We start from the raw sequence: 55,595 nt of genomic DNA, 5'->3' as shown, positions 1-55,595 counted from the left end.
GAGGGTCTACGCAAGCCCGATGGCCGCGAGATCGATAGCTACGACAACGAGGACGCGGTCTACCTGCTCGCTCTCGACAACCGCCGGGTGCTCGGCGGCTCCCGCCTGTATCCGACCACCAAGCCGACGATGATGAGCGAGGTCTTCCCGCATCTCGCCGCGGTACGCGGTTGCCCCTCGGGGCCGCTGGTCTGGGAGTGGTCGCGCTTCTTCGTCTCGCGCGAGCGCCGCGACGGCGCATTCAATCTGCAATTGATGGCGGCGGCACAGGAGTTCTGCCTCGATCAGGGCATCGAGCGGCTCTGCCTCGTCATGGAGACCTGGTGGTTGCCGCGCTTCCACGACATCGGATTCATCGTGACGCCGCTGGGATTGCCGGCGTTGGTGGAGAATTCCTGGACCATGGCGGCAACGATCGAGATCCGTCAGGAGTCGCTCGACGTCGTGTGTGACCGGATCGGTATGACCAGCGTCGTCCAGCAGGACGGTCCGCGGATCGACTGCGTTGCCCGTGCCAACCTCTGCGGCGCCGCTGCCGCGCAACGGAAGAGTGCCTGAGATGTCGAACATGATGCGGGACAGCCAGATCATGGCGCAGACCAGGGACGAGAATCTCGGCTACATGTCCGACATGGCGCTCGAGCTGGCGCAGATGGCGGAAGACCAGGGGTTGGCGACGCTCGCCTATCTGTTCCGGATGGCGGCGCTGGAGGCCTCGACGGCCAACAGCGTGCTCACCGATCCGGGCGACCTGCCCGAGCAGATGACGTCGCACTAGACGTCGCTCTTTGCTCCAACACATTGCGGCACCCTCTCCCCGGCAACGGGGGGAGGGTGAGCGTTTGGGTGCGGCAGGTTGCCCCAGCCGGCACGGCAGCCTTCTTGCAAGGCCGTCTCGACCACATGCACCCGCATGCAACAAAGTGCATGTTTGGTGTCGAATCGCTCTTGCCTCGGAACGATACTGCCATTACCCATTTTTCCGCCTTGAAGAGGCAGGGGGAGCTCTTTCACTGATGGCGACCGTGTTCGAACATCGGCGCGACACCGCGTGCGCCTGAAAGAGTCTTGATGCTGCTCGTCGTCGAACAGTTCTTGAACGGATTGCAGTTCGGCCTGCTGCTGTTCCTGCTCGCCGCCGGCCTGACGCTGGTGTTCGGGATCATGGATCTCGTCAACCTCGCGCACGGCTCGCTCTACATGATGGGCGCCTATTTCGCCGCGACCTTCGCGGCCTGGACCGGCAGCTTCTTAGCTGGTGCGCTGCTGGCGCTGGGCGCCACATTGATCCTCGGCATCGTGCTCGAAATGTCGGCGCTGCGGCATCTCTACGGGCGAGATCATCTCGACCATGTGCTCGCGACCTTCGGCCTGATCCTGTTCTTCAATGAAGCCGTGCGGCTGATCTGGGGCCCGGCCGGCCTCGCGCTGCCGCTGCCGGCCTGGCTCACCGTGCCGGTGCCGATCCTGCCCGGCATTCATTATCCCGCCTATCGCCTCGCCATCATCGTCGTGGCGCTATTGGTCGCGCTGCTGCTCTATCTCGGCGTGATGCGCACCCGGATCGGCATGCTGATCCGCGCCGGCGCGTCCAACCGCGAGATGATCGGCGCGCTCGGCATCAACATCAAGCTGCTCTACACGCTGGTGTTCGGCCTGGGTGCCGCGCTTGCCGGGCTTGCCGGTCTGATGCAGGCGCCGATCCTCACCGTGCAGATCGGCATGGGCGAGAACATCCTGATCCTCGCCTTCGTCATCATCGTGATCGGCGGCATCGGCTCGATCCGCGGCGCCTTCCTCGCCGCGATCTTCGTCGGCATGATCGACACGCTCGGCCGCGCCTTCCTGCCCAATTTGCTGCGGCAGGTGCTCAGCGGCGCCGCCGCCTCCACCGCCGCTCCCGCACTGTCGTCCATGCTGATCTACCTGCTGATGGCGATCGTGCTGGTGGTGCGGCCGGAGGGGCTGTTTCCGGCCAATCGTCGATGAAGAATGTCACTGTGAGCAAGGCCGTCACGGCCCTGATGCTGGCCGGCCTCGTGCTGCTGCCGCTCTATTCGCAAGCGTCCGGCAACGTCTTCATCCTGACGCTGTTCACGCGCATCGTCATCCTGGCGCTGGCGGCGGCGAGCCTCAATCTCATCATGGGCTTCGGCGGCATGATGAGTTTCGGCCACGCCGCCTATCTCGGCATCGGCGGTTACGCCGTCGGCATGCTGGCGCAGGAAGGTGTCGGGTCCGGCTGGGTACAGTTCCCGGTCGCGCTCGCGGCCTCCGCCATTTATGCGCTGGTGATCGGCGCGCTCTCCTTGCGCACCCGCGGCGTCTATTTCATCATGATCACGCTGGCCTTCGCGCAGATGGCCTATTACGTCGCCTCGGGCCTTGCGCGCTACGGCGGTGATGACGGCCTCACCGTCTACAAGCGCAGCGACTTCTCCGGGCTGATCAACCTGGGCAACCGCACGCAGTTCTACTATCTCTGCCTCGCCTGCCTGCTCGGCGTCATCTTCCTGATCTGGCGCATCGTCAACTCGCGCTTCGGTCTCGTCGTGCAGGGCCTGCGCTCGAACGAGCAGCGCATGCAGGCGATCGGCTTTCCCGCCAAGCGCTACCAATTGGTCTGCTTCGTCATTTCAGGGACGATGTGCGGCCTTGCCGGCGCGCTGCTCGCCAACAACACCGATTTCGTCAGCCCGGCCGTGATGTACTGGACCCGCTCCGGTGACCTCATGGTGATGGTCATCCTCGGCGGCATGGGCACGCTGTTCGGCCCGGTCATGGGCGCGGTGGTGTTCCTGCTGCTGGAAGAGTTCCTGTCGCAGATCACCGAATATTGGGCGCTGATCATGGGTCCGCTCTTGCTGCTGATCGTGCTGTTCGGCCGCGGCGGCATCATGGGCATGCTGGGGAGGGCTGGCCGTGGCTGAACCCCTGCTCCGCGTCGAAAAGCTGGTGCGCCGCTTCGGCGGCATCATCGCGACCGACAACGTCTCGCTCGACGTCGCCAGCGGCGAGCTGCACGCCATCATCGGCCCGAACGGCGCCGGCAAGACCACGCTGATCAGTCAGCTCACCGGCCATCTGGCGCCGCATTCCGGCAGCGTCCGGCTTGCGGGGCGCGACATCACTTACCTTCCCGCCTATCGCCGCTGCGCGCTCGGCCTTGCGCGTTCGTTCCAGATCACTTCGCTGCTGCTCGACTTCACCGCCGCGGACAATGTCGCGCTGGCGGCGCAGGCGCATGCCGGCACCTCGTTCCGCTTCTTCGCCGACGCGCGGAAAGAGAAAAGCTTGCGCGATGCCGCCCACGCCGCGCTCGACCGCGTCGGTCTCGCCCATCGCGCCGACGTGCTGGTGTCGAAGCTCAGCCATGGCGAGCGGCGCCAGATCGAGCTTGCGGTCGCGCTCGCGAGCAAGCCGAAATTGCTGCTGCTTGACGAGCCGATGGCCGGTCTCGGCGTCACCGAATCGCAGAGCATGGTGAAGCTGCTCCAGGAGTTGCGCAAGGAAGTCTCGATCGTCCTCGTCGAGCACGACATGCCCGCGGTGTTCGCGCTCGCCGACCGCATCTCGGTGCTGGTCTATGGCCGCGTCATCGCCTCGGGCGATCCCGCCGCGATCCGTGCCAACGAAGACGTCAAGCGCGCCTATCTCGGCGATCAGCACGTGGTGACGCATCATGGCTGACACGCTGCTCGACGTCGACGGCATCGAGACCTGCTACGGCCTGTCCCAGGTGCTGTTCGGCCTGTCGCTGTCGATCAAGCCGGGCGAGATGGTCTCGCTGATGGGCCGCAACGGCATGGGCAAGACCACGACCATCCGCTCCATCATGGGCCTGACGCCGGCGCGCGCGGGCGCGATCCGATTTGCCGGCACCGAGGTGCGGCAGCTGCCGTCCTACCGGATTGCACAGCTCGGCGTCGGCCTCGTCCCCGAGGGACGCCAGATCTTTCCGAACCTCACCGTGCGCGAGAACCTGGTCGCGGCTGCGGCGGATCGCTTCAACAGCAACAACCCCTGGACGCTGGCTTCCATCTACGTGCTGTTCCCGCGCCTCGCCGAGCGCGCCGCCAACATGGGCAACCAGCTCTCCGGCGGCGAGCAGCAGATGCTTGCGATCGGCCGCGCGCTGATGACCAATCCGAAGCTGCTCATTCTGGACGAAGCGACCGAAGGCCTCGCGCCGCTGATCCGCGAAGAGATCTGGCACTGCCTGTCGCTGCTCAAGAGCCGGGGACAGTCGATCCTGGTCGTCGACAAGAACGTCGACCATCTCGCCCGCATCTGCGACCGCCACTTCATCATCGAGCGCGGCAAGACGGTGTGGAGCGGCACCTCGGACGAGCTGATGGCCGAGCCGGATCTGCAGCACAAATATCTGGGGATTTAGCAGTCTCTCTCAATATCGTCATGGCCGGGCTTGTCCCGGCCATCCACGCCTCGCTGCGCGACACGAAGAACGTGGATGCCCGGGACAAGCCCGGGCATGACGCCGACGACGTAGCCGTCAGAACACCTCGAAATACTCGCGGTGCTCCCAATCCGTCACCTCGCTCAGGAAGCGGTCGATCTCGGCGTTCTTGATGTGGGTGTAATAGTCGACGAATTCCGCACCCAGCTTTTCGCGAAAGAACGGATCGTCCTTCAGCGCGCTCACCGCATCGCGCAAACTCTTCGGCAGCAGCGGCGCCTTGGTCTCGTAGGGCGTGTCGGCGGACGGGCCGGGATCGAGCTTGCGGTCGACGCCGTCGAGGCCGGAGAGAATCTGCGAGGCCATGTAGAGATAGGGATTGGCGGCGGGCTCGCCGATGCGGTTCTCCAGGCGCGTTGCGGCATCGCCGGCGCCGCCGAGCACGCGGATCATCACGCCGCGATTGTCGCGGCCCCAGATCGCGCGGTCCGGCGCCAGCGAATAGGAGCGGTAGCGCTTGTAGCCGTTGATGGTCGGCGTCGTGAACAATGTGGAAGCGCGGGCGTGGTCGAGCAGGCCGGCGAGATACGCCTTGCCGAATGCGCTGAGCGGCTCGCCGCCGTCCTTCGCCATGAACAGGTTCTCGCCGCTCGTACGCGAGACGACCGACTGGTGCAGGTGCCAGCCGCTGGCGAACACGTTCGGCAGCTTCGGCCGGCACATGAAGGTGGCGTGATAGCCGTGGCGCCGCGCGATCTGCTTCACGGCGGAGCGGAACAGCACCATGTTGTCGGCGGGTTCCAGGCCCTTCTTCGGCGCGAAGGTGAATTCGCACTGGCTCGGGCCGAACTCGACCTCGACCGAGCGCAAGGGTAGGCCGAGCGCGACGATGTCGCGGCGGAGAATCTCCAGCACCGGCTCCATCTGATCGAAGCGCTGCTCGGTGAGATATTGATAGCCGTGGCTGAGCAGGCTGACCGACGGCGGCGTGCCCGGCTGTCCCGCGTCCTCGGGGCGCATATGCGCATCGTCGAGCTTGAAGATATGGAATTCGACTTCGAGCCCCGCGACGAAATCGTGGCCGCGGCTTGCGAGTTCGTCGATCACCTTGCGATAGAGCGAGCGCGTCGCGAACGGCACCGGGCGGCCGTCTTGGAAGTAGAGGTCGCACAGCACCCAGCCCGTGGTCGGTGCCCACGGCAAGACGCGAAACGTGGTGGGATCAGGCACCATCACCACGTCGGCCGCGCCCTCCATCTCCTTCATGCCGAAGCCGCCGCCCGCGGTGAACACCGGAAAGACCGTGCGGTGCGAGGTGTCCTTGGCCAGCATGGTGGTGGTGATGGAGCAGCCGCTCTCCAGCGAAGCGATCGCCTCCGAGGCGATGATGGTCTTGCCGCGCAGGATGCCGTGCTGGTCGGGGAAGGCGAGGCGAATGACTTCGAGGTTCTTCTCCTCGACGAGACGACGCATGCGCGCCGCCGCGTCCCTCTGCTCATCCGACCACAGCGCATGACGCGCGACGAAAGTCACTTTGATTGCTCCTCGCTGCTTGTCATTCCGGGGCTCGCGAAGCGAGAACCCGGAATCTCGAGGTTCCGGGTTCGATGCTGGCGCATCGCCCCGGAACGACGGTACCTATATCACTCCGCCGCCGTCAGCTTGTGCACGTTGTCCGCGATCTCCTTCGGCACCGGCGCTGTCCACGGCGCGCCGCGGCGGCGCTTGACGTCGACTTCCATCCAGTAGAGCTCCCAACCCTGGGTCGGCCCGATGCCGTCCATGGTCGCTGGTCCCTGAATGCTGCGTGCCCTGCTGTCATCCAAAAACAGCATCGGCTTCTCGCCGCCCTGGACCTTCTCGATCTCCTGCCGCAGCAGGCGGCGATACTGCACGATCGCCTTGTCGCTCGAACCGAGATGCTCCTGGGTGCGGTCCTGGATCGCGCCCATTGATTCCACCGCCCATTGATCGTGGACGTTGATGTCGTTGCCCATGCCGGTATAGGTCGCGGTCTGCTGCTCGTGCGGATCGAAACCGTAATCGTTGGCTCGGTTCTTGCGCGACTTGTAATCCGGCAGCTCATAGAGCTCGAGCCGCTGGTCGCGCATCTTCTGCTTGTCGACCGGCTTCGAATAACTGGTGAAGATCGCGTACCAGTAGCAGTTCTCGTCGTCGACCGGCACGTGCCATTGCGTGATCGTCATCTCCGTGCTCATGGGGATGACGAAGCCGTGCGGGAACAGCTGGTTGGTGACGCGCACATGGGTGCGCTCCTCGTCGATCTCGCGCAGCGCGATCAGCCGCAATCCGTATTCGGTGTGCTCGACATTGATGATGGGACGGTCGTATTCGCGCAGGATCTTCGTCATCGGCAGGTCGCTTCCCGCCGAGGCGCCGCGAAACTGCTTGCCATAGGCAGTGGAGGTGTCCTCGTCCTCGAAGAAGCGATGCAGGTAGGACGCGTGCGCGGGATCGATGCCGACCTCAAGCGCCTGCAGCCAGTTGCAGGCCATATGACCCTTGAATGCGAACGTATGCGTGCCGGGCGCGACGAAGCAATCGATCTCCGGGAACGCCGGAGGTTCGCCCTCGCCGAGATAGGCCCAGAGGATGCCGCTCTTCTCCACGACGGGATAGGAGCGCTGGCGGATGTTCTGGCAGAGTTTCGAATCCTTCGGCTCGGCCGGCGTCTCGATGCACTGGCCGGTGGCATCGAACAGCCAGCCGTGGAAGGCGCAGCGCAGGCCGCCATGCTCGAGCCGTCCAAAGGCGAGGTCGGCGCCGCGATGGGCGCAGTGGCGATCCATCAGGCCGTAACGTCCGGTCTCGTCGCGGAACAGCACGAGGTTCTCGCCGAGCAGTCTGACGGGACGGATCGGTCGCGCGCCCTGCAGTTCGTCCACCAGTGCCGCCGGCTGCCAATAGCTCCGCATCAGCTTGCCGCAGGGGTCCTTCGGCCCGGTGCGGGTGATCAGGTCGTTCTGCTCCTGGCTCATCATGGCGGTCGCATCCTTCCTTGATCGAACAAGTCGAGGGCCAGTGCGCTCTTCGCCTCTCCCCGCGTGCGGGGAGAGGCCGGATTGCATCGACGATGCAATCCGGGTGAGGGGGACTCTCCGCGAGGGCAGCTGTCACCGTCCCTGTGGAGACTCCCCCTCACCCCACCCCTCTCCCCGCAAGCGGGGCGAGGGAGACCACGAGCGTGCTCGCTTGACAAATTATGTTCGCCTATTGAACGAATGGGCGAATTATGACATGCCTTGAAAAGGCGGCAAGCACTATTTTGCAGGATTGGCCCTCACCATGCCCAAGCTGAAGCGGAGCGAAAGCGAGGAGCGCGCGACGGATTTCGTCGAGGCGCTCGATCGCGGGCTGCGCCTGCTGCAGTGTTTCGGCACGAATACCGGGCCGATGACGCTCAGCGATCTCGCGCGGGCGGCCGATCTGCCGCGCGCCACCGCGCGGCGCATGCTGTTCACGCTGCAGCGCGGCGGCTACGTCTCCGGCGACGGCAAGCTGTTCTCGCTGACACCGCATGTGCTGACGCTGGCAGCGTCTTACTTGCGCTCCAATCAGCTCGTCGCCGTGCTGCAGCCGGTGCTCGATCGCGTCGCGATCGCGGCCAACGAAATCTCCTCGCTCGCGGTGCTCGACGGCGACGACGTCGTGTTCGTCGCGCGCAGCAGTCCGGCGAGGATGTTCTCCGGCGGACTCGAGATCGGCTACCGCCTGCCGGCGTTCTGCACCTCGGTCGGCCGCGCCATGCTCGGCCAGCTCGACGATGCCGATCTCGCCGCACGGCTGAAGACGATGACATGCGAGGCGCTGACGCCGCAGACGGTAACGGATCCGAAGACGCTGCTCGCCCGCATCGTCGCCGACCGTGCGCAAGGCTATTCACTGGTCGATCGCGAGGCCGAGCCGCATTTCCGCTCGATCTCGGTTCCCGTGCGCCGGTACGACAATGTGATCGTCGCCGCCATCAACATGGGCGCCCATGTCGATCGCGTGCCGGCGCAGGAATTGATCGACCGTTTCCTGCCACTGCTGCGCGAAGGCGCGGAAGCGGTGCGTTCGCAGTTGCTGTGAGCATTGACCCGCGCGCACAGGTCGCGGTGCACACCCGCGCATGCTGTGTCAAAAGGCAAAGATGCCGCATGACACACCTCTCATCGCCACAATCGTCGTTGGACTTGGATTAGCTTTCGTACTTGGAACCATCGCGCAGCGGTTCCGCATTCCGCCGCTGGTCGGTTATCTTCTCGCCGGTGTTGCGGTGGGTCCGTTCACGCCGGGCTTCGTCGCCGACCAGGCGCTCGCCATCGAGCTCTCGGAGCTCGGTATCATCCTGCTGATGTTCGGCGTCGGGCTGCATTTCTCGCTGCAGGATCTGCTCAGCGTCCGCAACATCGCCGTTCCCGGTGCCGTCGTGCAGATTGCCGCCGCGACGCTGATGGGGCTTGGTCTTGCATGGCTGATGGGCTGGGGCATGAGTGCCGGCCTGGTGTTCGGCCTCGCTCTGTCGGTGGCCAGCACCGTGGTGCTGCTCCGCGCGCTGCAGGAGCGGCGCCTGATGGAGACCGATCGCGGCCGCATCGCGGTCGGCTGGCTGATCGTCGAGGACCTCGCGATGGTGCTCGTGCTGGTGCTGTTCCCCGCCATCGCCAGCCTGCAGGGCGGCGCCGAAGGCAAGCCCGCGTTCGAGCCGCTGGCCGCGCAGCTCGGCCTTGGTCTCGCCGGCATCGTGATGCTGACCATCGTCAAGATCGTCGTCTTCATTGGCCTGATGCTGGTGGTCGGACGCCGGGTGATCCCCTGGATCCTGCATTACATCGCGCATACCGGCTCGCGCGAGTTGTTCCGCCTCGCCGTGCTGGCGATCGCGCTGTGCGTCGCCTTCGGGGCCACGAAGCTGTTCGACGTCTCGCTGGCGCTCGGCGCGTTCTTCGCCGGCATGATGCTGCGGGAATCGCCGCTCAGCGCGCGGGCCGCGCAGGAATCGCTGCCGCTGCGCGATGCCTTCGCCGTGCTGTTCTTCGTCTCGGTCGGCATGATGTTCGATCCGATGAGCGTGGTTCGCGAGCCCTGGCCGCTGCTGGCGACGCTGGTGATCATCATGCTCGGCAAATCTCTCGCTGCGTTCCTGATCGTCGTCCTGTTCCGGCATCCGGCCGCAACCGCGCTGACGATCTCGGCGAGCCTGTCGCAGATCGGCGAGTTCTCCTTCATCCTGGCCGAGCTCGGCGTCGCCTCGCAGATCCTGCCCAAGGAGGGCCGCGACCTGATCATGGCCGGTGCGATCCTCTCCATCATGCTGAATCCGCTGATGTTCGCGGCCGCCACCTGGCTTGCGCCGCGGCTCGATCCGCGGCGGGATTCGCCGCAAGCCAAGGCCGCCGTGCCGGAGCCGATCCGCACCACCGATCTCACCGACCATACGATCGTGATCGGCTATGGCCGCGTCGGCGCGCTGGTCGGCGACGCCCTGCAGCAGCGGCAATGGCCGTTCCTCGTCGCCGAGACCGGCGAGAGCGCGCTGGCGAAGCTGAAGCAGGGCGGCATCGAGACCATCATGGGCAACGCCGCGCAGCCGGAGATTCTCGGCGCCACCAATCCAGCGCGGGCGCGGCATCTGGTGATCGCGATCCCGGAAGCGTTCGAGGCGGGGCAGATCGTGCAGCAGGCGCGCGCGGCCAATCCCGACATTCGCATCATCGCGCGGGCGCATGCGGATGCCGAGGTCGATCATTTGAAGGGGCTGGGGGCGGATGTCGTCATCATGGGCGAGCGCGAAATCGCGCGCGGCATGATCGAGGAGCTGGAGAGGAGGGTTCCGGATGCCGCCCAGCAAGATCGCCGCACGCTCGCGGTCGGTTCGGTCGTCTGACCGCGAGGCACCTCGCCCTACCGCCCCTCGGCCTCGCGCTCCATGTCGCGGCCCGAGAGGTCCTCGCCCTGCATGTTGGCGTAATCGCGCGCCATCTCGCGCATCAAAAATTTCGCGGGGACGTCGTGATAGGTGCCGCGGTCGTTGACGTATCGCATGTAGGCCCGGCCCTCGCCGTCGAACGGATGCAGCAGCGCGTCGGTGTGGCCGTCGAAATCGAGCGGCGCGACGCCGACCTTGGCGCAGAGCGTGTCGTTGAACGTCGGCGTCGCCTTGCGCCAGGCGCCGTCGACATGCACCTCGGTGAAGCCGTGCCAGGTGAAGATGTCCGTGCCCATGCTCGCGCGCAGCTTCTCGGTGGTGAGATGGTTCTTCACGTCGGCAAAGCCGACCCGGGCGGGAATGCCGTGGACGCGGCAGGCGGCGGCATAGAGCGCTGCCTTGCCGACGCAATAGCCTTGCCCGGCGGCAAGCACGCTCGAGGCGCGAAAGGTCTCGGCGACGCGCATGCTGACGTAGGGGTTGTAGCGGATGCCGTCGCGCACGGCCTTGTAGAGCACGCTCGCCTTCTCGCGCGCGCTCGCATCCGCGCGCACGGCGTCGTTCGCGAATTTCTGCACGGCGGGATGATCGCTGTCGATGTACTCGCCGGGATCGGTGTAGAGGCGGCGGATCGTGTCGGGGAGGCTGTCGGTCATGCCGTGAGCTTAGCAGGCGATCGCCGCGGAATTCAAATCACGCGCTGCGGATGCGCGCCTTCGAATTGCGTCGAGGCGCTGCCGCCGTCTCACTGCCGGTTGCGCATCCAGTCGGCGAGGCCGGACAGCGCCTTGTCGAGCTCCTGCCGCGCGGCGGGATCTGTGATCGTCTCCTCCATCGCGCCGCGCATGCAGGCCATCCACGCGTCGCGCTCGGCGTCGCCGATGGCAAAGCCAATATGCCGCTGCCGCAGCCGCGGATGGCCCTTCTCGGGAGTATAGAGCCGCGGGCCGCCGGTCCATTCGCTGAGATAACGCTTCAGCACGTCCCTGATCAGGCCGAGGTCGTCCGCGTGCATGGCACGGATCACCTTCGCCTCCGGCAGCGTGTCCATGCGCTGGTAGAAGCGGTCGACGAGAGCGTCGATCGTGGCGCTGCCGCCGATCCGCTCGAACATGGAGGTGGTGACGTCGGTGGAGGTCATGGGTGGTCCGGATGGTTGCTGCTGGGCTCGCATATACGACTGCTGGTGCCCGTGTACAAACTCAGCTGTCGTCCCGGATCTGCGCTTACGCTTGTCCGGGACGACAGCGGAGAGCTTGGATGCTGCTCGCCCTACAGCGCCACGCTCCGCAGCCCGAAGCTGCGGGCCTCGTTCTGCAGCACCGGCCGCACCGCATCGATCAGCCGCGCGGCGGCCGCATCAACGGAGAGGCCTGCCGTATCCACCACCGCCGCCGCGCGCGAATACAGCGGCTCGCGGCTGAGCAGGATATTGCGCAGCTCCGCCATGGCGGAGCGATCATCCGCCATCGGACGCAGATCGCCCTGGCGGCGCACGCGGGCCATGTGCTCCTCGGGCTCGGCCTTCAGCCAGATCGTGTAGAACGAGGTCAGGATCTGGTCGAAGGTGAGCGGCTCCGAGACGATGCCGCCGCCGGTCGCCAGCACCATCAGCTCGTTGCGCGCGAGCAGCTGCTGCAGTGCCGCCTGCTCCATGCGGCGAAAACCTTCCTGGCCGTACAGCGCGATGATCTCGGCGACCGAGAGCCCGTTCTGCTGCTCGACCTCCTTGTTGAGCTCGACGAAGCTCCAGCCGATCTTCTTCGCGAGCATCCGCCCGAGCGTCGACTTGCCGGCACCGCGCAGGCCGATCAGCGCGATGCCGCAGAACGGCGCGCGCCGCGGTGCGGTGGCGCTGCCGCCAGCGAGCAGATCCTTGGCCTGCGCGATCTGCGCCGGCGTCGCCTTGCGCAGGAGGTCGCGAAACATCTGCCAGTCCGGTGTCGGCTCGGCCGAGGGCAGCAGATCCTCGAGATGCGCGCCCATCGCGTCGGAGACGCGGCGGAGCAGCACGATGGAGACATTGCCCTTGCCGCTCTCGAGCTGCGCGATGTAGCGCTCCGAGATTCCCGACACCTTGGCGAGCACTTTGCGGGACATGCCGCGCAGCGCGCGCATGGTGCGCACGCGCTGGCCGAGCTGTTCGAGGAAGCGGGATTCGGCGTCGGGACTGTCGGTCATGAGCCTTCTTTACAGATGTCCTGCGGCGCGTTTTAATGAAACATAGTGCCTGCTGGCATTGACAGCAAGCCGCCGCGGTGTCTTTCTATGAATTATAATTCTAAATTCGGGGGAGAAGTCCGTGAGCGAGGGATCCTACAACGCGGTGACCTGGCTGCTCGACCGTAACGTCGAGCAGGGCCGCGGCAGCAAGCTGGCCTTCGACGACACCGTCTCGCGGCTCACCTATGGCGAGCTGAAGCAACAGACCTGCCGCGCCGCCAACATGCTGCGCCGGCTCGGCGTCCGCCGCGAGGAGCGGGTGGCGATGATCATGCTGGACACGGTCGATTTCCCGACCGTGTTCCTGGGCGCGATCCGTGCCGGCATCGTGCCGGTGCCGCTGAACACGCTGCTGACCGCGGATCAATACGCCTACATCCTCGCCGACTGCCGCGCGCGCGTGCTGTTCGTCTCCGAGGCGCTCTATCCCGTCATCAAGGACGTGGTCGGCCGCATGCCGGATCTCGAGCATGTCGTGGTCTCCGGCGCCAAGCAGAACGGCCACAAGCAGCTCGCGGAAGAGCTCGCCGGCGAGAGCGATCAGTTCACCACCGCCGCGACGCATCCGGACGAGCCGGCGTTCTGGCTCTATTCGTCGGGGTCAACGGGCATGCCGAAGGGCGTGCGCCATATCCATTCGAACTTGCAGGCGACCGCCGACACCTACGCAAAACAGGTGCTCGGCATCCGCGAGAGCGACGTGTGTCTCTCCGCGGCAAAACTGTTCTTCGCCTATGGGCTCGGCAATGCGCTGACCTTCCCGATGTCGGTCGGCGCCAGCGTGGTCCTGAACAGCGAGCGGCCGACGCCGGCGCGCATGTTCGACCTGATGAACCGCTACAATCCCTCGATCTTCTACGGCGTGCCGACATTGTTCGCGGCGATGCTCAACGACGAGACGATGAAGAGCGAGCGCGGCGGCAAGGCCTTGCGCATCTGCACCTCCGCCGGCGAGGCGCTGCCGGAATCGGTCGGCAACAGCTGGAAGGCGCGCTTCGGCGTCGACATTCTCGACGGCGTCGGTTCGACCGAGCTGTTGCACATCTTCCTGTCGAACGCGCCCGGCGACATCAAGTACGGCTCATCAGGCAAGCCGGTGCCGGGCTATGCGGTGCGGCTCGTCAACGAGGCCGGACAGGACGTCGCCGACGGCGAGGTCGGCGAGCTCCTGGTCGACGCGCCCTCCGCCGGCGAGGGCTACTGGAACCAGCGCCACAAGAGCCGCCGCACCTTCGAGGGGCCTTGGACCCGCACCGGCGACAAATACATCCGCGACGCCGAAGGCCGCTACACCTTCTGCGGCCGCGCCGACGACATGTTCAAGGTCTCCGGCATCTGGGTCTCGCCGTTCGAGGTCGAGAGCGCGCTGATCACGCATCCCGCCGTGCTGGAAGCCGCCGTCGTACCCGAGGCCGATCCGGAAGGATTGCTCAAGCCAAAGGCCTTCGTCGTGCTGCGCCCCGGCGCGACAGCGACGGCGTTGCAGGAGGCGCTCAAGGAGCACGTCAAGCAGAAGATCGGCCCGTGGAAATATCCGCGCTGGATCGACGTGGTGGAGTCCCTGCCGAAGACGGCGACGGGCAAGATCCAGCGGTTCAAGCTGCGGGAAGGGGCGCATTGAGCGTGCGGGCTGCTTACCCTCCCCTGGAGGGGGAGGGTCGGCACGCGATCGAGCGTAGCGAGATGCGTGACGGGGTGGGGTGATCTATCCACACGTGCGCTGCATTTGTGGAGAGACTGTCACCCCACCCCGCTTCACATCTCGCTGCGCTCGCTGTGAATCGACCCTCCCCCTCCAGGGGAGGGTGGGCATCTCGGAATTGGCTAGAAATGGACATTCGACCATGACCAATCTCACCCCCACCGGCTTCCTCAGCATCGGCGGTGCCAGCCTCGAATATAAATGGCTCGCGCCTGCATCGGCTGACGCCCCCACCATCGTCATGCTGCACGAAGGCCTCGGCTCGGTCGGGCTCTGGGGCGATTTTCCCGAGAAGCTGCAGCAAGCCACCGGCGCCGGCATCTTCCTCTATTCGCGTGCGGGCTACGGCCAGTCGAGCCCGGTGACGCTGCCACGGCCGCTCGACTACATGCAGCGCGAGGCGCTCGACGTGCTGCCGAAAATCCTCGATGCGATTCCGTTCAAGCGCGGCCTCTTGCTCGGCCATTCCGACGGCGCCTCGATCGCAACCATTTATGCCGGTTCACATCAGGATCACCGTCTGCAGGGCATCGCGCTGATCGCGCCGCATTTCATCGTCGAGGACGTCTCGGTGACATCCATCGCCGAGATCAAGACCGCGTTCGAGACCACCGACCTCAAGGTAAAGCTCGCGCGCTGGCACAAGGACGTCGACAACGCCTTCTACGGCTGGAACGGCGCCTGGCTCGATCCCGAATTCCGCGACTGGGATATCTCCGAATACCTCGCCTATATCCGCGTACCCGTCCTGGTCCTGCAGGGCGAGAATGATCAATATGGGACATTGCGCCAGGTCGAAATTGCCAGGGAAGAGTGCTACTGTCCGGTAGATTTTAAATTCATTTCAGACGCGGGCCATTCCCCGCATCGTGAAGCGCCGGGGGCGACGCTTGACGCGATTGAGCTATTTGCAAAAGCGGCCCTGCGCGACGATCAGGGGCTTCAGGGACGCGCCGCATGACCATGCGGAGGCACATCCATGAATGTGCCTCCACATGCGACCGGCCCGTTGCCGTGGCCGCAATGGGCCTATGTGCCCGGCGAAGCCGCCGGGCTGGATGCCGATTACGAGACGCTCGCGCTCGCCAAGGCGATGGTGCCGCCGGCCTTCCGTGGCCACGTGCCGGCGCGCCATCCGGCGCTGCGCTACGGGCTTGCGCTCAACGACCGCGGCTATTTCTGGGAAGCGCAGGAGGTGCTGGAGGCGGTGTGGGCCGCGGCGCCGCAAAACGGTCGCGAGCGCATTCTGCTGCGCGCCTGCATCCTCATCGCCAATGCGAATTTACGGTTGCGCATGCAGAAGGCGTATTCGGCCGCGCGCTTGTTTGGCGACGCGCTTGGGGAGCTGCGCACGTTCACCTCGCGCAAGGCGGCGCCGGGTGGAGATGGTTTCGTCGAAAGCTTCCCGATACCGGCATTGACGGCTCTGCTCCAGGCCAAGCTCGGCCGGGCCGAGCTCACCAAGGCCGACTGGATCGCGCTCAGCGCCATTGTCCGATCGTAGGGTCTCATGAAACAAAGTGCATGCACTGGTCGTTATTGACTAGACGTGCTCAAAAAGATGCACTATTGTGCATCTAACGGTAAAGACCGAAGTCCACAATCAAGCTCAGGGATGACCCATGGCCGGGGAAGATCGGCGCCTCGCAGGCGGCGCGACATTCATCGATTTCCAGACCGAACCGTCCCGCTACAAGCACTGGAAGCTTGCGGTCGACGGTGACGTTGCGACGCTGACCATGGACGTCGACGAGAATGGCGGCCTGTTCGAGGGCTATCTGCTCAAGCTCAATTCCTATGACCTCGGCGTCGACATCGAGCTTGCGGACGCGGTCCAGCGCCTGCGCTTCGAGCATCCCGAGGTCAAGGTCGTGCTGATGCGCTCGGCCAAGAACCGCGTGTTCTGCGCCGGCGCCAACATCCGCATGCTCGCGGGCTCCACCCACGCCCACAAGGTGAACTTCTGCAAATTCACCAACGAGACCCGCAACGGCATGGAGGACTCCTCGGAAAATTCCGGCCAGCGCTTCATCACCGTGGTGAACGGCTCGGCGGCCGGCGGCGGCTATGAGCTGGCGCTCGCGACCGACCACATCATCCTCGCCGACGACGGATCGTCTGCGGTGGCACTGCCCGAAGTGCCGCTGCTCGCGGTGCTGCCCGGCACCGGCGGCCTCACCCGCGTCGTCGACAAGCGCAAGGTGCGCCGCGACCACGCCGATTTCTTCTGCACCATCGAGGAAGGCGTGAAGGGCAAGCGCGCCGTGCAGTGGCGCCTCGTCGACGAGATCGCGCCGAACTCCAAGCTCGAGGCCAGGATCGCCGAGCGTGCCAGGGAGTTTGCGGCGGCCTCGAAGCGCAAGGGCAGCGGCAAGGGCATCGCACTGACGCCGCTGAAGCGCGTCATCGACCAGAACAGCATCCGCTACGGCTTCGTCACCGTCGACATCGATCGCGCCGCCCGCATTGCCGCCATCTCGATCAAGGCCCCTGAAGCCGCGCCGCCCGCCGACATCGACGGCATGATGGCGTTAGGAGCTTCGTTCTGGCCGCTCCAGGTCGCGCGCGAGCTCGACGATGCCATCCTGCATTTGCGCATCAACGAGCTCGAGATCGCCATGCTGGTGTTCAAGAGCCATGGCGACCGCGCCCATGTGCTCGCGCACGATGCCTTCCTCGAGGCCAACAAGGCGCATTGGCTGGTCAACGAAATCAGGCATTACTGGAAGCGCGTGCTCAAGCGCATCGACGTCACCTCGCGCACGCTGGTGACGCTGGTCGAGCCCGGCTCGTGCTTTGCCGGCACGCTCGCCGAGCTCGTCTTCGCCGCCGACCGCTCCTACATGCTGATCGGCACGCGCCAGGGCGACAACCGCCCGCCGCCGTCGATCGAGCTCTCCGCCATGAATTTCGGACCCTATCCGATGAGCCACGGCCTGACGCGGTTGCAATCGCGCTTCCAGGCCGATCCCTCCGATGTGGAGCGCGCCGAAGCCACGCTCGGCACCAGCCTCGACGCCGAGCAGGCCGAGGAGCTCGGCCTCGTCACCTTCGCGCTCGACGACATCGACTGGGACGACGAGGTCCGCGTGTTTCTGGAAGAGCGCGCCAGCTTCTCCCCCGACAGCCTCACCGGCATGGAAGCGAATTTGCGCTTCGTCGGCCCCGAGACGATGGAGTCGAAAATCTTCTCGCGCTTGACCGCCTGGCAGAACTGGATCTTCCAGCGCCCCAACGCGGTCGGCGAGGAAGGCGCGCTGCGCCGCTACGGCAGCGGCCAGAAGCCGAAATTCGATATGACGCGAGTCTAGAGGGCGAATGGGGAGTGGCGAATAGCGAATGGTGCACTTCCATTCGCTACTCGCCATTCGCTACTCGCCTACTTCAACCAGTCCCCCACGGGAGGTCCACCATGAACATGAACATCATGAACGTCGACTACTCGACCAAGATTCCGAACAACGTCAATCTCGCCGAAGACCGCCAGGTGCTCAAGGCGCTGGAGGGCTGGCATCCCGGTTACATGGACTGGTGGAGCGACATGGGACCGGAGGGCTTCCAGGAGTCGCTGGTCTATTTGCGCACCGCCTATTCCGTCGATCCGCGCGGCTGGGCCAAGTTCGACTATGTCCGCATGCCCGAATATCGCTGGGGCATTCTGCTGGCGCCGCAGGAAGAAAATCGCGTCGTGCCGTTCGGCGAGCATTATGGCGAGCCGGCCTGGCAGGAAGTGCCGGGCGAGCATCGCGCCATGCTGCGCCGCCTGATCGTGATCCAGGGCGACACCGAGCCGGCCTCGGTCGAGCAGCAGCGCCATCTCGGCAAGACCGCGCCCTCGCTCTACGACATGCGCAACCTGTTCCAGGTCAATGTCGAGGAAGGCCGCCATCTCTGGGCGATGGTCTATCTGCTGCAGAAATATTTCGGCCGCGACGGCCGCGAGGAAGCCGACGATCTGCTGCGCCGCCGCTCCGGCGATGCCGACGCGCCGCGCATGCTCGGCGCCTTCAACGAGGCCACGCCGGACTGGCTGTCCTTCTTCATGTTCACCTACTTCACCGACCGCGACGGCAAGATGCAGCTGCATTCGCTGGCACAGTCGGGCTTCGATCCGCTGTCGCGCACCTGCCGCTTCATGCTGACGGAAGAAGCTCACCACATGTTCGTCGGCGAGACCGGCATCACCCGCGTCGTGCAGCGCACCTGCGATGCGATGCGCGAGGCTGGCATCACCGATCCGACCGATATCGCCAAGGTCCGCGCGCTCGGGGTGATCGATCTGCCGACCATCCAGAAGAAGCTGAACCTGCACTACACGCTGTCGCTCGATCTGTTCGGCTCGGAGGTGTCGACCAACGCCGCCAACGCCTTCAACGCCGGCATCAAGGGCCGCTATCACGAGACCCAGATCGAGGACGACCACCAGCTCAAGAACTCCACCTATCCGGTGCTCAAGCTGATCAACGGCGAGATCAAGCTGGTCGACGAGCCGGCGCTGACCGCGCTCAACATGCGCCTGCGCGACGATTACAGCCAGGACTGCGTCAAGGGCCTGCTGCGCTGGAACAAGGTGATCACGACCGCGGGCTACGATTTCCAGCTCAAGCTGCCCAACGTCGCCTTCCACCGCCACATCGGCGAGTTCAAGGACGTGCACGCGACGCCCGACGGCCTTCTGATCGACAATGCCACCTGGGCCAAGCGCAAGGACGAGTGGCTGCCCTCGACCAGCGACGGCGACTTCATCACATCCCTGATGCAGCCCGTCACCGAGAGCGGCAAGTTCGCCTCCTGGATCTCGCCACCGAAGGTCGGCATCGACAACAAGCCCGGCGATTTCGAGTACGTGAAGATCGAGTCGTAAGCGCGGCCTCATCCTCAACTGTCGTCCCGGACAAGCAAACGCCTGGCAATGCCAGGCGTTTGTGCAGATCCGGGACCCAACCCCACGGAGAGGTCGTGGCGCGAGCAGGCAACCACGAGTCTTCGCCAAACTACTTCCTGTGATTATGGGTCCAGGATCTGCGCGCGCTTGGGGCGCGCTTGTCCGGGACGACAGCGGGGTGCGTGGTGACGGTGGAGCGATAGCAGCCCGCACTGCTACCCCGCGATCTCCAGTCCCGCATTCGCATACACCACACCGCCATCCACCGCGATGGTGTTGCCGACCACGTAATCGCCCGCACGCGAGGCGAGATAGATCGCCACCCCTGCCATGTCCTCGTCGGTGCCGATCCGCCGCGCCGGAATGCGCTTGGCGACCTCGTCCGAATGGTCGCGCGCGGCGCGGTTCATGTCGGATTTGAACGCACCCGGGGCGATCGCGGTGACGTTGATGTTGTCCTTGATCAGCTTGGTCGCCATGCGCCGCGTCAGATGGATCACGGCGGCCTTGCTGGCGGCGTAGGAATAGGTCTCGCTCGGGTTCACGAAGATGCCGTCGACCGAGGCGATGTTGATCACCTTTGCGGGCCGCTCGTGCGAGGCTGCGGCGCGCAGCGGCTTCGCCAGCGCCTTGGTCAGGAAGAACAGCGACTTCACGTTGAGGTCCATCACCTTGTCCCAGCCGCTTTCGGGGAATTCGTCGAACTCCGCGCCCCAGGCCGCGCCGGCATTGTTGACGAGGATGTCGAGCTTCGGCTCCAGCCTGATGATCTCGGAAGCGAGCCTGTCGCAGCCTTCGATGGTCGAGATGTCGATCGGCAGCGCGATGCACTCGCCGTCATATTGCGCGCTGAGCTCCTTGGCGGTCGCCTCGCACGGTCCGGCCTTGCGCGCGGTGATGTAGACCTTTGCGGCGCCGGCGCTGAGAAATCCCGCCGCGATCATCTTGCCGATGCCACGCGACCCGCCGGTCACCAGCGCGACGCGGCCATTGAGCGAAAACATATCCTTGAACATGGTGCCTCCCTTGCGTTGGCGTTGTTTTGGGCGGGGAGGGCAGGGGAGTCAAGGAAGAGGCGCTTAGGTCAGATGCAAGTGAGGCGCGATAACGGCCCGACAAACTCAGTGTCGTCCCGGATCTGCGCGCGCTTGGGGCGCGCTTGTCCGGGACGACAGTGGAGATCGGAGCGCAGCTACGCCGCCGCGATCCGGCGGAAACCGTTCCACATCGCGGTCGCGGCGCCCGAGGTCAGCACCGGCAGAATTCTCGCGTCCTGGTAGTTGCCGTTGAGCGAGACGCGCGGCAGTGCCGTCATGTGATCGGCATTCTCGGCGAACAGCATGCCCGGCCGCGTCGTCACCGCGGTCTTGAAGCCGGCCGTCGCGGCGAGGCCGAATTCACGCGTGCCTGCGGCCTCGCGGTCGCCATAGGGATAGGCGAGATGCAGCACGGGACGCTCCAGCGCCTGCTCGATCCGCGCCCGGCTCACAGCCAGCTCCTGCGCGGCGACGTCTTCCGCCAGCTTGGCGAGGTTGCAATGGCTGACGCTGTGCGCGCCGATCGTCACCAGCGGATCAGCGGCGAATGTCTTCAACTCGTCCCAGGACAAGCAGAGGCCGCGGCACAGCGCGGCCATGTCGACGTCATAGCGTGTGCAGAGCGCCTCGATCTCGCGCGCCAGATCGTGCTCGCCCGGCAGCGCGCGCAGCCAGTCGTGCAGGCGGTCGTAGGTGGCCTGCTTGGCCGCAGGCGTCGTCGCATCGAGCCGCAGTGCGGAATGGCCGATCGTGACGTCGATCTGCTCGGCCTTGGCGATCACGGCTTCCAGCGCCGCCCACCATAACCGTCCGGTGCCTTCGGCAAAATCGCTCGCGACATAGACCGTCAGCGGTGCGTCGAATTCGCGCAACACCGGCAGCGCATGGTCCAGATTGTCGCGATAGCCGTCGTCGAAGGTGAAGGCGGCGAAGCGGCGCTCGAACCGGCTCTGCACCAGCCGCTCATGCAGCTCGTCCATGCTGACGATGTCGATGTCGCGCGAGCGCAAATGGCACAGCGTCTCGCGCAGGAATTCGGGGGTGACCTCGAGGTGCCGGTTCGGCTGGAACGCCGCCTCGCGGGCCGGCCGGACGTGGTGCAGCATGAAAATGGCGCCGACGCCCGACAGAAGCGGGCGCAGCAGATGGTGTGCCCCGCTGAAATAGAGTGCTCCCAGCCCGGCGCGGATGACGTTGTTACGCAGTTGTTTCATGACCGGCCGGCGGACTTTGGCATTCCGTCTTCAACTTACGGAAGAACCCTTGAAGAAAAAGTTATCCCGATTGTCCAGCCGGTGCCTTCGGAAGGGCGCCATTTCCGGTTTGACAGCCTGCCAAGGGTTTGTTTTGTCTCCGGTTCCAGAGTTCGGGTCGTCGAATGCAGAAGCTTTTCAGGTGGGCCAGCAAATGGTGGCCGGGGTTAATTCCCCTGGCCGTCATGTGGGGATTTGCGGCCTGGAATAATACCTTACCGGTCGAGGCCGACCTGTCGGCCCGCAGCTCGGCCGCGCTGAAGGGGACCGTTCTGGACAAGACCCGGATCGCGGTGGACGGCCGCGACGTCAGCCTGGTCGCAGACGCCTTCTCCGAGGAGGGCCGCCGCGACGCCGTGATGGCGGTCGAGACGGTCCCGGGCGTGCGTCTGGTCGACGACCGGACCCGTCTTGTTCCCGAGGCCAAACCCTTCGTCTGGAACGCCGAGCGCGATGTGGTGCGGGTGACGCTGTCGGGCTCCGCGCCGCTGCCGTCGATCAAGGGCCGGCTGACCGAGGCGGCCCGCAAGGAGGTCGGCGGCGTCGAGGTGGCCGACCAGATGGGTCTGGCGCGGGGCGCGCCGCCGCGGTTCGAGGCCGCCGCGATGCTGCTGCTGGACCAGATCGGCAAGCTGAAGGACGGCAAGATCACGATCACGGACACCAAGGTCAATCTGTCGGGCATGGCGCGCGATCTCGGCGGCCGCGAGGCGATCGCGGCTGCGCTGAAGAACCTGCCCGAGGGCTTCTCGATCGCTGCCAACGACGTCAAGGCGCCGCCCTACATCTTCCAGGCCTACAAGGATCCGGTCGCCGCGACCGTGACGCTGACCGGCTATGTGCCCGACAACGCCATCCACGCGGCGATCGCCACCAGCGCCGCGCGAAAATTCTTCACCGAGAAGGTCGTCGACAATCTCAAGGCCAGCATCGGCGCGCCCGGCTCCTTCAACACGGCCGTGATCGCAGCGCTCGGCGCGCTGTCGCGGCTGTCGACCGGCACGCTCGTCGTCTCCGACCGCGAGGTGAAGCTGTCGGGCGATGCGCTCTATGAAGGTGCCGCCAACGACATCCGCGCCGGGCTCGGCAAGGACTTCCCGAAAACCTGGCAATACAAGCCGGAGATCACCGTGAAGCCCGCGGCGGGTCCGGTCGACGGCACCGTGTGCCAGCAATTGTTCACGGACCTCCTGGCCAAGGGCAAGATCCGCTTCGCGCCCAAGCGCGCCGACATCGATCCGGATTCCGCCGCCATTCTCGATCATCTGATCGAGACGGCGCTGCGCTGCCCCAATACCAATGTCGAGGTGGCCGGGCATACCGATGCCGACGGCGAGGACGGCTTCAACCGGGCGCTCTCGGAGAAGCGCGCGCAGGCGGTGATCGACTATCTGGTCAAGGCCGGCCTGCCCGCCAGCCGCTTCACCGCGGTCGGCCATGGCAGCACGCAGCCCGTCGCCGGCAACGACACCGACGAAGGCAAGGTGCAAAACCGCCGCATCGAATTTCTGGTGAGGTGACGATGCCCTATCTCCTCTCGTTTCATATGGGCTGGCTGATCGGCTCGGTGCTGCTCGGCTTCTGCATGGGCTGGATCTCGGTGGTCCAGCGCGGCAACGGCACCTCGAAGGTGACGGCGCGCTGGCTCGCCGTGCTTGCCGCCGCCCTGGTCGCGGCCTCGTTCGCCCATGTCGTCCCCGGCCGCTTCGGCTACTGGCTCGATCTCGGCCTCGTCATGTTCGCCTGCTACCTCGTCGGCTGCACCATCGGCGCCTGGCTGCGCGACCGCGTGGTCGCGCGCACCGCACCGCCAGCCCCTCTGTGACGTTGCCACGCCCCCGGTCCTTCGGTCGGGGCAAGGCGCAGGAGGGGCCCGCCGCGGCCTTTCGGCGCATCGGAAATCCGCGGCCGGCCGCTTCGATGCCCCTCTTTCAACAAGCCGGGCCCGCCCATAGATTGATTTCGGCTTAAGGCGTGACGGAACATTGTGCGGCCGAAATCATCAAACCTTCACGGCGCCTGCGCAGGATCGCCATGGAGATTCGCCTCGAGTCTTGCCGCCGATCCTGCCGCAGAAGGCGCCAAACCGTGCATCAGGAGCCCGCAACCCTGCCTAAAATATTGAAGGCACGTGTTTTTGTTCGAATTGGCGAATTCCACTCGGCCCGAAAACGCGCTAGTGGAGGGGCAGGGGGCATGCGCGATGCCGGAGCCGACGGCGAGGGGTCGTCGTGTGCCTCTGCGCCGTCCCGTCCGCTGGCCGTTCTGGCCGCTGAAGCGTTGTTCGAGGTCTAGATGCTGGAAGCCATACGCAGGGCGACGTCGTTTCTGCGCGAGAAGCAAATCCTGCATAAGCTTGGCGTTGTGATCAGCGTCGCGGTCATCGGCATCGCTTGCTATGTGCTCTACCACATGCTGCGAGGCATCGATTTCAACGAGGTCCTCGAAGCGATCAAGAGCACCGAGCCGAGCCAGATTGCGATGGCGGCGCTGTTCGTCGCCGCGGGCTATTTCACGCTGACTTTCTACGATCTGTTCGCCGTGCGAGCGATCGGTCACTCCCATGTGCCCTACCGCATCAATGCGCTCGCGGCCTTCACCTCCTATTCGATCGGTCACAATGTCGGCGCCAGCGTTTTCACCGGCGGCGCGGTGCGTTACCGCATCTACTCGGCCTATGGGCTGAACGCGATCGACGTGGCGAAGATCTGCTTCCTCGCCGGCCTGACCTTCTGGCTCGGCAATGCCGCCGTGCTCGGCCTCGGCATCACCTATCATCCGGAAGCCGCCGCCTCGATCGACCAGCTTCCGCCCTGGCTGAACCGCACCCTGGCGCTGATGATCATCGTGGCGCTGATCGGCTATGTGGTCTGGGTCTGGACCCAGCCGCGGGTGGTCGGCCGCGGTCCCTGGACCGTGGTGCTGCCGGGCGGCCCGCTGACGCTGCTCCAGATCGCGATCGGCATCATCGATCTCGGCTTCTGCGCGCTCGCGATGTACGTGCTGGTCCCGGACGAGCCCAATCTCGGCTTCGTCGTGGTCGCGGTGATCTTCGTCTCGGCGACGCTGCTCGGCTTCGCCAGCCATTCGCCCGGCGGGCTCGGGGTGTTCGACGCGGCCATGCTGGTCGGCCTCTGGCAGATGGATCGCGAGGAACTGCTCGGCGGCATGCTGTTGTTCCGCGTCCTCTATTATCTCTCGCCTTTCGTCATCTCTGTAATCTTGCTGACGTTTCGCGAAGTTATCATCGGCGCACGATCGAAGCGCCTGCAGCAGGCGGCGCTCAAGCTCGACCCCGGTCCGGCGCCCGAAGCCGCTTATGTGAGAGAGCGCAGCGACGGCGCCAAATCTTAAGGTAAGCCCCAGGAGAAGTCCGCCCGATGGCGATCGACGCCCCTTCTTCTCCCGCCGCTCAGCCCTGGTCCGACCGGCTGCGGCACTCGACCGTCATCCTGATCGCCGCGGCGCTGGCGCTGTCCGTCGTCGTCTCGCTCGGCGAATTGTCGGTGCTGCATGCCGCTGCCGTGTTCCTCTGCATCGCGGCAGCGGCGCTGATCCCGTGGCGCCTGCACGATGCCGCGGCCTCGCGCGAGGACACCCGCCGCATCAACCCGGTCGAGAGCGCGGCGGTGGCCGCGGTCGTCGCCGGCATGCCGGATCCGGCGGTGCTGCTCGACCGCGCCGGCCGCGTCATCCACCTCAATGCCGCCGCGGCCCAGCTCGCGCCGGCACTGCGCCGGAACGAGCTCGCCCAGTTCGCGCTGCGCTCGCCGGAGATCATCACGGCGCTGCGCGAGTCGATCGCGACCACCGAGCCGCGCCGCGCGACCTATCTCGACCATGTCCCGGTCGATCGCTGGATGGAGCTGATCATCACGCCGGTGCCGGTGCCGACCAGTTTCGGCGGCGCCGACAAATGCATGCTGATGACCTTCCACGACCAGACGCCGCTGCGCCGGGTCGAGGAGATGCGCGCCGACTTCGTCGCCAATGCCAGCCATGAGCTGCGCACGCCGCTCGCGGCGCTGTCGGGCTTCATCGACACGCTGCAGGGCCAGGCCAAGGACGATCCCAAGGCGCGCGAGCGCTTCCTCGGCATCATGCACAACCAGGCCACCCGCATGGCGCGCCTGATCGACGATCTCCTGTCGCTGTCGCGGGTCGAGCTGTCGGCCCATGTCCGGCCCGACACCCTGGTCGACCTCTTGCCGATCATCCGCCAGGTCGCCGACGGGCTCGAGCCGCTGGCGCGCGAGCGGCAGGTCGAGGTCGAGCTCCATCTGCCCGACAGCCCGGTGATGATCGCGGGCGACCGCGAGGAGCTGCTCCGCCTGTTCGAGAATTTGATCGAGAACGCGCTCAAATACGGCGCCTCGGGCGGACGCGTCGTCGTGTCGCTGACCTCAGCCGCAGCCACTGATGGAACTCAGGAAATCCGGATCATGGTGCGCGATTTCGGCCCCGGGATCGCGCCCGAGCACCTGCCGCGGCTGACTGAGCGCTTCTACCGCGTGGACGTCGGCGACAGCCGCTCGCAGGGCGGAACCGGGCTCGGATTATCGCTGGTGAAACATATTCTTAACCGCCATCGCGGCCGGCTTTTGATCGAAAGCGTGCCCAAGCAGGGTGCGACTTTCACCGCCTGCTTTCCCCAGGCCAAGACTTTAGTTTGAGATAGAAACGCGAGTGATTTCAATCGCTTGCGCGTGTCATCCGACTGTCACGAAACCTTCGTAAAAGCACAGCCGACCGCTCCTAAAGGGGCGGCGTGGGGAGCGCGATCGGGCGCGGATGGCGCTTCGCTCCCCCCAATGGAGACCAGCATGAATTTCCTCAAGACGATCGTCGTTGCCGGCATGGTTGCCGCTTCGACGACGGCGGCCTTTGCTGCCGACATCACCGGCGCCGGCGCGACGTTCCCGTTCCCGATCTATTCGAAGTGGGCTGACGCCTACAAAAAGGAGACCGGTAACGGTCTGAACTACCAGTCGATCGGCTCCGGCGGCGGCATCAAGCAGATCCAGGCCAAGACCGTGACCTTCGGCGCGACCGACATGCCGCTCAAGGCTGAGCAGCTCGAGAAGGACGGCCTCGTCCAGTGGCCGATGGTGATGGGCGCCATCGTTCCCGTGGTCAACCTCGAGGGCGTGAAGCCGGGCGAGATGGTGTTCGACGGCGAGACGCTGGCCAACGTCTATCTCGGCAAGATCACCAAGTGGGACGATCCGGCCATCAAGAAGCTCAATCCGAACGTCAAGCTGCCGTCGGATGCGATCACCGTGGTCCGCCGTTCGGACGGGTCGGGCACCACCTTCAACTTCACCAACTACCTCTCCAAGGCCAGTGCGGACTGGAAGAGCAAGGTCGGTGAGGGCACCGCGGTCGAGTGGCCGGTTGGCGTCGGCGCCAAGGGCAACGAAGGCGTGTCGGGCAACATCGGCCAGACCAAGAACTCGATCGGCTACGTCGAGTATGCCTATGCCAAGCAGAACAAGCTGACCTATACCGGTCTCGTCAACAAGGCCGGCAAGACCGTGCAGCCGACCGTCGAAGCTTTCCAGGCGGCCGCCTCCAACGCCGACTGGGCCAAGGCGCCCGGCTACTACGTCATCCTGACCGACCAGCCCGGCGAGAAGTCCTGGCCGATCACGGCGGCGACCTTCATCCTCATGCACAAGGACGCCACCGACAAGGCGGCTTCGCAGGAAGCCATCAAGTTCTTCCGCTGGGCCTTCACGAAGGGCGACAAGGCGGCCGAGGAGCTCGACTACATCCCGATGCCGGACACCGTCGTCAAGCAGATCGAGAAGACCTGGGCTGCCGAGATCAAGAGCTAGGTAAAGCTATCGTGTCCCGGACGCGGTGCAGCACGTAGTGCTGCTCCGCAGAGCCGGGACCCACAAACGCTAGGCCCCGGATCAGCGGCGCACCGCTTCGCGCTGCACCGCATCCGGGGCACGGCACCAAAAACATCAAGAACAAGCGTATATAACGGGTACAGGGGATCGGCGTGGCAGAGATGGCCGTTCAGAGCGATGTAATCGACGATGCCGGACCGTATGACCGCGCCAAGGCCTTGGGCGCGTTCAAGCTCGGCGACGTCACCTTCTACTGGATCACGCGGTTGTCCGCGATCTCGGTGTTGCTGATCCTCGGCGGCATCATCATCTCGCTGATCGTCGGCGCGTTCCCGGCGATGAAAGCATACGGCTTCTCCTTCCTGTGGACGCAGCGCTGGGCGCCGTCGGCCGATCCGCCCGTGCTCGGCGCGCTCGGGCCGATGTACGGCACGCTCGTCACCTCCTTCATCGCGATGCTGATCGCGATTCCCGTCGGTCTCGGCATTGCGATCTTCCTCACCGAGCTCTGCCCGCAATGGCTGCGCCGCCCGATCGGCATGGCGATCGAGCTGCTCGCCGGCATTCCCTCGATCATCTACGGCATGTGGGGCTTCTTCGTGCTGGGCCCGTTCCTGGCCAACACCTTCCAGCCCCTTATGATCAGGATCTTCGACGGCGTCCCGGTGCTGGGCGCGATCTTCGCAGGTCCCCCGTCCTATCTCAGCACGTTCAACGCCGCGCTGATCCTCGCCATCATGGTGCTGCCCTTCATCACCTCGATCTCGGTCGACGTGTTCAAGACGGTGCCGCCGGTGTTGAAGGAGGCCGCTTACGGCGTCGGCTGCACCACCTGGGAAGTCGTCCGCAGCGTGGTGATCCCCTACACCCGCGTCGGCATCATCGGCGGCGTCATGCTGGCGCTGGGCCGCGCGCTCGGCGAGACCATGGCGGTGACCTTCATCATCGGCAACTCGTTCCGCATCTCCTCATCGATCTTCGCGCCGGGCACCACGATCTCGGCGGCGATCGCATCCGAGTTCGCCGAGAGCGACGGCCTGCACCAGTCCGGCCTGATCCTGCTCGGCTTGCTCCTGTTCGTGCTGACGTTCTTCGTGCTGGCCGCCGCGCGGCTGATGCTGATGCGGCTGGACAAGAAGGCGGGGAAGTAAGGTCATGGCGCTCAATCCGATCTATTCGCGTCGTCGCCGCGTGGACATCGTCATCCGCGGGCTCTGCTTCGCCGCGGCCGCCTTCGGCGTCACCTGGCTCGCGCTGATCCTGGTCACGCTGCTCTACAACGGCCTGGCCGGCCTCAATCTCGAGATCTTCGTCGCGGACACGCCGCCTCCGGGCTCGACCGAAGGCGGCCTGCGCAACGCGATCGTCGGCTCGATCATCATGACGTTGATCGGCGTCGGCATCGGCGCGCCGCTCGGCCTGTTCGCCGGCACCTACCTTGCCGAATACGGCCGCAACGATCGCCTGACCTCGGTGATCCGCTTCATCAACGACATCCTGCTCTCGGCGCCCTCGATCATCATCGGCCTGTTCATCTACGGCGCGGTGGTGGTGCCGATGCGTGGCTTCTCCGCGATCGCGGGCGCGCTCGCGCTCGCCGTCATCGTGATCCCGGTCGTGCTGCGCACCACCGAGGACATGCTGCTGCTGGTGCCGAATCCGCTGCGTGAGGCGGCCTCGGCGCTGGGCCTGCCGCGCTCTCTGGTGATCAAGCGCATCGCCTATCGTGCGGCCCGGTCGGGCCTCATCACCGGCGTGCTGCTCGCCACCGCACGCGTCGCGGGCGAGACCGCGCCGCTGCTCTTCACCGCGCTGTCGAACCAGTTCTTCAGCCTCGGCCTGAACAAGACGATGGCCAACCTGCCCGTCACCATCAACAACTTCGTGCAGAGCCCCTACGCCTACTGGAAGCAGCTGGCGTGGAGCGGCGCACTGCTCATCACCCTGACCGTGCTTGCCCTGAACATTGGCGCGCGCATCCTTGGCGCCGAGAGGACCGCAAAATGAGTGAACTTTCCGTATCGATGAGCGCCTCCGGTGGCCTTCCGCAGGCGCCGGTGCTGCCCGAGGCGCCCGCCAAGGTGACGGTGCGCAACCTCAACTTCTATTACGGCGAGCACCACGCGCTGAAGAACATCAACCTGACGCTGGGCGCCAACCGCGTCACGGCGTTCATCGGCCCGTCCGGCTGCGGCAAGTCGACCCTGCTGCGCATCTTCAACCGGATGTACGACCTCTATCCGGGCCAGCGCGCCACCGGCCAGCTGATGCTCGATCAGACCAACATCCTCGACCCCAAGCTCGACCTCAATCTGCTGCGCGCCCGGGTCGGCATGGTGTTCCAGAAGCCGACGCCGTTCCCGATGACGATCTACGAGAACATCGCCTTCGGCATCCGCCTCTACGAGAAGATCTCCAAGTCCGAGATGGACGACCGCGTCGAGAAGGCGCTGCGCGGCGGCGCGCTGTGGAACGAGGTCAAGGACAAGCTCAACGCCTCCGGCCTGTCGCTCTCCGGCGGCCAGCAGCAGCGCCTGTGCATCGCCCGCACCGTCGCGGTGCGGCCCGAGGTGATCCTGTTCGACGAGCCCTGCTCGGCGCTCGACCCGATCTCGACCGCCAAGGTCGAGGAGCTGATCCAGGAGCTGTCCGAGAACTACACGATCGCGATCGTCACCCACAACATGCAGCAGGCGGCGCGCGTCTCCGACAAGACCGCCTTCATGTATCTGGGCGAGCTGATCGAGTTCGACGACACCAGCAAGATCTTCACGTCGCCGACCGACCGGCGCACGCAGGACTACATCACCGGCCGGTTCGGCTGAGGAGACGCAATATGGGTACCGAACATACCGCAAAGGCCTTCGACACCGACCTCCAGGAACTCACCCGCCTGGTCGCGGAGATGGGCGGCATCGCCGAGCGCATGATCGTCGATTCCGTCGACGCGTTGATCCGCCGCGACGTCGCGCTCGGTCAGCGCGTCGTGACCATCGACGCCGATCTCGACGCGTTGCAGAAGCGCATCGAGGAACGCGCCGTGCTCACCATCGCACGACGCCAGCCGATGGCGGTCGATCTGCGCGAGATCGTCGGCGCCATGCGCGTTGCGACCGATCTCGAGCGCATCGGCGACCTCGCCAAGAACATGGGCAAGCGCGTCGCCGCGCTCGAGACCGACTTCCATCCGCTGAAACTGTTCCGCGGCCTCGAGCACATGACCGACCTCGTGCAGCAGCAGGTCAAGAGCGTGCTGGACGCCTATGCCGCGCACGATCTGCCGGCGGCGATGGCGGTGTGGAAGGGCGACGAGGAGGTCGACGCGATCTGCACCTCGCTGTTCCGCGAGCTCCTCACCTACATGATGGAGGATCCGCGCAACATCTCGTTCTGCATCCATCTGATGTTCTGCGCCAAGAACATCGAGCGGATCGGCGACCACGCCACCAACATCGCCGAGACCGTGTTCTACATGATCGAGGGCCAGGCGATCACCGACAAGCGGCCGAAGGGCGACATGACCACCTTCGCCACGACGATCCCGAATACCTGAAGACTTTAAGGAGCGACGACACCATGGGCGCACGCATTATGGTGGTTGAGGACGAGGAAGCTCTCACCGAGCTTCTCCGCTACAACCTCGAAGGCGACGGCTATGACGTCGAGACGGTCATGCGCGGCGACGACGCCGACACCCGCCTCAAGGAACACATCCCCGACCTGATCGTGCTCGACTGGATGCTGCCGGGCCTCTCCGGCATCGAGCTGTGCCGGCGGCTGCGCACCCGTCCCGAGACCAAGCAGCTGCCGATCATCATGCTCACCGCGCGCGGCGAGGAGAGCGAGCGGGTGCGGGGTCTTGCCACCGGCGCCGACGACTACATCGTCAAGCCGTTCTCGGTGCCGGAGCTCCTGGCGCGCGTGAAGGGACTGCTGCGGCGCGCCAGTCCCGAGCGGCTGGCGACTGTGCTGGCCTATGGCGACATCGAGCTCGACCGCGACAAGCGCCGCGTGGCGCGCTCGGGCCGCCCGATCGATCTCGGCCCGACCGAATATCGGCTGCTGGAGTTCTTCCTGGAACATCCCGGCCGCGTGTTCTCGCGCGAGCAGCTGCTCGACAGCGTCTGGGGCCGTGACATCTACATCGACGAGCGCACCGTCGACGTCCATATCGGCCGCCTGCGCAAGCTGCTCAATCTCGGCCGCGAGCAGGACCCGATCCGAACCGTCCGCGGCGCCGGCTACGCCCTCGACGATCGCTTCGCGAAGGCGGAGACGACCTGAGGGTTGCGAACGGTTGGTCTGGCGAGCTGCAGCCACATGCTCAGCTGTCATCCCGGGGCGCGCGTAGCGCGAGCCCGGGATCCATAACCACAGGGTGGGGTTTGGCGAAGACCCGGAGTGACCATCTCGCGCAACAATTGCGCCCTGTGGTTATGGATCCCCGCGTTCGCGGGGACGACATCGGATGTGTTGAGCCGTCATCGCACGACGGCTGCCGTCCTTGCAGTCAGCTAATTCCGCAAACTCAGCGCGGGCCCGGCTTGGCCGGCGCACGCCGGCGATCCGCCGCCGGCTGATACGCCACGCGCGAATGCTGGGCGCAGTAGGGAAGGCCGGAGAGCGCCTTGCCGCCGCAGAAGAAGAAATCCGGGCTCGAGGGATCGCCGACCGGCCAGTGGCAGGTCGCCTCGTTCAGTTCGAGCAGCGACAGCCGCTGGCTCATCGGCACCACGTTGTCGTAGGTGACGGGCTCGGCCTCGACCTCGACCTCGAAGGCCTGCGCCAGCGCAGTGTTGCCGCGTGCGATCGGGCGGGTGACCCGCATCATGTGCTGCGCGGGACGCGCCTTGCGCGGCCGCGGCGCTGCCGACGAAGGGCTCTTGGCGCGGCCGGACAGACCGAGCCTGTGCACTTTGCCGATCACGGCATTGCGGGTCACATTGCCGAGTTCAGCTGCGATCTGGCTGGCCGATAATCCGGCCTCCCAGAGCTTCTTGAGCTGCTCGACGCGATCATCGGACCAGGTCAAAACCGTCATTGCACCCTTTCCCTCGCCACGCGGCTGCCGTCCTGGCGCCCTTGCGGCGAATGCCTAAGCTTCGAAAAACCCGTGCCGCCGGAATCCCTTAAGGCTCGCCGGGCGCTCAACTGACGCCCGAACGTTTACGCCGGTACATGAGGACTCTTGGGATCAGAACCGCTGCACGAGATGTCGTATCTGACAGTCCAAACGCTACAATATGCCGTGACTCGCGCGCAAGAGTCTGCCGAGTCGCGTCCACATGTTCCGTGGCGAAAAACCCGCAAAATCGCCACCGCAAGACTACGGAATCAGCGTTTCCTGAGGCTTTCCGGCTGCCATTGACACCGGTTTCACGGGGCATAAGATGGTGTCACGTGCCGCCCTTAAAAGGCGGCACGTTTCGTTTTCCGGGCCGGTCTGGTGCGTTGCGCAATGCGCGCATCGCACCGTCCGCAACATTCAAGTGACCGTCATGACCAACAGCGCAGCCCCGCATTTGCTCCCTGTTTTCGCCAGGGCCAACCTCGGTTTCGAGCGCGGCGAAGGCTGCTGGCTGATCGCGACCAACGGCGATCGCTATCTCGATTTCACCTCGGGCGTCGCGGTAAATGCGCTCGGCCACGCCCATCCCGCGCTGGTCAAGGCGTTGCAGGAGCAGGCGACCAAGCTCTGGCACATGTCGAACCTGTTCCAGAGCCCGGACGGCGAGAAGCTCGCCGCGCGCCTGTGCAACGAGAGCTTTGCGGACTTCGTCTTCTTCTGCAATTCCGGCGCCGAGGCGCTGGAAGGCGTGATCAAGCTGGTCCGCCATCATCACTTCTCCAAGGGTGATCCGGAGCGCTATCGCATCATCACCTTCGAAGGCGCCTTCCATGGCCGTACGCTGGCGACGCTCGCTGCGACCGGCTCTGCAAAATATCTCGAAGGGTTCGGTCCGCCGATGGATGGTTTCGACCAGGTGCCGCATGGCGACATCGAGGCCGTGAAGAAGGCGATCGGTCCGCACACCGCGGGTATCCTGATCGAGCCGATCCAGGGCGAGGGCGGCGTTCGTTCTGCGCCTCCCGCCTTCCTCAAGGCGCTGCGCGAGCTTTGCAATGAGCACGACATTTTGCTCGCCTTCGACGAGGTGCAGACCGGCATGGGCCGCACCGGCGAGCTCTTCGCCTACAAGCGTACCGGCGTCGTGCCCGATGTCATGTCGCTGGCGAAGGCGCTCGGCGGCGGTTTCCCGATCGGCGCCATCCTCGCCACCGCCGACGCCGCCGAGGGCATGGGCCCCGGCTCGCACGGTTCGACCTTCGGCGGTAATCCGCTCGCGATCTCCGCGGCCAATGCCGTGCTCGACGTCATGCTCAAGCCCGGCTTCTTCGACCACGTGCAGAAGATGTCGCTGCTGCTCAAGCAGAAGCTCGCCTCCGTGATCGACCGTCATCCCGACATCGTCAGCGAGGTGCGCGGCGAGGGCCTCCTGATCGGGATCAAGGCCGTGGTGCCCTCGGGCGATCTCGTCGCGGCCCTGCGCAACGAAAAACTGCTCACGGTCGGCGCCGGCGACAATGTGGTGCGTTTCCTGCCGCCTTTGATCGTCACCGAAGCCGAGATCGAGGACAGCGTCATCAGGCTCGAGCGCGCCTGCGCCGCGATCTCGTCCAGTCAGACCAAGCGGGCGGCAAGCTGATGAGCAAGTCCCCCGCCAAGACGCCGAAGCACTTCCTCGACATCAATGAGCTGCCGTTGTCGGAGCTCAAGCGCATGCTCGCCGCCTCCTCCGCGATGAAGGCGAAGCAGAAGGCGCATCAGCCGGTGCGGCCGCTCGAAGGCAAGACGCTGGCGATGATCTTCGAGCGTCCCTCGACGCGGACCCGGGTCTCGTTCGACGTCGGCATGCGCCAGCTCGGCGGCGAGGCGATCATGCTCACCGGCGCCGAGATGCAGCTCGGCCGCGGCGAGACCATCGCCGACACCGCGCGCGTGCTGTCGCGCTATGTCGACGCCATCATGATCCGCATCCTCAATCACGATGCGCTGCTGGAGCTTGCGGCCAACGCCACCGTGCCCGTCATCAACGGCCTGACGCGGCGCTCGCATCCCTGCCAGGTGATGGCCGACCTCATGACCTTCGAGGAGCATCGCGGTCCCATCGAGGGCAAGACGGTGGCCTGGACCGGCGACGACAACAACGTCCTGGCGTCCTGGGCGCATGCCGCCGAGCGCTTCAAATTCCAGCTCAACGTCGCCACCCCGCCGGAGCTGGCGCCGAAGAAGGCGATGCGCGACTGGGTCAAGGCGACGGGCGCGCCGATCGTGCTCGGCACCGATCCGGAAGCCGCCGTGCGCGGCGCCGATTGCGTCGTCACCGACACCTGGGTGTCGATGGGCGACAAGGAGGGCGAGCATCGCCACAACGTGCTCAAGCCCTACCAGGTCAACGGCAAGCTGATGTCGCTGGCCAAGCCCGACGCGTTGTTCATGCACTGCCTGCCCGCCCATCGCGGCGAGGAGGTCACCGACGAGGTGATCGACGGCCCGCAATCGGTCGTGTTCGACGAGGCCGAAAACCGCCTGCACGCGCAGAAGGGCATTCTGGCCTGGTGCTTTGACGCGGTGAAGTGATTTCGGTGATGGGGCTGTGTCGCTGGCCCCATTCTCCGCCGTCATCCCGGACAAGCGCCGCACAGCGGCGCGCAGATCCGGGATCCATAACCACAGGACGTCATTTGGCGATGACCCGGAGTTGTCATCGCGCGCAATAAAGTCATCCTGTGGTTATGGATCCCGGGTTCGCGCTATCGCGCGCCCCGGGACGACACCGAGTTTGAGGTTGCCCCGCGCCCCTTCCATTTTCCACTCTCCGACCCCAGATAACGCCCCATGATTTCCCAATCCCCTGACATGAAAGCCGGCCCCGAAGGCCCGGTTCGTGCGCCATCCGCGGTTCCGATCGACGATGCCGTGCTGCCCTACGAGGTCGACGCGCTCGACGTGCGCGGCCGCCTGGTGCGCCTCGGCCCTGCGCTCGACGACATCCTGACCAAGCACGATTACCCGGCGCCGGTCGGCAAGCTGCTCGGCGAGGCCATCGTGCTGACGACGCTGCTCGGCTCGGCGCTGAAATTCGAGGGGCGCTTCATCCTGCAGGCCCAGACCGACGGTCCGGTGTCGTTCCTGGTGGTGGACTACCAGGCGCCGGATCGCCTGCGCGCCTATGCGCGCTTCGATGCCGCGCGCCTCGGCGATACCAGGGATTCCGGCACGCTGCTCGGCCGCGGCCATCTCGCCATGACCATCGACCAGGGCCCCGACATGAGCCGTTACCAGGGCCTGGTCGCGCTCGACGGCGGCAGCCTGGAAGACGCCGCCCACGAATATTTCCTGCGCTCCGAGCAGATCCCGACCAAGGTGCGTCTGGCGGTCGGCGAGGAGTGGCGCAGTCATGACGGCGGCAAGCACCGCTGGCGCGCCGGCGGCATGCTGATGCAGTTTCTGCCCAAGGCGCCGGAGCGCGCGCGGCAGGCCGATCTTCATCCCGGCGACGCACCTGAAGGCGCCGAAGTGCACAGCGTTGCCGAGGACGACGCCTGGGTCGAGGCGCGCTCGCTGATCGAGACCGTCGAGGACGTCGAGCTGATCGATCCCGAGCTCTCCGGCGAGAGGCTGCTGTTCCGCCTGTTCCACGAGCGCGGCGTGCGCGTGTTCAATCCGCTGTCCTTGAAGGCGCAATGCTCCTGCTCGCGCGACGCCGTCGCCTCGATGCTCAAGAGCTTCTCGCCGGATGATCGCGCCGCCATGGTCAAGGACGACAAGGTCGTGGTGACCTGCGAGTTCTGCTCGTCGGTGTATCAGTTCACGCCGCACGAGGCGGGCGTGGAAGACGCGTAGGCTGGTTGTAGCCCGGATGGAGCGCAAGCGTAATCCGGGGCGGCTCTCACGGCATCTTGCACCGTCCCGGATTGCGCTCCGCTCCATCCGGGCTACGGGATCATTGCCTGTGTCGGCCTCTGTCAATCCATCCGCACAAAAATATTCCGCTTTACCGAAATTCGGTTTTAGCGCATATGTCGCCCATCCCGGCTCACCCAAGAGGGGCGACTTGTGGTCGTCTTGTTCGCGAGCCGGGGTTGCGGTGGACGCGGCAGCGTCGGCACGAGAGGCGCGGGCAGGGCGGGTAGTCCCTGTGAGCCCGAGGCTTCGTGCGGACGACGGCGCTGCTAGGCTTCGTCTCGCTCGTAAGTTTCCGGCTCTGTCGACGGAGTCTGGAAATACTGCGGCGACATGGCGGGCCGTGCGTACGGCAAAACCGTGTGGTCCTGGCCGTCGTTGCCACGGTCAAGTCTTGCGAAGGTGCGAGCGAGCCCAACCGGGCAGACTGCATCATCCAAATTCGCGGGGCGAGGGAGGCCAAAAGGAATGGTCGGCTCCCGGGAGATCACGGCATAAGCCGTCCAGCCATCGCGCAGGGAAGGCCGAGTGATCGGCGACACCTGTATGCTGCTGTGCGGTTCTTCCTGCGTGTGCATTTCGCGCAGCAGACCGCGGGTGCCAGCCGGCACCCGGCCTTCCCTGCGCCCTCTTGGATCTGGAGGGTGGAGCGACGAAGCAAAGCTCGGGCGAAACGCGCCGCGAGAACGATAGGGCGTGTCCAGCTATCACACATTCGGTGTCATCGCTCGCCTGGTGCGCAATTGCGCACAGGGGCGGGCGATCCAGTGTTCCAGAGGCCGCAGTGATCGAACCGAGAGGCCGCGGCGTACTGGATTCCTCGCCTGCGCGGGGAATGACAGTGTTGCTGGTGGGGAGTATGCGCGTCAAACTCCGATCTCGTGCCCCGGACGCTGCGCAGCGTCATCCCGGCGATGCGGAGCATCGTCCGGTTCGACGATGCGCTGCAGAGCCGGGGCCCATCTGTCGGCGCTGTGCCATGTTGCGCTGGGTCTCGGCTCTGCGCCGCAACGCTTGCGCATTGCAGCTCGTCCGGGACACGAGAGTGAGCGGCGATGCCGATCCCAAGGTTCGGGAAGCTGCGGCGCTGCGCGGCACGTCTCGTCCATTGCAGATCGGCAGATTCTGCCGGGATGGATTTGCCGCTGTGACGGAGCTGCTCTCCGCAATTGGCGATAAGTCCTTGATGAACATGAATCCGCGAGCTGGCATGCGCGTTGCACGCAGGAGCTGCGTTCGCAAATGAACAGTGGAGTTCGGGTATGAGTGTCGGCAGCATGAACAGTATTGGCGGTAGCAGCGCGGCGGGATCGCCATTCTCCGCCGGCCTATCGAAATCCGCCGATGGCGCGCAGAATGACGGCTCGGCCTTCTCGTCCATGCTGCAGGACGGCACGCCTTACGACGAGATCAAGGTCGACCTGCCGAACGGCATGTCGGTCGGCATCGTCCATTTCGGCGGTGGCGGCTTCGACAGCGAGGCGCTCAAGTCCATCGAGGATTTCGTGCGGGGGCTTGCGGACCAGCAGACGCCCGGGCAGCCGTCAGCGAGCGCCGATCAGGCCGGCCATGACGGGACGCCGGATGCGGTCGGGATCGACAAGATCCATGTCGATCTTCCGAACGGGATCTCGTTCGAGATCCTGCATTCCGCAGGCAAGACGGCCACCGACAGCGCCGCAATCATGAAGCAGCTCACCGACGCCGCCGAAGAGCTCGCCGAATCGCTCGGGCATTATTCGCCGGCATCGAGCGCGGCGTCCGCCTACGCCGCGCAGCAGGCCGCCGCGTCCGGCCGCAGCAGCGGGCTCGACGCCCGCAGCTGATGCGCCTGCGCGGAGCGTGACGATGTCATGCCGGCATTCGCCGCGCTCCCCGGGCCTCTCTCAGACGCGATACCACGCCGCCAGATTCCACGTGATGGTGTCCCAGCCGGAGATGTCGATCATCAGATTATTGGCGCCGGCGTTGACAATGGGGCGCGAGAGCAGCGGCAGGAACACGTTGGCCTCGCAGAAGATCTCGTCCACCTTCATCAGCAGCGCGGCGCGCTTGGCGGGATCGAGCTCGCTCTGCGCGGCCTTGTAGGCCTTGTCGGCCTCGGGATCGGAATAGCGCGAATTGTTGCGGCCGAGCCATTTGTTGTCCTTGGTGGCGATCTCCCAGGAGACGCACTGGTTCAGAAAGCGCTCCGGATCGGGCTGCGGCTGCGTGGTGTTGTACATCTCCATGTCGGCATAGAATTTGGAGTAGGTGTCGGGGTTGCCGACGTCGGAGGAGAAGAACACCGAGGCGGTGACCGCCTTGATCTCGATGTCGATGCCGGCCTTCTCGCAGGCCTGCTTGATGATGGCCTGGGTCTTCTGGCGCGGGGCGTTGATCGAGGTCTGGAATACGTATTTGAGCTTCTTGCCGTCCTTCTCGCGGACGCCGTCCGCGCCCTTCTTCCAGCCGGCTTCGTCGAGGATCTTGTTGGCCTTGTCGATGCTGAATTCGTATTTCAGCTTGGGCGACTTGAACTGCTTGGGCGCGTTGACGAAGCTCGCGGTGGCGATGCCGCCGCGGCCGTAGATGAATTTCTGGATCGAATCGCGGTCGATCAAAAGGTTGATCGCGCGGCGAACGGCGGGGTCGGACAGCGTCGGGTGCTTGGTCTTGAGGCTGGAGCGTTCGCCGTCGACCTCGGTCCAGGGGTCGGTGGTGTTGAGGATGACGAACTCGACATTGCCTGAGGGCGTGATGTCGAGCTTGCCCTTGCCGCTCGCCTCCATGCGCTTGAGGACCTCCTCCTCCACCTGCATGTTCCAGGCGAAGTCGTATTCGCCGGTCTGCAGCACGGCGCGTGCCGCAGACACCGCATCGCCGCCGCCCTTGATCTCGAGCGTGTCGAAATGCGGCTGGTTCTTGACGTGATAGTCGGGATTGCGTTCGGCGCGGATCAGATCGCCGGGCTTGAACTCGACGAATTTGTACGGGCCGGTGCCGACCGGCTTCAGGTTGGCCGGCGCTTCGCGCGACTTGGCGCCGACATAGTCGCCGAAATGATGTTTTGGCAGGATCTGGCCGACCTGGCCGCCGACGAACGGGTCGGCCCAGAACGGTGTCGGGGCCTTGAAGATCACCTTGACGGCGAAGTCGTCGATCTTCTCGACCTTGATGTCCTTGTAGGAGCCCGTGGTGAAGGCCGCGGTGGCGAGATCTGCGGCGTACTGCCAGGTGAAGACGACGTCGTCCGCGGTGAAGGGCTTGCCGTCATGCCATGTCACGCCCCGCTTCAGCTTCCAGATCACGCTCATGCCGTCGGCCGAGAGGCCGCCATTGGCCTTGGTGGGGACCTCGGCGGCAAGGCAGGGGACGAGATTGCCGTCCTTATCCCACCCGGCGAGCGGCTCGAAGAAGACGCGCGAGGCGATCTGGTCCTTGGTGCCGAGCGCGAAATGCGGATTGAGCAAAGTGGGCGCCTGCCACAGCAGCATCTTGAGCGTGCCGCCGCCGCCGGCCTTGGTCGGCTTGTAGGGCAGCGTGGCGTCCGCCATCGCCACGTCGTGCCAGACCAGGATCTGGCTTGCGATGGGCGCGGCGATTCCGACCGCGGCCACCCTTTGGATGAACGAGCGCCGCGACAGCGTGCCTTGCTTCACCTGTGCGACCAGACCCCGGATATCGTGCTCGTTCATCAGATGACCCTCCACCGCGACGAAAACCGTCGCCGCCATCATGTTGCATCATGCGCGATGCGGCAATGCCGGGGTGACCGCCGGCCCATGCGACGAAATGACGATGGAGAGAGCCCTTGCGGGCCAAGAACAGGATCAAGACCCCGATCAGGATCCGGATCGCCGCCCGAGAGACCCGGGCGGCGACCCGGTGCGAACTTGATTGAACTTGGGGAAGTTCTAAGGCCGCGCCGGAACGCTAACCCGGCTGCAACAGGCGCATCAAGTTTCGTGATGTTGCCGTGGCCGGAGATTCATTGCAGCCGCCGGCAAATCGCCACATATGCACCATCGGCGGTCGAACCCATGCCGAGCCGGCATTTACCTGGTGCCGAGCACGCCGATCGCCAGGGCCGACAGCAGCAGGGCCTGACTCAGAAGCTGCAGCGCCGTGTTCGGCTGCGCCAGCCAGCGCGTGACCCTCTCGGAGAAGGACAACGTCGTATCGGCGAACAACGGCTGAAAGCTGTGCCGGAAGAAGTGCGGGAATCTGGCACCGAGCCCCGAGGTCAGCAGGGCGTGGAAGGTCGCCATCATGGCCACGAAAATGGCGGCGCCGAACGGCTCGCCGACGAATTCGGCCGCGTCGATCAGCTTGATCGCCAGCGCGACGCCGGAATAGATCGGCACGCCCTGAAGCACGAAATAGAGTGCAAAGCATTCGAGCCATTTTCGGCCGGTGAGCTTTGGAGCAGCAAGAGTGGTCATGGTCGGTGTCTCCCTGAGGTCCGATTGTCGTGCCGCAAATCTTGCGCGCCGCGTGCCGCATTGCCGTGATGCGCCTCACGCTGGGCGAATGGCGTCGCGGCCGCCGTGAATTCGTTCCGCGTTTGCTGCCGGATGGAGAAAGCGCAGCCCGCTTCCGGCACGCAATTTGGATTTCCATTTCATTGATTTCCCCTTGCGGAGAAGCGAATACGGTTCCAATCATTCGTGCCGTGCCATGGAGACCAAGATGTCGTTTCGCTTTCCCCTGATCCTCGCCACCGTGCTCGCCGCGTGGTCGGCAGCAAGCTCCGCCGAGACCATCAAGATCGGCGTGACGCCGGGGCCGCATGCGCAGATCCTGGAAGCGGTGAAGCCGATCGCGGCGAAGAACGGCCTCGACATCCAGCTGCTCGAATTCTCCGACTACGTGGTGCCGAACGCCGCGCTCGACGCCGGCGAGATCCAGGCCAATTCGTTCCAGAACCAGCCTTACCTCGACAACCAGAAGGCCGATCGCGGCTACAAGATCGAGGCGGTCGCGCTGACCGTGAATTTTCCGATCGGCGTCTACTCGAAGAAGCACAAGGCCTTCGCCGACATCCCCGAAGGCGGCAAGGTCTCGATCCCCAACGATCCGACCAATGGCGGCCGCGTGCTGCTACTGCTGCGCGACAAGGGCGTGATCAAGCTGAAGGACGGCACCGGTTTCAAGCCGACCGTACTCGACATCACCGAGAATCCCAAGAAGCTGAAATTCATCGAGGTGGACGCGGCGCAGGCGCCGCGCGCGCTCGACGACGTCGACGCCGCCGCGATCAACACCAATTATGCAACTCAGGCGGGCCTCGATCCGGTCAAGGATCCGATCCTGCGCGAGGATCCCAAGGGCCCCTATGTCAACCTGATCGCCGTGCGCACGGCCGACAAGGACAAGCCCTGGGTCAAGATCCTCGTCGACAGCTACCACACGCCGGAGGTCAAGGAGTTCGTCCTGACCAAGTTCAAGGGCGCGGTGCTGCCGAGCTGGTAGGCAACCTGCCCAGCTGCAGCGCAGGGACGATCCTGGCGGGCAGGCTTGCGCGTGAGAGTCGCGTATGAGCCCTGCGCAATGCCCGCTTGTCTGGAGCCGCACGACCCGACATCATCGGGCGCCTGGCCATCCTTGCCCGACAGGGGTCGTATGAAACGCTTTGCAAACCTGAAACGCCTGGGATTCTTCACGCGGCTGCTGGACGAGGCGCCGCCGGCGGACCGCTATCGCTTCGCGGCCGAGCAGATCGTCCGCGCCGAGAAAGCGGGGCTCGATTCCGCGTGGATCGCGCAGCACCATTTCCACGAGCGCGAAGGCGGCCTGCCGTCGCCCTTCACTTTCCTCGGCTATGTCGCAGCGCAAACCTCGCGCATCCGCCTCGGCACGGGCATCGTCACGCTGCCGCTGGAGAACGCGGTGCGGGTGGCGGAGGACGCCGCCGTGCTCGATCTCATCTGCGACGGCCGCTTCGAGCTCGGCGTCGGCACCGGCGGCAATCCCTCGGCCTTTGCCGCCTTCGGCCTCGACAGCGCCCAGCGCAACGAGATCTTTGCCCACAATCTGGAAATCGTCCGCACCGCCCTGGTCGGCAAGCCGCTTGACGGCGGCGATACGATCTATCCACAACGGCCGCAACTGGACAAACGCATCTGGCAGGCGACGTTCTCGGTCGCGGGCGGCGCCCGCGCCGGCAAGGCGGGCGATGGCCTGTTGCTGTCGCGCACGCAGCCGCGCACCAAGGAGGCGCCACGCGCCACGCTCGCCGAGATCCAGAACCCGGTGATCGATGCCTATATGGAGGCGCTGCCCAAAGGGGCCGAGCCTCGCATCATGGCCTCGCGCAGCGTCTTCGTCGCCGACGACCATGCCGAAGCGATGCGCTTCGCCGATATCGGGCTGCGCCGCGCGCTGCCGCAATTCATGAAGGGTGGTCATCTTCCCCCGGGCGAGACGCTGGCGGAGATGATCACGGCGTTCGACACCCATGTCGGCGACGCCGACCACGTCATCGCCTCGCTCCGCAGCGACGCGACGCTGGAGCGGGTGACGGATCTCGTCTTCCAGGTGCATTCGGTCGATGCGCCGCACCCTCACGTCCTGCGGTCGATTGATCTGGTCGCGGAGAAGGTCGCGCCGGCGCTGGGCTGGACCCGGACCGGGCCCGATGTGGCGCTGGCGGGCTGATCGGAATGAATGTGTGCGGGGCTGACTGATGGCAACACAGGATATCATCGACACGCTCGCCGGGATCGAGCCCGGCTCGGCTCTGGACGCCATCCGCGCCCGCCGCCTGCAGGCGCGCGAGAATGCGCAGAAGAGCTATCTGTCACTGTTCGAGCCGATCGACGCCAGCGATGTCTCGCTGCTCGAACGCGCCGCTGTGGCCGCCTTCGTGACCGGACTGCATGGCGAGTCCCCGGTTGCCACCTTCTACCGCGAGAAGCTCGCGGCGAGCGCGGGCGGCGCGGCTCTGCTTGGATCGATCGATGCCGAGATCGCTCGGGGCAGGACTTCGGGACCCTATGGCTCGTATCCTGCCGGCCCGCTGTCGGCCGAAAACACGGCCGGCCTGATTTATCGCGTCAGCGCGGCGAGCAAGACGGCGCTTGGCGCCAGGCTCGCAGCAGCGCTCGAGCATGCGCATCTGCTGGTGTTCCGGCCCCGCGATGCGGCGGCCGCCGACATGAAGGCACTGCTTGACGCCGGCTGGTCCAACACCGGCATCGTCACCTTCTCCCAACTCGTCGCGTTCCTGGCCTTCCAGGTGCGCGTCGTCAGCGGCTTGCGCACGCTCGCCGCGGCCAGCGCGTAGGAGGCTGCAATCATGAGCGCCGTCAATCCACCCGTCGCCTTCACCCAGGACGAGCTCGGCTGGGTCTCCTGGATCGAGCCGCTGCCCGAAGCGGAATTGACCGAGCGGCACTACGCCGGCCTGGTCGACCGCGCCCGCGCCAAGTCGGAATATTTCCGCCTGCTGGTGCGCGACCCTGAAGTCCTGGAAGCCCGCACCAAGACCGACAAGGACATCTTCTACAACGTCGCCGACGGCCTGCCGCGCGCCGAGCGTGAGCTCGCAGCGGCTGCGACCTCGCGCTACAACGGCTGCATCTACTGCGCCTCCGTGCACGCACGCTTCGCCAGTACCTATTCCAAGCGCCGCGAGGACGTGCAGCGCCTGCTCGACGAGGGCGTGACGGCCGATCTCGGCGAACGCTGGAACGCGGTGGTCAAGGCGTCGGTCGCGCTGGCCGAAACGCCGATCGCATTTGGCCCTGACAACATTGCGGAGCTGCGCCGCGCCGGCCTCGACGACGCCGAGATTGTCGACGTCATCAACGGCGCCTCGTTCTTCAACTGGGCGAACCGGCTGATGCTGTCGCTCGGCGAGCCCTCGAAATAGGCAATCTCGCCGGCACAAGAATTGCTGCTTGTTTTCAACTCGAGTGGATGGAGCCGTGCATGAGCAACATCGATCGTCGTACCCTGGTCAAGGGCTCGTTTGCCGCCATGATGGCGGGAGCTGCCTTTTCGCGCGGTGCCTTCGCTGATACCTCCGAGCCGATCCTGCTCGGCGTCAGCGGCCCGCTCACGGGACCGAACGCGCAATATGGCACGCAGTGGAAGCAGGGCTTCGACCTCGCGCTCGACGAGATCATGGCGGCCGGCGGCATCAACGGGCGCAAGCTCGCCTACCAATTCGAGGACAGCCAGAGCGATCCGCGCCAGTCGGTGGCGATCGCCCAGAAGTTCGTTTCCAATCCCGCCATCGTGCTGGAGCTTGGCGACTTCTCCAGCCCCGCCTCGATGGCGGCATCCCCGATCTACCAGCGCGGCGGCCTCGTGCAGTTCGGCTTCACCAATTCGCACCCTGACTTCACCAAGGGCGGCGACTTCATGTGGAGCACCTCGGTCAGCCAGGCCGACGAGCAGCCGCTGCTGGCGGCCTATGCGGTCAAGCGCCTCGGCCTGAAGAAGCTCGCGGTGCTGCACCTCAACACCGATTGGGGCCGCACCAGCCGCGACTATTTCGTCAAGGCGGCCAAGGAATACGGCGCCGAGATCGCGGTCACCGAGGGCTACATTGCGGAGGAGCGTGACTTCCGCTCGACGCTGGTGCGGGTGCGCGACGCCAATCCGGACGGGCTGATCCTGATCTCCTATTATTCCGACGGAGCGCTGATCGCCCGTCAGGCGCGCCAGGTCGGGTTGAAGCAGGTGATGTGCGCCGCGAGCTCGGTCTACTCGCCGAAATTCATCGAGCTCGGCGGCGAGGCGGTCGAGGACGTTCACGTCGGCACGCGCTACTTCCCCGAGGATACGCGGCCCGAGGTGCAGAAGTTCATCGCGGGCTTCAAGAAGAAATACAACGGGCAGGAGCCGGACGCGTTCAACGCCTACGCCTACGACGCGATGAACATGGCCGCCGCCGTCGTGAAGATCGGCGGCACCGACCGCAAGGCGATCCGTGACGCCTTCACCAAGGTCAAGGATGTCCCCAGCGTGATCTTCGGCACGGCGACGTTCGACGTCGCCACCCGTCGCGTCAAGGGCGCCATGAACGCCGAGCTCGTCGTGCGCAAGGGCCAGTTCGCGCTCTGGGACGGCAAGCCGACCTGATCCAACGGCCGGAGCAACCGCTTCGGCCGCCTTCTTTCCACGCGGGGACCAATTCTTGTCTTCCTGGCTCGACTACACGATCAACGGGCTGATCGTCGGCAATGTCTACGCCCTCGTTGCGGTCGGGCTCGCGCTGATCTTCGGCGTCAGCCGGCTGATCAACTTCGCGCAAGGGTCGATCTATCTGGTCGGCGCCTATATCGGCTGGGTGGCGGTGGTGCAGCTGCATACGCCGCTGCCGCTCACCATCATCGTGGTCGCGGTGGCGGCAGCGATCGTCGGCCTGATCATCGAGCGTTTCGGGCTGCGGCCGCTGCAGAACTCGGTGCGCATCGCGCCGCTGCTCGCGACCATCGGCATCAGTTTCGTGCTCGACCAGCTGGTGATGCTGACCTTCTCGCCCAATCCGCGCGCGCTGCCGAGCCAACTGCCGGACGTCCGCTTCCAGGTCGGCGGCGGCACGATCGGGCCGCTCGACCTCCTGATCGCCGGCGTCGGCCTCACCAGCGCGCTGCTGTTGTTCGTGTTCCTGCGCTACAGCAAGCTCGGCTGGGCGGTGCGCGCCGCGTCGCAGGACCGCGACGCCGCGATGCAGATGGGCGTCGACGTCAACCGCGTCAATCAGGCGGTGTTCGGCATCGCCGCCGCGCTCGGCGGCGTCTCCGGCATGCTGGTCGGCATGTATTACAACCAGATCGACACGGCGATGAGCCTGCAGGCGACGCTCAAGGGCGTCGTTGCCGAAGTGGTTGGCGGCGCCGGCAATGTGCCGGGCGCGGTGATCGGCAGCCTGCTGCTGGGACTGGTCGAGAGCTACGGCGTCGCGGTGTTCGGCACCAGCTACCGCAATCTGTTCGCGTTCCTGCTGCTAGTCGTCGTGCTCGTGCTGCGGCCGAACGGCCTGTTCGCCAGCGCGCGGCAGGCGCCGCCCGAGCCGCTCACCGGCACCTTCATCGCGCCGAGCCGCCCGGTGCGCATTCCGCGCTGGGCCCTGGCTGTCGCCTCCGCCGGTTTCGCGGTCCTGCCGTTGTTCCCGGTCTCCTTCTACGTGCTGCAGACCCTGATCAATGCCTGGCTGCTCGGCATGCTCGCGCTCAGCCTGACGCTGGTCGCAGGCACGATTGGCCAGGTCTCGCTCGGTCACGCCGCGCTGCTGGCGATCGGCGCCTACACCTCGGCGCTGCTGTCGCTGGCCCTCAACGTCCCGGTCGGCCTTGCCGTGATCGGCGGCGGCCTGATGAGCGCTGCGCTCGGCACGCTGCTGATCTCGCCCTCGTTCCGCCTGCGTGGGCATTATGTGTCGATCGCCACCCTCGCCATCGGCGAGATCGTGTCGCTGGTGATCCTGAACTGGGAGAGCGTGACGCGCGGGCCGATCGGCATCTCCGGCATCCCGCCGCTGTCGCTGTTCGGCTACGATTTGATCAGCCCGACCTCGATCTACTGGTTCAGCTTTGCCGTGATGGTGGTGCTGGCGCTGCTGCAGGGACGGCTCCTCGACTCGCATCTCGGCCGCAGCTTTCGCGCCATCCGCGACGACGACGTCGCCGCGCGTGCCTATGGGCTCAGCCTGAACCGCTACAAGTCGCTCGCCTTCATCTTCGGCGGCTTCGCCGCCGGAATCAGTGGCGGCATCGCGGCGCATTTGTATTCCTACATCAACCACGAGACCTTCAACACGCAACAATCGATCCTGGCGCTGACCGTCGTCATCCTCGGCGGCCTCGGCAACGTCGTCGGCGCAATGCTCGGAGCGGTGGCGCTGGTCGGGCTGCCGGAAGTGTTCCGGATCGCGGCGGAGTATCGCATCCTGATCTACGGCATCGTGCTCTTGCTGCTCGTGCGATTCAGGCCGCAGGGCCTGTTGGGAACGATGTGATGGCGGAGCAGTCTCCCATGCTGTCCCTGCGCGGTCTGACGCGCCGCTTTGGCGGCCTCACCGCGGTGGACTCGATCGATCTCGATCTCGCCAAGGGCGAGCTCGTCAGCATCATCGGCCCCAACGGCGCCGGCAAGACCACGCTGTTCAATCTCGTGACGGGCCTCGACCGGCCCGACGCCGGCACCGTCCGCTTCGAAGGCCAGGACATCACGGGCCTGTCGCCGGAGCGGCTCGCAGGCGAAGGCATCGCGCGCACCTTCCAGCTCGGCCGCGTCTTCGGCAATCTCAGCGTCATGGACAACGTCCTGATCGGGGCGCACACGCGGCTGCGTGCGGTGAAGCCGGCCGTGCCGGTGATCGGCCCGCTGCTCGAATTGGGCCTCGCGCTGCTGCGTCCCGCCAGCGTCAAGGCGGAAGAGGAGCGGCTGCGCGAGGAGGTGAGGGCGATCCTTGCCCGGTTCGGCGAGCGGCTGCTGCCGCGGATCGACCAGCCTGCCTACAGCCTGTCCTACGCCAACCGCCGCCGTGTCGAGATCGCACGCGCGCTGGCGCTGCAGCCGCGCCTGCTGTTGCTCGACGAGCCGACCGCCGGCATGAACCCGACCGAGACCGCGGAAATGCAGGCGCTGGTCGCAGAGCTGAAGGCGGAAGGTCTGACCATCCTCCTGATCGAGCACAAGCTGGAGATGGTGATGCGTCTGTCCGACCGCGTCATCGTCATGGACGAGGGCAGGAAGATCGCGGAAGGGCCGGGCGAGCAGGTGCGCACCGATCCCAAGGTGATCGAGGCCTATCTCGGCCACGGCCTCTCGGGTGCGGCGGAGCAGGAGAGCGCGGCATGACGACGAGTGCATCCGAGCCGCTGCTGGCGCTGTCCGACGTCAATACCTTCTACGGCCAGGCCCAGGTGCATTTCGACCTGTCGATCACGGTCGCGCGCGGCCACATCGTCTGCCTGCTCGGCGGCAATGCCAGCGGCAAGTCGACGACGATGAAGATCATCCTTGGTCTGGTTAAGCCGCGCTCGGGCGAAGTAACCTTCGACGGCGCCTCGCTGATCGGGCTCACCACGCCACAGATCGTCCGCCGCGGCATCGCCTCGGTGCCGGAGGCGCGGCGGCTGTTCGCGGACATGAGCGTGCGAGAAAACATCCTGATGGGCGCCTTCGTGCGCAACGATCGCGAGGCGATCGCGCAGGATCTCGACAGGATGCTGACGCTGTTTCCAAAACTCGGCCAGCGGCTGTCGCAGCGCGCCGGCTCGCTCTCCGGCGGCGAGCAGCAGATGGTGGCGATGGCGCGCGCGCTGATGAGCCGCCCCAGGATGATCGTGATGGACGAGCCGACCATGGGCCTGTCGCCGCTCTATGTCGACCGCGTGCTGGAGCTGATCCGGACCATCAACCAGGAAGGCGTCTCGGTGTTCATGGTCGAGCAGAACGCCAGCCTCGCGCTCGAGATCGCGCACGAAGCCTATGTCCTGCAGACCGGCAGGATCGTGCTGTCAGGCCCGGCACGCGCGCTGAAGGACGATCCCCGAATCCGCGATGCCTATCTCGGCGGCTCCGAGGCGGCCTGACGAATTGCGCTGAGCTCTCGACGTCATGGCCGGGCCTGACCCGGCCATCCACGTCTTGTTCCCGGCAAGAAGAGCGTGGATGCCCGGGACAAGCCCGGGCATGACGACCTCGATCTCGTCTCAAGCCGAAGCCGCGCTGGCGACCTGCTCCGCCGGCAGGTCATCGCCATTGGGATCGCCCGGCGCGGTGGCCCAGGCCAGCTCGACCAGCGTTACGATCCGGCGTCCGCCGCCGTCGAGCTGGACCACGATCAGGCCCTGCTCCTCCATGTAGCCGAGCAGCCGCTGTGCCCGGCGCAACGAATGCGAGCCGTAGGCGCGCGCGATCGCGGCGTCGCCGGGGCAGGGCCAGCCCTCCTTGGCCGCGCGCGCGATCATCATGAACACGCCCTGCATGTCGTCGGGCAGGATCGAGGCGCGCAGCGCCACGTCCTGCCAGGCGTCGTCTTCGGCGAGATCCGTGCCGAGCCCCGCACGCGCATGCGTCAGCATGCGGCGAAACTCGTTGAGGTCGGGTACGGCTGCGCCGAGGCCCTCGATGCGGCAGCGGACCACGAACTCCTGATAGAGCACGCCGATGGCGCGGAAGCCGGCGTCGGGCTCGGCGAGCACGGCGCGCAACGTGCGAGCCACGCGCTCGCGCCGCTCCGCGAGCTCCTCGGCGCTGACCGGCACCTCGACCAATTCGGGCCGGATCTCCGGCGTGGCGGCGGCCTTCGCGGCGCGGAGCTGCTCGAGCAGATCCGGCGCCGGCCGTCGCTGCGGCCGGCTGGCATCGGGCGGCGGCGCGGCCAGGATCATGGCGCGCATATCTTCGGTGGCCGCCTCCGGCAGCGGCATCAGCCGCGGCGTGGAATTGCGCGGGCTGGTATCGGTCGGGCCGATGTTGAGACGCAGCGGACGGCGCGACAGCGCAGGGCCCAGCGCCATGAACTGGCCGCGCTCGAGATCGCGAAAAGCTTCGGCCTGCCGCCGCTCCATGCCGAGCAGATCGGCCGCGCGCGCCATGTCGATGTCGAGGAAGGTCCGGCCCATCAGGAAATTGGAGGCTTCCGCCGCGACGTTCTTGGCGAGCTTGGCCAGACGTTGCGTCGCGATGATGCCGGCGAGGCCACGCTTGCGGCCGCGGCACATCAGATTGGTCATGGCGCCGAGCGAAAGCTTTCGTGCCTCGTCCGAGACCTCGCCGGCAACCGCCGGCGCGAACAGCTGCGCCTCGTCGACGACCACGAGCATCGGATACCAATGGTCGCGGTCGACGTCGAACATGCCGCCGAGAAACGCCGCCGCACGGCGCATCTGATTCTCGGCGTCGAGGCCTTCGAGATTGAGCACGGTGGAGACGCGATGCAGCCGCGCGCGCTCGCCGGCGACCTGAAGGCCACGCTCGGTGTGATCCTCGGCCTCGATCACCAGATGGCCGAAACGCTCCGCCAGCGTGACGAAATCGCCTTCGGGGTCGATGATGGCCTGCTGCACCCAGGGCGCGCTCTGTTCCAGGAGCCGCCGCAGCAAATGCGATTTGCCGGAGCCCGAATTGCCCTGCACCAGGAGGCGGGTCGCCAGCAGTTCCTCGAGGTCCATGGCGGCCGCGGCGCCTGCCGTGGTCTGCCCCATCTCGATTGCAACCGTCATGCCCGACTCAAGTCCCCGTCATTCGCGGACAGGGGCTTATCAATCCCGCCGCGGCGCGTCGAGCGCAACGGCGCGAATCATGCCGCGTTGCCCACGGCGGCGTTCACGGCCATCCTCGGAACATTGAAGGAAGTCGCGTTCAGGCTGCTTCGATCAGAGTTTCACCCGAAAATTGTCCATATTTTTACGGGGATGCGCTACGCGTCGGCTATCCTGCCGGCCGGCAGAGCGCCAGGAAACACGGGCCATGATGAGCACACTAGCCAGCCCCGCCACGATCACGGTCACAGTGTTTGGCGTTGCGGCTCTGGTTACGCTTGGCGTGGGCATTTATTGGCTCTTCAACAAGCGGGCACGCTTGAGGGATATCGCCGAGATGAGGGCGAAGCTCGATGAGCTCGAGCCCTCCGACCCCGAATACGGTGCGGTGAGAGCACTTTACACCTCGATGGTCCTGGATGCCGAACGTTGGGGCTACTTTGCCGGCGAAGCCGGGTCAGGCGGCCATGCCAGCAGCGCCGATCACGGCGGCAGCGACCACGTCGGCGATGCCGGCGAGGGCGGGCACGCTCATTGATGCATGAATGGCTCGGCGCCGCGCGGTGACGATGGCTTCGTGCGGTCGGCGTCAGCTTTCGGACACGGCTCCCGGGTGTCCCGACAGTTGCAACAGTGCGGGCCGATAGGGGGCTTGCGGATCGTCGTCCTCGTTGGCGGGGATCGCGCAGGAGCCGAATTGTTGCCGGATCCGCTCCATCTCGGCGATGCGCTCATGCAATCGCTGCAGATGTTCCGGCGATGTGGCTCGCCAGAACCGGAACGTGTCGGCCGTCAGTGGCACGAACGCCGTGCCGAACAGTGTCGGCTCGGGAACGACGGTGCGTCCGAGCAGCAGGAAGCGGTCGGCGCCGGAGACGATGAGGGTGGCATAGCCCCGGTTTCCGATCCGCCTGATCCCGTTCAGCGACCATTCGGCGAGCTTGCTGAAATAAGGCTCCTCGCGCCAGCGATCGGGGCAATGGTCGTCCACCGTGACGTTCACGGCATCCTGGCTGAAATGGACGATGATCCCCGACTTCGCCGGGAACCAGTCGTCGTCGAGATGGCCCTGCAGCCAGGCGCAGACGAAGGAGCGGCACATCTGGGGGCGCCGGTCGTAGATGGTGCATCCGGTGCCGGTCTGCCAGTGCTTGCAGAGCTGGTTCACCGGCTTCTCGACGGCGGCCACTTCCAGGATATCGCAGCAGGCGTTGCAGGATCCGCATTGCCGGGCCAGCGGCGCAGTTCTCGGCAGGCCGGTCGCACGAAAGCCCTGGCCGTCGCGAACCAGCAGCTTCTGCTTCTCCAGCGTGGTCAGCGCACGTTCGATCTTGAGACGAGAGAGCCCCGTGGCGTCGATCACGCCTTTCATCGTCGTCGCGCCTGCCTCGACGGCGCGGACGACACTGAGCATCGCCTGGTCCATGGCTTCTTCTGTTCTTGTGTGGATGCCCAACGCGGGTTGCGCAAACCAATGCCGGAAAGGTGATTTACAAAGCTATGTGGCTGACGCCCCAGCGCGAGGCAAGAAGACGGGACGTGGACGGCGACACGATCGCGTGATCAGGTCTGTGCGATCCCCTTTCGTTGCGCTTGCGCGACACCGGGAACCGCTTGCTCGATCGATGGGATTGCGATGCGTCGGTGCTGCGCGAACCGCGCCCGCGCGTGGAATGACACAGATCAAGGCCCGTCGGCACGGCACCTGCTAGCCGGCGGCATGGACTTGCTGACCTTCTTCACGGCGACCTGCTTCCTTCTCGCCATGCCGGGACCGACCAACACCTTGCTTGCGACATCGGGGGCAGGGGTCGGTGTCTCCCGCTCGCTTCATCTGCTGGCGGCGGAGCTGTGCGGCTATCTCGCGGCAATCGCGCTGTTGCGGCTGGCGCTCGGTCCCGTCGTGAGCGGCATCCCGCTCGCGGCTGTCGCGCTCCGCGTCGCAGTGACCGTCTACATCCTCGGCCTTGCCGTCATGCTCTGGCGCGTCAACGCGCGCGAGCTCCGCGACGGTGCCGTGGTGACGTTCCGCCAGGTGCTGCTCACCACGCTCCTGAATCCGAAGGCACTGGTGTTCGCGTTCCTGCTGCTGCCGCTTCAGGCCGGGCTGTTCGATCTCCTGCCCTGGCTCGGCGTGATCGCGCTTCTGATCGTCACGGCCGGTGCTCTGTGGGTGACGCTGGGCGCAACGCTCGGCAATGGTGCCCGTCGTCGCGGGCGGCCCGAGCTGATCACGCGCACCGGCGCGGTCATGCTTGTCGCAGTGACCGGCCTGATCTGGCTTCAATCCTTCCTGAGCGCCTGAGCCGCTGCGGCGCCCGCAGGTGCGGAGGCCGGTCCGCTACTGCGCGCCGGATCCGCCCTGTACGATCTTCTCGTTCAGCTTCTGGTCGACGGTCTCCACCGTGCGGTCGATCTCGGCGTTGGGCACGCCGAGCTGATGCGAGATCAGCTTCACCAGGAGGTCGACGCGCTCGATGAAGGGCGCGCCGCCCGCGACCGCGCGCGCCGCCGATGACGGCTTGAGCAGGCTCTCGGCGGCCTTGGCGTATTTCGCGAACGGCACCTGGTCCTGCGGATCGGCGCCGAGCTTGCGCGCGATCGCGTCGACATGGTCGTAGATCGTCTGCGAGCGCTTCAGGTCGCCATGGACGGCGTCGCGGATCGACTGCGGCTCGTGCGGGGTGATGCAGCGGTAATTGCCGGTCAGCAGCATCGACCATTTGGCCAGCGGCACGAACAGCGAGTCGAACACTTTCAGCTTCACCGGCACGTCGTGGCCGTCGAGCGTCACCGCGTCGATGTCGGCCTCCAGCTCGCGCAGCAGCTTGTTGTGCTTCTCGTCGGCGAACACCGACGCCTTGAAGTTGGTGGGCAGGCCGACATGCAGCACGTTGGCGGCTTCTTCCGGCGGGCGGAATGCCTGCGGATCGGGCGAGCACAGCGTCACGAGGCCGGGCTCGAACCGCTCCCAAACCTGGGCGTTGGTGTAGGCCTCCTCCAGATCCATGTCCGCGAGCGCCGGAATGCGCTTCAGATAAGGCAGCGGCGGCATGTTCATGATGGACAGGCACGGCAGTTTTGCCGCGGCGATCTTGACCATGAGAACGCGCACCGTGTGGTTGGTGTATTGCGGCTCCTGCATCGCAAGGCCGACCAGATCGTAGCGGGAGAGATCGACATCGGCCGGCGTCACGGCATCGAGCTTGCCGGGCAGGTCACGCGAAAAGATCGCCCGGTGCACCGCCTCGTCACGCAACTTGATGCGCACCTCGGTACCTTCGCGGTTGATCAGCTCTGCGGTCTTGGCGCGGCAGACCAGGGTCACATTGTGCCCGGCCATCAGCAGCTTCGTGCCGAGCAGCGAGCCGTAAGAAGCCCCGAGAATCAATATGTTGCGCGCCATGCTCCGTCCCTTTGACAAAATCTGTGATTTTTGAGCCCCGGCCGTCATCCGCGGGCGAGTTGCCGGCATGTAAAGCGAAGTGAGCAGGGATGGCAACTGGGATAATGCATACAAGGCCGGCGCCGATTTCCCGCTTCGCGTGAGAAGCGAGCACCGCCCGGTGCAGGGAATACCGTCATCCATGGATGGGATGAGCAGAGCATGCTCCGTCGGCTCTGCGAGACGATTCGTTTCGGCAGAAATTCGAAAAGATCGCATTTGTTACGCGGCGTCAGCTCAACTCGCGTCACCGACGACAGTCGCGACCGATGAGAAGACAACGGCCGGATTCTCGCGAGATCGTGATTGGCGGCAAGTACACGGTCGTCATGAAAATTCATGAGGATACTGAGACGTTTGTGCCTCCTTCGCATCAAACGCCATCCAAATTCGTATCTCTCCGTTGCAGCAAAAAACTACAACTCGGAACCGCAAAAATGGCAGAATGGCGTGGGGCCCTAACCAACTATCAGCAGTGGAGCTGCAGCGTGACGATTGGGTTGAGCCGGATTGGATTTCGTATCCGGGCCGGCTCGTTCGACGATCGCAGTTTCGTCTAGCGCTCTGCTGAAAGTGCAGTCGGCAAAAGTCCGGGAATCCAAGCCCTGATGATTCAAGTCTTGGTATTCGCTGACGGCGCCGTCGGGGGACTGACATGGAAGGTGATCATTGGCCTCACGGCTCGTGCGACGGCGCGGGTGCAAATCTGGCACGCTTGCGCCACCGCGCGTCCGAATTTTTCGATGGCCTGTCCGTCGCGGATTTGGTGCGAGAGACGTCCAGGCATCTGTGGGTTTCGGACTGGTTGAGGGTCGCGGACGACTACCGGATATCCGCCGAATCTGCGCGCGGTGACGAGTCCGCCCCGATTGCCCTGGACGCGTGGCTGTGCTCGCTGACGGCGCTCGAAGTCGCGCGAAGTTTGTCGGCTCCCGGAGATCTCGCGGATGGCGATCTCTCAGACAGGCTCGATATCGGCCTGAGGGGCTTGGAGAATGAGGTCGGTCCGGCGATCCAGCATGTGAAGATCGATGGCCTTGATCAAGGGCCGTTGACGGGCCTGTTTCGGCCGGCGCTCCATCAGGAGCGTTCTCCCGTCGTGATCTGCATCGCCGACGAGGGGGTCACCCTGGGCGCGATGATGAGCAGATTGTCGCCGGCCTTCTGCCACCGCAACATGTCGCTTCTGCTCGTTCATGCGGGCAATGCGTCCATCCGTCGCCCCTTCAAGGCCGAGCATATGCTTGCGTGCTGGCTCGACTATCTCGCGGCTCGCCCGGACGTCGATACGCGACGGATTGCAGTCTATGGCGAGGGAGCGGGCGCCAGTCATGCGTCCCGCCTTGCCATGTCGGATCGCAGGATTGCTGCCGCCGTGTGCGACGGCGGCATCGCGGCACCGATCATGCGCCGGGCATGGCTGCGCCGGAAGAGTGGCGTCGCGCAGGCCGCGACACCGCCGGATTGGCTGCAGCCGTCGCGTCGCATACCTTGCCCGCTTCTCGTGGTCGTCGGGAGTCGCTCGATGGTTTGGGAAGAGGACGCGCTCGCGCTGCAAGCCGGCTATCGGCAGGCTGGAGCTGACTGCTCGACCGTTGTGCCGAACTGCATCCCCCATCCACTGGGCGAGGTCGAGAATTTCATCGCTGTCGACGATTTCATTCTCGA

General features: G+C 65.5%; 52 protein-coding genes (1 of these 52 only partly in view). 39 read left to right on the top strand and 13 right to left on the bottom strand.

Annotated elements, in window-relative coordinates; genetic code table 11:
- From TSA1_RS30195 to TSA1_RS30165, 6 genes are all read left to right on the top strand, one after another.
- A protein-coding gene (locus tag TSA1_RS30195) for an acyl-homoserine-lactone synthase (RefSeq protein ID WP_174719132.1) crosses the window boundary here: on the top strand, positions 1–558 show its 3' portion. Its footprint begins 102 nt before the window's first position; the window shows 558 of its 660 coding nt (coding positions 103–660); its start codon lies off the left edge, out of view; the stop codon is at positions 556–558.
- 1 nt (position 559) lies between these two features.
- A complete protein-coding gene (locus TSA1_RS30190; RefSeq protein WP_100179505.1) occupies positions 560–778 on the top strand; it encodes a hypothetical protein in 219 nt (72 codons plus the stop codon).
- Positions 779–1,071: 293 nt separating this feature from the next.
- Positions 1,072–1,989 carry a branched-chain amino acid ABC transporter permease gene (locus TSA1_RS30180; protein WP_100179503.1) on the top strand — a complete coding sequence of 306 codons (918 nt, stop codon included), beginning with the start codon at positions 1,072–1,074 and terminating at the stop codon, positions 1,987–1,989.
- A complete protein-coding gene (locus tag TSA1_RS30175) occupies positions 1,986–2,930 on the top strand; it encodes a branched-chain amino acid ABC transporter permease (protein WP_100179502.1) in 945 nt (314 codons plus the stop codon). Before TSA1_RS30180 ends, TSA1_RS30175 begins: the two co-directional genes overlap by 4 nt.
- Positions 2,923–3,690, top strand: coding sequence for an ABC transporter ATP-binding protein (locus tag TSA1_RS30170; protein WP_100179501.1), 768 nt, complete (start codon positions 2,923–2,925; stop codon positions 3,688–3,690). Before TSA1_RS30175 ends, TSA1_RS30170 begins: the two co-directional genes overlap by 8 nt.
- A complete protein-coding gene (locus tag TSA1_RS30165; protein ID WP_100179500.1) occupies positions 3,683–4,396 on the top strand; it encodes an ABC transporter ATP-binding protein in 714 nt (237 codons plus the stop codon). The genes TSA1_RS30170 and TSA1_RS30165 overlap by 8 nt, the downstream gene beginning before the upstream one ends.
- 117 nt (positions 4,397–4,513) lie before the next feature.
- Here the strand turns inward: TSA1_RS30165 and TSA1_RS30160 are convergent, their stop codons facing one another.
- Both TSA1_RS30160 and TSA1_RS30155 read right to left on the bottom strand, forming a co-directional pair.
- On the bottom strand, positions 4,514–5,950 hold the full coding sequence (locus TSA1_RS30160) for a glutamine synthetase family protein (protein ID WP_100179499.1): 1,437 nt from the start codon (positions 5,948–5,950) through the stop codon (positions 4,514–4,516).
- 110 nt (positions 5,951–6,060) lie between these two features.
- Positions 6,061–7,419, bottom strand: a complete 1,359-nt coding sequence (locus tag TSA1_RS30155; protein ID WP_100179498.1) for an aromatic ring-hydroxylating dioxygenase subunit alpha — start codon at positions 7,417–7,419, stop codon at positions 6,061–6,063.
- 304 nt (positions 7,420–7,723) lie between these two features.
- Here TSA1_RS30155 and TSA1_RS30150 point away from each other — a divergent pair, with 304 nt between their 5' ends.
- Positions 7,724–8,509, top strand: a complete 786-nt coding sequence (locus tag TSA1_RS30150; protein ID WP_100179497.1) for an IclR family transcriptional regulator domain-containing protein — start codon at positions 7,724–7,726, stop codon at positions 8,507–8,509.
- Between the two features lie 61 nt (positions 8,510–8,570).
- Complete coding sequence (ybaL, locus tag TSA1_RS30145) at positions 8,571–10,307, top strand: YbaL family putative K(+) efflux transporter (protein WP_100181418.1); 1,737 nt, start codon at positions 8,571–8,573, stop codon at positions 10,305–10,307.
- Between the two features lie 17 nt (positions 10,308–10,324).
- Here ybaL and TSA1_RS30140 read toward each other — a convergent pair whose 3' ends face one another.
- From TSA1_RS30140 to TSA1_RS30130, 3 genes are all read right to left on the bottom strand, one after another.
- Positions 10,325–11,005 (bottom strand): transglutaminase-like domain-containing protein, encoded by a 681-nt coding sequence (locus TSA1_RS30140; RefSeq protein WP_100179496.1) that lies wholly within the window; start codon positions 11,003–11,005, stop codon positions 10,325–10,327.
- 89 nt (positions 11,006–11,094) lie between these two features.
- Positions 11,095–11,490: a group II truncated hemoglobin gene (locus tag TSA1_RS30135; protein ID WP_100179495.1), complete on the bottom strand. Its 396-nt coding sequence runs from the start codon at positions 11,488–11,490 to the stop codon at positions 11,095–11,097.
- A 131-nt stretch (positions 11,491–11,621) separates the two neighbouring features.
- Entirely contained in the window at positions 11,622–12,530 is a 909-nt protein-coding gene (locus tag TSA1_RS30130) for a helix-turn-helix transcriptional regulator (protein WP_100179494.1), read from the bottom strand.
- Positions 12,531–12,651: 121 nt separating this feature from the next.
- Between TSA1_RS30130 and TSA1_RS30125 the strand changes: the two genes are divergently transcribed.
- From TSA1_RS30125 to boxB, 5 genes are all read left to right on the top strand, one after another.
- Positions 12,652–14,193, top strand: a complete 1,542-nt coding sequence (locus TSA1_RS30125; RefSeq protein ID WP_100179493.1) for a benzoate-CoA ligase family protein — start codon at positions 12,652–12,654, stop codon at positions 14,191–14,193.
- A 223-nt stretch (positions 14,194–14,416) separates the two neighbouring features.
- Positions 14,417–15,235, top strand: coding sequence for an alpha/beta fold hydrolase (locus tag TSA1_RS30120; protein ID WP_100179492.1), 819 nt, complete (start codon positions 14,417–14,419; stop codon positions 15,233–15,235).
- A gap of 18 nt (positions 15,236–15,253) precedes the next feature.
- The gene (locus TSA1_RS30115; RefSeq protein ID WP_100179491.1) at positions 15,254–15,778 is read left to right on the top strand and encodes a DUF309 domain-containing protein; all 525 of its coding nucleotides are present in this window, start codon (positions 15,254–15,256) and stop codon (positions 15,776–15,778) included.
- Positions 15,779–15,896: 118 nt separating this feature from the next.
- A complete protein-coding gene (gene boxC, locus TSA1_RS30110) occupies positions 15,897–17,585 on the top strand; it encodes a 2,3-epoxybenzoyl-CoA dihydrolase (protein ID WP_100179490.1) in 1,689 nt (562 codons plus the stop codon).
- Positions 17,586–17,686: 101 nt separating this feature from the next.
- A complete protein-coding gene (gene boxB / locus TSA1_RS30105; RefSeq protein WP_100179489.1) occupies positions 17,687–19,138 on the top strand; it encodes a benzoyl-CoA 2,3-epoxidase subunit BoxB in 1,452 nt (483 codons plus the stop codon).
- Between the two features lie 236 nt (positions 19,139–19,374).
- Here the strand turns inward: boxB and TSA1_RS30100 are convergent, their stop codons facing one another.
- Both TSA1_RS30100 and TSA1_RS30095 read right to left on the bottom strand, forming a co-directional pair.
- On the bottom strand, positions 19,375–20,175 hold the full coding sequence (locus tag TSA1_RS30100; protein ID WP_100179488.1) for an SDR family oxidoreductase: 801 nt from the start codon (positions 20,173–20,175) through the stop codon (positions 19,375–19,377).
- 176 nt (positions 20,176–20,351) lie between these two features.
- Positions 20,352–21,410: a polysaccharide deacetylase family protein gene (locus TSA1_RS30095; protein ID WP_100179487.1), complete on the bottom strand. Its 1,059-nt coding sequence runs from the start codon at positions 21,408–21,410 to the stop codon at positions 20,352–20,354.
- A 164-nt stretch (positions 21,411–21,574) separates the two neighbouring features.
- Between TSA1_RS30095 and TSA1_RS30090 the strand changes: the two genes are divergently transcribed.
- The 10 genes from TSA1_RS30090 to phoB all read left to right on the top strand — a co-directional run bounded on the left by TSA1_RS30090 (position 21,575) and on the right by phoB (position 31,591).
- Complete coding sequence (locus TSA1_RS30090; RefSeq protein ID WP_100179486.1) at positions 21,575–22,969, top strand: OmpA family protein; 1,395 nt, start codon at positions 21,575–21,577, stop codon at positions 22,967–22,969.
- Between the two features lie 2 nt (positions 22,970–22,971).
- Positions 22,972–23,274, top strand: coding sequence for a hypothetical protein (locus TSA1_RS30085; RefSeq protein WP_174719131.1), 303 nt, complete (start codon positions 22,972–22,974; stop codon positions 23,272–23,274).
- A 470-nt stretch (positions 23,275–23,744) separates the two neighbouring features.
- Positions 23,745–24,803 (top strand): lysylphosphatidylglycerol synthase domain-containing protein, encoded by a 1,059-nt coding sequence (locus TSA1_RS30080; RefSeq protein WP_100179484.1) that lies wholly within the window; start codon positions 23,745–23,747, stop codon positions 24,801–24,803.
- A gap of 26 nt (positions 24,804–24,829) precedes the next feature.
- Positions 24,830–26,122 (top strand): ATP-binding protein, encoded by a 1,293-nt coding sequence (locus TSA1_RS30075; RefSeq protein WP_100179483.1) that lies wholly within the window; start codon positions 24,830–24,832, stop codon positions 26,120–26,122.
- A 150-nt stretch (positions 26,123–26,272) separates the two neighbouring features.
- A complete protein-coding gene (pstS, locus tag TSA1_RS30070; RefSeq protein WP_100181417.1) occupies positions 26,273–27,286 on the top strand; it encodes a phosphate ABC transporter substrate-binding protein PstS in 1,014 nt (337 codons plus the stop codon).
- 182 nt (positions 27,287–27,468) lie between these two features.
- Positions 27,469–28,458, top strand: a complete 990-nt coding sequence (gene pstC, locus TSA1_RS30065; RefSeq protein ID WP_174719350.1) for a phosphate ABC transporter permease subunit PstC — start codon at positions 27,469–27,471, stop codon at positions 28,456–28,458.
- Positions 28,459–28,462: 4 nt separating this feature from the next.
- Positions 28,463–29,314, top strand: a complete 852-nt coding sequence (pstA, locus tag TSA1_RS30060; protein WP_100179481.1) for a phosphate ABC transporter permease PstA — start codon at positions 28,463–28,465, stop codon at positions 29,312–29,314.
- Complete coding sequence (pstB, locus tag TSA1_RS30055; protein WP_100179480.1) at positions 29,311–30,132, top strand: phosphate ABC transporter ATP-binding protein PstB; 822 nt, start codon at positions 29,311–29,313, stop codon at positions 30,130–30,132. Before pstA ends, pstB begins: the two co-directional genes overlap by 4 nt.
- 11 nt (positions 30,133–30,143) lie before the next feature.
- Positions 30,144–30,860, top strand: coding sequence for a phosphate signaling complex protein PhoU (phoU, locus tag TSA1_RS30050; protein WP_100179479.1), 717 nt, complete (start codon positions 30,144–30,146; stop codon positions 30,858–30,860).
- A 23-nt stretch (positions 30,861–30,883) separates the two neighbouring features.
- Complete coding sequence (gene phoB / locus TSA1_RS30045; protein WP_100179478.1) at positions 30,884–31,591, top strand: phosphate regulon transcriptional regulator PhoB; 708 nt, start codon at positions 30,884–30,886, stop codon at positions 31,589–31,591.
- 244 nt (positions 31,592–31,835) lie between these two features.
- Here phoB and TSA1_RS30040 read toward each other — a convergent pair whose 3' ends face one another.
- A complete protein-coding gene (locus TSA1_RS30040) occupies positions 31,836–32,348 on the bottom strand; it encodes a GcrA family cell cycle regulator (protein ID WP_014491301.1) in 513 nt (170 codons plus the stop codon).
- 457 nt (positions 32,349–32,805) lie between these two features.
- Here TSA1_RS30040 and TSA1_RS30035 point away from each other — a divergent pair, with 457 nt between their 5' ends.
- From TSA1_RS30035 to TSA1_RS30015, 5 genes are all read left to right on the top strand, one after another.
- Positions 32,806–34,014 carry an aspartate aminotransferase family protein gene (locus TSA1_RS30035; protein ID WP_174719130.1) on the top strand — a complete coding sequence of 403 codons (1,209 nt, stop codon included), beginning with the start codon at positions 32,806–32,808 and terminating at the stop codon, positions 34,012–34,014.
- Entirely contained in the window at positions 34,014–34,949 is a 936-nt protein-coding gene (argF, locus tag TSA1_RS30030; RefSeq protein WP_100179476.1) for an ornithine carbamoyltransferase, read from the top strand. The genes TSA1_RS30035 and argF overlap by 1 nt, the downstream gene beginning before the upstream one ends.
- Positions 34,950–35,207: 258 nt before the next feature.
- Entirely contained in the window at positions 35,208–36,215 is a 1,008-nt protein-coding gene (locus TSA1_RS30025; RefSeq protein ID WP_100179475.1) for an Hsp33 family molecular chaperone, read from the top strand.
- A 1,105-nt stretch (positions 36,216–37,320) separates the two neighbouring features.
- Positions 37,321–37,521, top strand: a complete 201-nt coding sequence (locus TSA1_RS39065) for a hypothetical protein (protein ID WP_145984394.1) — start codon at positions 37,321–37,323, stop codon at positions 37,519–37,521.
- Between the two features lie 31 nt (positions 37,522–37,552).
- A complete protein-coding gene (locus tag TSA1_RS30015; RefSeq protein ID WP_145984393.1) occupies positions 37,553–38,101 on the top strand; it encodes a hypothetical protein in 549 nt (182 codons plus the stop codon).
- A 60-nt stretch (positions 38,102–38,161) separates the two neighbouring features.
- Here TSA1_RS30015 and TSA1_RS30010 read toward each other — a convergent pair whose 3' ends face one another.
- Both TSA1_RS30010 and TSA1_RS30005 read right to left on the bottom strand, forming a co-directional pair.
- The gene (locus TSA1_RS30010; RefSeq protein ID WP_100181416.1) at positions 38,162–39,952 is read right to left on the bottom strand and encodes a peptide ABC transporter substrate-binding protein; all 1,791 of its coding nucleotides are present in this window, start codon (positions 39,950–39,952) and stop codon (positions 38,162–38,164) included.
- Positions 39,953–40,312: 360 nt separating this feature from the next.
- The gene (locus tag TSA1_RS30005) at positions 40,313–40,699 is read right to left on the bottom strand and encodes a hypothetical protein (protein ID WP_100179473.1); all 387 of its coding nucleotides are present in this window, start codon (positions 40,697–40,699) and stop codon (positions 40,313–40,315) included.
- Between the two features lie 235 nt (positions 40,700–40,934).
- Here TSA1_RS30005 and TSA1_RS30000 point away from each other — a divergent pair, with 235 nt between their 5' ends.
- From TSA1_RS30000 to TSA1_RS29965, 8 genes are all read left to right on the top strand, one after another.
- Positions 40,935–41,729, top strand: a complete 795-nt coding sequence (locus tag TSA1_RS30000) for a MetQ/NlpA family ABC transporter substrate-binding protein (protein ID WP_097660420.1) — start codon at positions 40,935–40,937, stop codon at positions 41,727–41,729.
- A gap of 150 nt (positions 41,730–41,879) precedes the next feature.
- On the top strand, positions 41,880–42,914 hold the full coding sequence (locus TSA1_RS29995) for a putative FMN-dependent luciferase-like monooxygenase (RefSeq protein ID WP_100179472.1): 1,035 nt from the start codon (positions 41,880–41,882) through the stop codon (positions 42,912–42,914).
- Positions 42,915–42,942: 28 nt separating this feature from the next.
- Positions 42,943–43,542 carry a CMD domain protein gene (locus tag TSA1_RS29990; protein WP_174719129.1) on the top strand — a complete coding sequence of 200 codons (600 nt, stop codon included), beginning with the start codon at positions 42,943–42,945 and terminating at the stop codon, positions 43,540–43,542.
- Positions 43,543–43,554: 12 nt separating this feature from the next.
- A complete protein-coding gene (locus TSA1_RS29985) occupies positions 43,555–44,130 on the top strand; it encodes an alkylhydroperoxidase domain protein (RefSeq protein ID WP_100179470.1) in 576 nt (191 codons plus the stop codon).
- A gap of 59 nt (positions 44,131–44,189) precedes the next feature.
- Positions 44,190–45,347: an ABC transporter substrate-binding protein gene (locus TSA1_RS29980; protein ID WP_100179469.1), complete on the top strand. Its 1,158-nt coding sequence runs from the start codon at positions 44,190–44,192 to the stop codon at positions 45,345–45,347.
- A gap of 55 nt (positions 45,348–45,402) precedes the next feature.
- On the top strand, positions 45,403–47,226 hold the full coding sequence (locus tag TSA1_RS29975; protein WP_100179468.1) for an ABC transporter permease: 1,824 nt from the start codon (positions 45,403–45,405) through the stop codon (positions 47,224–47,226).
- On the top strand, positions 47,226–48,071 hold the full coding sequence (locus TSA1_RS29970) for an ABC transporter ATP-binding protein (protein ID WP_174719128.1): 846 nt from the start codon (positions 47,226–47,228) through the stop codon (positions 48,069–48,071). Before TSA1_RS29975 ends, TSA1_RS29970 begins: the two co-directional genes overlap by 1 nt.
- A complete protein-coding gene (locus tag TSA1_RS29965) occupies positions 48,068–48,808 on the top strand; it encodes an ABC transporter ATP-binding protein (RefSeq protein WP_100179466.1) in 741 nt (246 codons plus the stop codon). Before TSA1_RS29970 ends, TSA1_RS29965 begins: the two co-directional genes overlap by 4 nt.
- Positions 48,809–48,928: 120 nt before the next feature.
- Here TSA1_RS29965 and TSA1_RS29960 read toward each other — a convergent pair whose 3' ends face one another.
- Complete coding sequence (locus TSA1_RS29960; protein WP_100179465.1) at positions 48,929–50,443, bottom strand: helicase HerA domain-containing protein; 1,515 nt, start codon at positions 50,441–50,443, stop codon at positions 48,929–48,931.
- 247 nt (positions 50,444–50,690) lie between these two features.
- Here TSA1_RS29960 and TSA1_RS29955 point away from each other — a divergent pair, with 247 nt between their 5' ends.
- Positions 50,691–51,020, top strand: a complete 330-nt coding sequence (locus TSA1_RS29955) for a hypothetical protein (protein ID WP_100179464.1) — start codon at positions 50,691–50,693, stop codon at positions 51,018–51,020.
- 51 nt (positions 51,021–51,071) lie between these two features.
- Here TSA1_RS29955 and TSA1_RS29950 read toward each other — a convergent pair whose 3' ends face one another.
- On the bottom strand, positions 51,072–51,908 hold the full coding sequence (locus TSA1_RS29950) for a YkgJ family cysteine cluster protein (RefSeq protein WP_100179463.1): 837 nt from the start codon (positions 51,906–51,908) through the stop codon (positions 51,072–51,074).
- A 294-nt stretch (positions 51,909–52,202) separates the two neighbouring features.
- Between TSA1_RS29950 and TSA1_RS29945 the strand changes: the two genes are divergently transcribed.
- Positions 52,203–52,787, top strand: a complete 585-nt coding sequence (locus TSA1_RS29945) for a LysE family translocator (protein WP_100179462.1) — start codon at positions 52,203–52,205, stop codon at positions 52,785–52,787.
- A 36-nt stretch (positions 52,788–52,823) separates the two neighbouring features.
- Here TSA1_RS29945 and TSA1_RS29940 read toward each other — a convergent pair whose 3' ends face one another.
- Positions 52,824–53,888 (bottom strand): ketopantoate reductase family protein, encoded by a 1,065-nt coding sequence (locus TSA1_RS29940; RefSeq protein WP_100179461.1) that lies wholly within the window; start codon positions 53,886–53,888, stop codon positions 52,824–52,826.
- 694 nt (positions 53,889–54,582) lie between these two features.
- Between TSA1_RS29940 and TSA1_RS29935 the strand changes: the two genes are divergently transcribed.
- A partial coding sequence (locus TSA1_RS29935; RefSeq protein WP_100181415.1) for an alpha/beta hydrolase family protein occupies positions 54,583–55,595 on the top strand: 1,013 nt, incomplete at its 3' end.

The organism is Bradyrhizobium nitroreducens, from assembly GCF_002776695.1.
GTDB lineage: Bacteria > Pseudomonadota > Alphaproteobacteria > Rhizobiales > Xanthobacteraceae > Bradyrhizobium > Bradyrhizobium nitroreducens.
The sequence above is the reverse complement of the archived record's forward strand: the minus strand, read 5'-3'. Positions and strand labels throughout refer to the sequence as shown.

Excerpts from the sequence above, each read along its gene's own strand:
- TSA1_RS30190 (WP_100179505.1), top strand. The coding sequence starts at position 560 with ATGTCGAACATGATGCGGGACAGCCAGATCATGGCGCAGACCAGGGAC.
- TSA1_RS30180 (WP_100179503.1), top strand. The coding sequence starts at position 1,072 with ATGCTGCTCGTCGTCGAACAGTTCTTGAACGGATTGCAGTTCGGCCTG.
- TSA1_RS30175 (WP_100179502.1), top strand. The coding sequence starts at position 1,986 with ATGAAGAATGTCACTGTGAGCAAGGCCGTCACGGCCCTGATGCTGGCC.
- TSA1_RS30165 (WP_100179500.1), top strand. The coding sequence starts at position 3,683 with ATGGCTGACACGCTGCTCGACGTCGACGGCATCGAGACCTGCTACGGC.
- TSA1_RS30155 (WP_100179498.1), bottom strand. The coding sequence starts at position 7,419 with ATGATGAGCCAGGAGCAGAACGACCTGATCACCCGCACCGGGCCGAAG.
- TSA1_RS30150 (WP_100179497.1), top strand. The coding sequence starts at position 7,724 with ATGCCCAAGCTGAAGCGGAGCGAAAGCGAGGAGCGCGCGACGGATTTC.
- ybaL (WP_100181418.1), top strand. The coding sequence starts at position 8,571 with ATGCCGCATGACACACCTCTCATCGCCACAATCGTCGTTGGACTTGGA.
- TSA1_RS30140 (WP_100179496.1), bottom strand. The coding sequence starts at position 11,005 with ATGACCGACAGCCTCCCCGACACGATCCGCCGCCTCTACACCGATCCC.
- TSA1_RS30135 (WP_100179495.1), bottom strand. The coding sequence starts at position 11,490 with ATGACCTCCACCGACGTCACCACCTCCATGTTCGAGCGGATCGGCGGC.
- TSA1_RS30130 (WP_100179494.1), bottom strand. The coding sequence starts at position 12,530 with ATGACCGACAGTCCCGACGCCGAATCCCGCTTCCTCGAACAGCTCGGC.
- TSA1_RS30120 (WP_100179492.1), top strand. The coding sequence starts at position 14,417 with ATGACCAATCTCACCCCCACCGGCTTCCTCAGCATCGGCGGTGCCAGC.
- TSA1_RS30115 (WP_100179491.1), top strand. The coding sequence starts at position 15,254 with ATGAATGTGCCTCCACATGCGACCGGCCCGTTGCCGTGGCCGCAATGG.
- boxC (WP_100179490.1), top strand. The coding sequence starts at position 15,897 with ATGGCCGGGGAAGATCGGCGCCTCGCAGGCGGCGCGACATTCATCGAT.
- boxB (WP_100179489.1), top strand. The coding sequence starts at position 17,687 with ATGAACATGAACATCATGAACGTCGACTACTCGACCAAGATTCCGAAC.
- TSA1_RS30100 (WP_100179488.1), bottom strand. The coding sequence starts at position 20,175 with ATGTTCAAGGATATGTTTTCGCTCAATGGCCGCGTCGCGCTGGTGACC.
- TSA1_RS30095 (WP_100179487.1), bottom strand. The coding sequence starts at position 21,410 with ATGAAACAACTGCGTAACAACGTCATCCGCGCCGGGCTGGGAGCACTC.
- TSA1_RS30090 (WP_100179486.1), top strand. The coding sequence starts at position 21,575 with ATGCAGAAGCTTTTCAGGTGGGCCAGCAAATGGTGGCCGGGGTTAATT.
- TSA1_RS30085 (WP_174719131.1), top strand. The coding sequence starts at position 22,972 with ATGCCCTATCTCCTCTCGTTTCATATGGGCTGGCTGATCGGCTCGGTG.
- TSA1_RS30080 (WP_100179484.1), top strand. The coding sequence starts at position 23,745 with ATGCTGGAAGCCATACGCAGGGCGACGTCGTTTCTGCGCGAGAAGCAA.
- TSA1_RS30075 (WP_100179483.1), top strand. The coding sequence starts at position 24,830 with ATGGCGATCGACGCCCCTTCTTCTCCCGCCGCTCAGCCCTGGTCCGAC.
- pstS (WP_100181417.1), top strand. The coding sequence starts at position 26,273 with ATGAATTTCCTCAAGACGATCGTCGTTGCCGGCATGGTTGCCGCTTCG.
- pstC (WP_174719350.1), top strand. The coding sequence starts at position 27,469 with ATGGCCGTTCAGAGCGATGTAATCGACGATGCCGGACCGTATGACCGC.
- pstA (WP_100179481.1), top strand. The coding sequence starts at position 28,463 with ATGGCGCTCAATCCGATCTATTCGCGTCGTCGCCGCGTGGACATCGTC.
- pstB (WP_100179480.1), top strand. The coding sequence starts at position 29,311 with ATGAGTGAACTTTCCGTATCGATGAGCGCCTCCGGTGGCCTTCCGCAG.
- phoU (WP_100179479.1), top strand. The coding sequence starts at position 30,144 with ATGGGTACCGAACATACCGCAAAGGCCTTCGACACCGACCTCCAGGAA.
- phoB (WP_100179478.1), top strand. The coding sequence starts at position 30,884 with ATGGGCGCACGCATTATGGTGGTTGAGGACGAGGAAGCTCTCACCGAG.
- TSA1_RS30040 (WP_014491301.1), bottom strand. The coding sequence starts at position 32,348 with ATGACGGTTTTGACCTGGTCCGATGATCGCGTCGAGCAGCTCAAGAAG.
- TSA1_RS30035 (WP_174719130.1), top strand. The coding sequence starts at position 32,806 with ATGACCAACAGCGCAGCCCCGCATTTGCTCCCTGTTTTCGCCAGGGCC.
- argF (WP_100179476.1), top strand. The coding sequence starts at position 34,014 with ATGAGCAAGTCCCCCGCCAAGACGCCGAAGCACTTCCTCGACATCAAT.
- TSA1_RS30025 (WP_100179475.1), top strand. The coding sequence starts at position 35,208 with ATGATTTCCCAATCCCCTGACATGAAAGCCGGCCCCGAAGGCCCGGTT.
- TSA1_RS30015 (WP_145984393.1), top strand. The coding sequence starts at position 37,553 with ATGAACAGTATTGGCGGTAGCAGCGCGGCGGGATCGCCATTCTCCGCC.
- TSA1_RS30010 (WP_100181416.1), bottom strand. The coding sequence starts at position 39,952 with ATGAACGAGCACGATATCCGGGGTCTGGTCGCACAGGTGAAGCAAGGC.
- TSA1_RS30005 (WP_100179473.1), bottom strand. The coding sequence starts at position 40,699 with ATGACCACTCTTGCTGCTCCAAAGCTCACCGGCCGAAAATGGCTCGAA.
- TSA1_RS30000 (WP_097660420.1), top strand. The coding sequence starts at position 40,935 with ATGGAGACCAAGATGTCGTTTCGCTTTCCCCTGATCCTCGCCACCGTG.
- TSA1_RS29995 (WP_100179472.1), top strand. The coding sequence starts at position 41,880 with ATGAAACGCTTTGCAAACCTGAAACGCCTGGGATTCTTCACGCGGCTG.
- TSA1_RS29990 (WP_174719129.1), top strand. The coding sequence starts at position 42,943 with ATGGCAACACAGGATATCATCGACACGCTCGCCGGGATCGAGCCCGGC.
- TSA1_RS29985 (WP_100179470.1), top strand. The coding sequence starts at position 43,555 with ATGAGCGCCGTCAATCCACCCGTCGCCTTCACCCAGGACGAGCTCGGC.
- TSA1_RS29980 (WP_100179469.1), top strand. The coding sequence starts at position 44,190 with ATGAGCAACATCGATCGTCGTACCCTGGTCAAGGGCTCGTTTGCCGCC.
- TSA1_RS29970 (WP_174719128.1), top strand. The coding sequence starts at position 47,226 with ATGGCGGAGCAGTCTCCCATGCTGTCCCTGCGCGGTCTGACGCGCCGC.
- TSA1_RS29965 (WP_100179466.1), top strand. The coding sequence starts at position 48,068 with ATGACGACGAGTGCATCCGAGCCGCTGCTGGCGCTGTCCGACGTCAAT.
- TSA1_RS29960 (WP_100179465.1), bottom strand. The coding sequence starts at position 50,443 with ATGACGGTTGCAATCGAGATGGGGCAGACCACGGCAGGCGCCGCGGCC.
- TSA1_RS29955 (WP_100179464.1), top strand. The coding sequence starts at position 50,691 with ATGATGAGCACACTAGCCAGCCCCGCCACGATCACGGTCACAGTGTTT.
- TSA1_RS29950 (WP_100179463.1), bottom strand. The coding sequence starts at position 51,908 with ATGGACCAGGCGATGCTCAGTGTCGTCCGCGCCGTCGAGGCAGGCGCG.
- TSA1_RS29945 (WP_100179462.1), top strand. The coding sequence starts at position 52,203 with ATGGACTTGCTGACCTTCTTCACGGCGACCTGCTTCCTTCTCGCCATG.
- TSA1_RS29940 (WP_100179461.1), bottom strand. The coding sequence starts at position 53,888 with ATGGCGCGCAACATATTGATTCTCGGGGCTTCTTACGGCTCGCTGCTC.